This is a genomic window from Streptomyces antarcticus (assembly GCF_026627255.1).
Classification (GTDB): Bacteria; Actinomycetota; Actinomycetes; order Streptomycetales; family Streptomycetaceae; genus Streptomyces; species Streptomyces antarcticus.
This window is the reverse complement of sequence record NZ_JAPNLM010000005.1, coordinates 230687-286021: the sequence shown is the minus strand read 5'-3', so window position 1 is coordinate 286021 and position 55335 is coordinate 230687. Positions and strand designations below refer to the sequence as shown.

The 55335-nt window shown below is 74.2% G+C and carries 50 protein-coding genes and 3 pseudogenes (2 of these 53 only partly in view); 31 read left to right on the top strand and 22 right to left on the bottom strand.

All coding sequences use genetic code 11. The features are described from left to right. Nucleotides 1–539, top strand: the 3' portion of a protein-coding gene (locus OTB16_RS11210; RefSeq protein ID WP_267719900.1) for a serine/threonine-protein kinase. It extends 133 nt beyond the left edge of the window; the window shows 539 of its 672 coding nt (coding positions 134–672); its start codon lies beyond the left edge, outside the window; the stop codon is at nucleotides 537–539. 588 nt (nucleotides 540–1127) lie between these two features. On the opposite strand, the gene OTB16_RS11205 is transcribed toward OTB16_RS11210, so the two are convergent. Then, nucleotides 1128–2477: a lysine N(6)-hydroxylase/L-ornithine N(5)-oxygenase family protein gene (locus OTB16_RS11205; RefSeq protein ID WP_267719898.1), complete on the bottom strand. Its 1350-nt coding sequence runs from the start codon at nucleotides 2475–2477 to the stop codon at nucleotides 1128–1130. Nucleotides 2478–3003: 526 nt separating this feature from the next. Here OTB16_RS11205 and OTB16_RS11200 point away from each other — a divergent pair. After that, on the top strand, nucleotides 3004–3483 hold the full coding sequence (locus OTB16_RS11200) for a hypothetical protein (protein ID WP_267719896.1): 480 nt from the start codon (nucleotides 3004–3006) through the stop codon (nucleotides 3481–3483). A gap of 164 nt (nucleotides 3484–3647) precedes the next feature. Here the strand turns inward: OTB16_RS11200 and OTB16_RS11195 are convergent, their stop codons facing one another. Both OTB16_RS11195 and OTB16_RS11190 read right to left on the bottom strand, forming a co-directional pair. Then, nucleotides 3648–4103, bottom strand: coding sequence for an NUDIX domain-containing protein (locus OTB16_RS11195; RefSeq protein WP_267719894.1), 456 nt, complete (start codon nucleotides 4101–4103; stop codon nucleotides 3648–3650). 31 nt (nucleotides 4104–4134) lie between these two features. Further along, nucleotides 4135–4638 carry an MFS transporter gene (locus OTB16_RS11190; RefSeq protein ID WP_267719893.1) on the bottom strand — a complete coding sequence of 168 codons (504 nt, stop codon included), beginning with the start codon at nucleotides 4636–4638 and terminating at the stop codon, nucleotides 4135–4137. Nucleotides 4639–4759: 121 nt separating this feature from the next. Between OTB16_RS11190 and OTB16_RS11185 the strand changes: the two are divergent. The 4 genes and pseudogenes from OTB16_RS11185 to OTB16_RS11170 all read left to right on the top strand — a co-directional run. Continuing rightward, a pseudogene (locus OTB16_RS11185) lies at nucleotides 4760–5742 on the top strand (helix-turn-helix domain-containing protein); the annotation flags it as partial. 374 nt (nucleotides 5743–6116) lie between these two features. Continuing rightward, nucleotides 6117–6539, top strand: a complete 423-nt coding sequence (locus OTB16_RS11180) for an SAV_915 family protein (protein ID WP_267719892.1) — start codon at nucleotides 6117–6119, stop codon at nucleotides 6537–6539. Further along, nucleotides 6539–7888: a diaminopimelate decarboxylase gene (lysA, locus tag OTB16_RS11175; RefSeq protein ID WP_267719891.1), complete on the top strand. Its 1350-nt coding sequence runs from the start codon at nucleotides 6539–6541 to the stop codon at nucleotides 7886–7888. The genes OTB16_RS11180 and lysA overlap by 1 nt, the downstream gene beginning before the upstream one ends. 60 nt (nucleotides 7889–7948) lie before the next feature. Further along, a complete protein-coding gene (locus OTB16_RS11170) occupies nucleotides 7949–8500 on the top strand; it encodes a GNAT family N-acetyltransferase (RefSeq protein WP_267719890.1) in 552 nt (183 codons plus the stop codon). A gap of 193 nt (nucleotides 8501–8693) precedes the next feature. On the opposite strand, the pseudogene OTB16_RS11165 reads toward OTB16_RS11170, so the two are convergent. Continuing rightward, nucleotides 8694–9155, bottom strand: a pseudogene (locus OTB16_RS11165) (hypothetical protein); the annotation flags it as partial. 255 nt (nucleotides 9156–9410) lie between these two features. On the opposite strand from OTB16_RS11165, the gene OTB16_RS11160 reads away from it, so the two are divergent. Genes OTB16_RS11160 through OTB16_RS11150 form a run of 3 tightly spaced genes read left to right on the top strand, consistent with a single transcriptional unit; the run spans nucleotide 9411 to nucleotide 11712 of the window. Beyond that, nucleotides 9411–10046 (top strand): ATP-binding cassette domain-containing protein, encoded by a 636-nt coding sequence (locus tag OTB16_RS11160; RefSeq protein ID WP_267719889.1) that lies wholly within the window; start codon nucleotides 9411–9413, stop codon nucleotides 10044–10046. Then, nucleotides 10043–10909 carry a metal ABC transporter permease gene (locus tag OTB16_RS11155; protein WP_267719888.1) on the top strand — a complete coding sequence of 289 codons (867 nt, stop codon included), beginning with the start codon at nucleotides 10043–10045 and terminating at the stop codon, nucleotides 10907–10909. The genes OTB16_RS11160 and OTB16_RS11155 overlap by 4 nt, the downstream gene beginning before the upstream one ends. After that, nucleotides 10867–11712, top strand: a complete 846-nt coding sequence (locus tag OTB16_RS11150; protein WP_267719887.1) for a metal ABC transporter solute-binding protein, Zn/Mn family — start codon at nucleotides 10867–10869, stop codon at nucleotides 11710–11712. The genes OTB16_RS11155 and OTB16_RS11150 overlap by 43 nt, the downstream gene beginning before the upstream one ends. 105 nt (nucleotides 11713–11817) lie before the next feature. Here the strand turns inward: OTB16_RS11150 and OTB16_RS11145 are convergent, their stop codons facing one another. Then, nucleotides 11818–13515, bottom strand: a complete 1698-nt coding sequence (locus OTB16_RS11145) for a class I adenylate-forming enzyme family protein (RefSeq protein WP_267719886.1) — start codon at nucleotides 13513–13515, stop codon at nucleotides 11818–11820. Next, on the bottom strand, nucleotides 13512–15302 hold the full coding sequence (locus tag OTB16_RS11140; RefSeq protein ID WP_267719884.1) for a CoA transferase: 1791 nt from the start codon (nucleotides 15300–15302) through the stop codon (nucleotides 13512–13514). Before OTB16_RS11140 ends, OTB16_RS11145 begins: the two co-directional genes overlap by 4 nt. Before the next feature lie 197 nt (nucleotides 15303–15499). Here OTB16_RS11140 and OTB16_RS11135 point away from each other — a divergent pair, with 197 nt between their 5' ends. Continuing rightward, nucleotides 15500–16654, top strand: a complete 1155-nt coding sequence (locus OTB16_RS11135) for an acyl-CoA dehydrogenase family protein (protein WP_420717675.1) — start codon at nucleotides 15500–15502, stop codon at nucleotides 16652–16654. Nucleotides 16655–16772: 118 nt separating this feature from the next. On the opposite strand, the gene OTB16_RS11130 is transcribed toward OTB16_RS11135, so the two are convergent. Next, the gene (locus tag OTB16_RS11130) at nucleotides 16773–18035 is read right to left on the bottom strand and encodes a sugar ABC transporter permease (protein ID WP_267719881.1); all 1263 of its coding nucleotides are present in this window, start codon (nucleotides 18033–18035) and stop codon (nucleotides 16773–16775) included. Continuing rightward, on the bottom strand, nucleotides 18032–19240 hold the full coding sequence (locus OTB16_RS11125; protein WP_420717668.1) for an MFS transporter: 1209 nt from the start codon (nucleotides 19238–19240) through the stop codon (nucleotides 18032–18034). Before OTB16_RS11125 ends, OTB16_RS11130 begins: the two co-directional genes overlap by 4 nt. A 302-nt stretch (nucleotides 19241–19542) precedes the next feature. Here OTB16_RS11125 and OTB16_RS11120 point away from each other — a divergent pair, with 302 nt between their 5' ends. Together OTB16_RS11120 and OTB16_RS11115 are read left to right on the top strand one after the other, a co-directional pair. Beyond that, complete coding sequence (locus OTB16_RS11120; protein WP_267719880.1) at nucleotides 19543–20352, top strand: hypothetical protein; 810 nt, start codon at nucleotides 19543–19545, stop codon at nucleotides 20350–20352. 148 nt (nucleotides 20353–20500) lie between these two features. Then, on the top strand, nucleotides 20501–21214 hold the full coding sequence (locus OTB16_RS11115; RefSeq protein ID WP_267719878.1) for a sigma-70 family RNA polymerase sigma factor: 714 nt from the start codon (nucleotides 20501–20503) through the stop codon (nucleotides 21212–21214). Nucleotides 21215–21500: 286 nt separating this feature from the next. On the opposite strand, the gene OTB16_RS11110 is transcribed toward OTB16_RS11115, so the two are convergent. Together OTB16_RS11110 and OTB16_RS11105 are read right to left on the bottom strand one after the other, a co-directional pair. Then, a complete protein-coding gene (locus OTB16_RS11110) occupies nucleotides 21501–22913 on the bottom strand; it encodes a M1 family metallopeptidase (protein WP_267719877.1) in 1413 nt (470 codons plus the stop codon). Nucleotides 22914–23072: 159 nt separating this feature from the next. Further along, complete coding sequence (locus OTB16_RS11105) at nucleotides 23073–27200, bottom strand: Pls/PosA family non-ribosomal peptide synthetase (protein WP_267719876.1); 4128 nt, start codon at nucleotides 27198–27200, stop codon at nucleotides 23073–23075. Between the two features lie 286 nt (nucleotides 27201–27486). Here OTB16_RS11105 and OTB16_RS11100 point away from each other — a divergent pair, with 286 nt between their 5' ends. Then, nucleotides 27487–28716 carry a PP2C family protein-serine/threonine phosphatase gene (locus OTB16_RS11100; RefSeq protein WP_267719875.1) on the top strand — a complete coding sequence of 410 codons (1230 nt, stop codon included), beginning with the start codon at nucleotides 27487–27489 and terminating at the stop codon, nucleotides 28714–28716. Between the two features lie 10 nt (nucleotides 28717–28726). On the opposite strand, the gene OTB16_RS11095 is transcribed toward OTB16_RS11100, so the two are convergent. Next, nucleotides 28727–29320 carry a TetR/AcrR family transcriptional regulator gene (locus OTB16_RS11095; protein ID WP_267719874.1) on the bottom strand — a complete coding sequence of 198 codons (594 nt, stop codon included), beginning with the start codon at nucleotides 29318–29320 and terminating at the stop codon, nucleotides 28727–28729. Nucleotides 29321–29413: 93 nt separating this feature from the next. Between OTB16_RS11095 and OTB16_RS11090 the strand changes: the two genes are divergently transcribed. From OTB16_RS11090 to OTB16_RS11075, 4 genes are all read left to right on the top strand, one after another. After that, on the top strand, nucleotides 29414–29839 hold the full coding sequence (locus tag OTB16_RS11090) for a nuclear transport factor 2 family protein (protein WP_267719873.1): 426 nt from the start codon (nucleotides 29414–29416) through the stop codon (nucleotides 29837–29839). After that, entirely contained in the window at nucleotides 29836–30753 is a 918-nt protein-coding gene (locus OTB16_RS11085; RefSeq protein WP_267719872.1) for an NmrA family NAD(P)-binding protein, read from the top strand. Before OTB16_RS11090 ends, OTB16_RS11085 begins: the two co-directional genes overlap by 4 nt. Nucleotides 30754–31071: 318 nt before the next feature. Continuing rightward, nucleotides 31072–31323, top strand: coding sequence for a hypothetical protein (locus OTB16_RS11080; RefSeq protein WP_267719871.1), 252 nt, complete (start codon nucleotides 31072–31074; stop codon nucleotides 31321–31323). Between the two features lie 184 nt (nucleotides 31324–31507). Beyond that, nucleotides 31508–31654: a hypothetical protein gene (locus OTB16_RS11075; protein ID WP_267719869.1), complete on the top strand. Its 147-nt coding sequence runs from the start codon at nucleotides 31508–31510 to the stop codon at nucleotides 31652–31654. An 83-nt stretch (nucleotides 31655–31737) separates the two neighbouring features. Here the strand turns inward: OTB16_RS11075 and OTB16_RS11070 are convergent, their stop codons facing one another. Further along, nucleotides 31738–32742 carry a BtrH N-terminal domain-containing protein gene (locus OTB16_RS11070; protein WP_267719868.1) on the bottom strand — a complete coding sequence of 335 codons (1005 nt, stop codon included), beginning with the start codon at nucleotides 32740–32742 and terminating at the stop codon, nucleotides 31738–31740. A gap of 167 nt (nucleotides 32743–32909) precedes the next feature. Then, the gene (locus tag OTB16_RS11065) at nucleotides 32910–33302 is read right to left on the bottom strand and encodes a putative Ig domain-containing protein (protein WP_324290800.1); all 393 of its coding nucleotides are present in this window, start codon (nucleotides 33300–33302) and stop codon (nucleotides 32910–32912) included. On the opposite strand from OTB16_RS11065, the gene OTB16_RS11060 reads away from it, so the two are divergent. After that, complete coding sequence (locus tag OTB16_RS11060; RefSeq protein ID WP_267719865.1) at nucleotides 33281–36052, top strand: helix-turn-helix transcriptional regulator; 2772 nt, start codon at nucleotides 33281–33283, stop codon at nucleotides 36050–36052. The two genes, OTB16_RS11065 and OTB16_RS11060, sit on opposite strands and share 22 nt — an antisense overlap. A 55-nt stretch (nucleotides 36053–36107) precedes the next feature. On the opposite strand, the gene OTB16_RS11055 is transcribed toward OTB16_RS11060, so the two are convergent. Next, on the bottom strand, nucleotides 36108–36752 hold the full coding sequence (locus OTB16_RS11055) for a CatB-related O-acetyltransferase (protein WP_267719863.1): 645 nt from the start codon (nucleotides 36750–36752) through the stop codon (nucleotides 36108–36110). 275 nt (nucleotides 36753–37027) lie between these two features. Here OTB16_RS11055 and OTB16_RS11050 point away from each other — a divergent pair, with 275 nt between their 5' ends. From OTB16_RS11050 to OTB16_RS11040, 3 genes are all read left to right on the top strand, one after another. Then, nucleotides 37028–37756 (top strand): TetR/AcrR family transcriptional regulator, encoded by a 729-nt coding sequence (locus OTB16_RS11050; RefSeq protein WP_267719862.1) that lies wholly within the window; start codon nucleotides 37028–37030, stop codon nucleotides 37754–37756. Nucleotides 37757–38214: 458 nt separating this feature from the next. Further along, nucleotides 38215–38667, top strand: a complete 453-nt coding sequence (locus tag OTB16_RS11045; RefSeq protein ID WP_267719861.1) for a helix-turn-helix domain-containing protein — start codon at nucleotides 38215–38217, stop codon at nucleotides 38665–38667. After that, on the top strand, nucleotides 38664–39245 hold the full coding sequence (locus OTB16_RS11040) for a toxin (RefSeq protein ID WP_267719860.1): 582 nt from the start codon (nucleotides 38664–38666) through the stop codon (nucleotides 39243–39245). Before OTB16_RS11045 ends, OTB16_RS11040 begins: the two co-directional genes overlap by 4 nt. A 206-nt stretch (nucleotides 39246–39451) precedes the next feature. Here OTB16_RS11040 and OTB16_RS11035 read toward each other — a convergent pair. From OTB16_RS11035 to OTB16_RS11025, 3 genes and pseudogenes are all read right to left on the bottom strand, one after another. Further along, nucleotides 39452–39817 (bottom strand): annotated as a pseudogene (locus OTB16_RS11035) (endo alpha-1,4 polygalactosaminidase); the annotation flags it as partial. A gap of 51 nt (nucleotides 39818–39868) precedes the next feature. Next, a complete protein-coding gene (locus tag OTB16_RS11030) occupies nucleotides 39869–40636 on the bottom strand; it encodes an NPP1 family protein (protein ID WP_267719859.1) in 768 nt (255 codons plus the stop codon). A gap of 928 nt (nucleotides 40637–41564) precedes the next feature. After that, nucleotides 41565–42197: a TetR/AcrR family transcriptional regulator gene (locus OTB16_RS11025; RefSeq protein WP_267719857.1), complete on the bottom strand. Its 633-nt coding sequence runs from the start codon at nucleotides 42195–42197 to the stop codon at nucleotides 41565–41567. Nucleotides 42198–42261: 64 nt separating this feature from the next. Between OTB16_RS11025 and OTB16_RS11020 the strand changes: the two genes are divergently transcribed. The 5 genes from OTB16_RS11020 (at nucleotide 42262) to OTB16_RS11000 (ending at nucleotide 45729) form a co-directional block, all read left to right on the top strand. Beyond that, on the top strand, nucleotides 42262–42639 hold the full coding sequence (locus OTB16_RS11020; protein ID WP_267719856.1) for a hypothetical protein: 378 nt from the start codon (nucleotides 42262–42264) through the stop codon (nucleotides 42637–42639). A gap of 24 nt (nucleotides 42640–42663) precedes the next feature. Next, the gene (locus OTB16_RS11015) at nucleotides 42664–42951 is read left to right on the top strand and encodes a WhiB family transcriptional regulator (protein ID WP_267719855.1); all 288 of its coding nucleotides are present in this window, start codon (nucleotides 42664–42666) and stop codon (nucleotides 42949–42951) included. A 167-nt stretch (nucleotides 42952–43118) separates the two neighbouring features. Continuing rightward, on the top strand, nucleotides 43119–43481 hold the full coding sequence (locus OTB16_RS11010; RefSeq protein ID WP_267719854.1) for an STAS domain-containing protein: 363 nt from the start codon (nucleotides 43119–43121) through the stop codon (nucleotides 43479–43481). Nucleotides 43482–43736: 255 nt separating this feature from the next. After that, nucleotides 43737–45056 (top strand): aldehyde dehydrogenase family protein, encoded by a 1320-nt coding sequence (locus tag OTB16_RS11005; RefSeq protein ID WP_267719853.1) that lies wholly within the window; start codon nucleotides 43737–43739, stop codon nucleotides 45054–45056. 133 nt (nucleotides 45057–45189) lie between these two features. Continuing rightward, entirely contained in the window at nucleotides 45190–45729 is a 540-nt protein-coding gene (locus OTB16_RS11000) for a DoxX family protein (RefSeq protein ID WP_267719852.1), read from the top strand. 146 nt (nucleotides 45730–45875) lie between these two features. Here the strand turns inward: OTB16_RS11000 and OTB16_RS10995 are convergent, their stop codons facing one another. Both OTB16_RS10995 and OTB16_RS10990 read right to left on the bottom strand, forming a co-directional pair. Further along, nucleotides 45876–46223, bottom strand: a complete 348-nt coding sequence (locus OTB16_RS10995) for a PRC-barrel domain-containing protein (protein WP_267719851.1) — start codon at nucleotides 46221–46223, stop codon at nucleotides 45876–45878. Between the two features lie 164 nt (nucleotides 46224–46387). Continuing rightward, nucleotides 46388–48115 (bottom strand): thiamine pyrophosphate-dependent enzyme, encoded by a 1728-nt coding sequence (locus tag OTB16_RS10990; protein WP_267719850.1) that lies wholly within the window; start codon nucleotides 48113–48115, stop codon nucleotides 46388–46390. 378 nt (nucleotides 48116–48493) lie between these two features. On the opposite strand from OTB16_RS10990, the gene OTB16_RS10985 reads away from it, so the two are divergent. Beyond that, a complete protein-coding gene (locus OTB16_RS10985) occupies nucleotides 48494–49333 on the top strand; it encodes a PRC and DUF2382 domain-containing protein (RefSeq protein ID WP_267719848.1) in 840 nt (279 codons plus the stop codon). Between the two features lie 210 nt (nucleotides 49334–49543). Here the strand turns inward: OTB16_RS10985 and OTB16_RS10980 are convergent, their stop codons facing one another. From OTB16_RS10980 to OTB16_RS10970, 3 genes are read right to left on the bottom strand one after another with little or no spacing between them, the layout of a single operon-like run. After that, nucleotides 49544–50638: a carboxylate-amine ligase gene (locus OTB16_RS10980; RefSeq protein WP_267719847.1), complete on the bottom strand. Its 1095-nt coding sequence runs from the start codon at nucleotides 50636–50638 to the stop codon at nucleotides 49544–49546. Nucleotides 50639–50647: 9 nt separating this feature from the next. Next, on the bottom strand, nucleotides 50648–51376 hold the full coding sequence (locus OTB16_RS10975) for an HAD family hydrolase (protein WP_267719846.1): 729 nt from the start codon (nucleotides 51374–51376) through the stop codon (nucleotides 50648–50650). 13 nt (nucleotides 51377–51389) lie between these two features. Next, a complete protein-coding gene (locus OTB16_RS10970) occupies nucleotides 51390–52355 on the bottom strand; it encodes an LLM class F420-dependent oxidoreductase (RefSeq protein WP_267719844.1) in 966 nt (321 codons plus the stop codon). Between the two features lie 641 nt (nucleotides 52356–52996). On the opposite strand from OTB16_RS10970, the gene OTB16_RS10965 reads away from it, so the two are divergent. The 4 genes in view from OTB16_RS10965 to OTB16_RS10950 are tightly spaced (each overlapping or abutting the next) and all read left to right on the top strand, a layout consistent with a single transcriptional unit that may run on beyond the window. After that, nucleotides 52997–54163, top strand: a complete 1167-nt coding sequence (locus OTB16_RS10965; RefSeq protein ID WP_267719843.1) for an ATP-binding protein — start codon at nucleotides 52997–52999, stop codon at nucleotides 54161–54163. Then, nucleotides 54160–54561, top strand: a complete 402-nt coding sequence (locus OTB16_RS10960; protein WP_267719842.1) for a roadblock/LC7 domain-containing protein — start codon at nucleotides 54160–54162, stop codon at nucleotides 54559–54561. The genes OTB16_RS10965 and OTB16_RS10960 overlap by 4 nt, the downstream gene beginning before the upstream one ends. Then, nucleotides 54558–54935: a DUF742 domain-containing protein gene (locus tag OTB16_RS10955; RefSeq protein WP_267719841.1), complete on the top strand. Its 378-nt coding sequence runs from the start codon at nucleotides 54558–54560 to the stop codon at nucleotides 54933–54935. The genes OTB16_RS10960 and OTB16_RS10955 overlap by 4 nt, the downstream gene beginning before the upstream one ends. Further along, nucleotides 54910–55335: the 5' portion of a GTP-binding protein gene (locus OTB16_RS10950; RefSeq protein ID WP_267719840.1), read on the top strand. 168 nt of this gene lie beyond the right edge of the window; the window shows 426 of its 594 coding nt (coding positions 1–426); it begins with the start codon at nucleotides 54910–54912; its stop codon lies beyond the right edge, outside the window. Before OTB16_RS10955 ends, OTB16_RS10950 begins: the two co-directional genes overlap by 26 nt.

Genomic DNA, 55335 nt, shown 5'->3' with positions numbered 1-55335 from the left:
GTGAGGAAACGATTGCTCGCATGGCGGACGCCCTGCGCGGAGCCGCCCAGGGACTGACCATCCCCGGGTGCGCGGCCGCCGCGGGCGTACCCGAGCGCACCCTGCGCGAGTGGCTGGACCTCGATGCCAGCTTCGCCGCGGCGCTCGGCGCCGCGCATGCGCTGGCCGAGGCCCACGGACTCAGACCGGGAACGACCCCCACGCCCGCCGCACTCCAGCTGATGCTGAACGCGATCCGCATGGGCGCCGCGTGGCCGGCGGCGGCAACCCTCGTCGGGATCTCCATCCGCGGGTTCAACCGACTGCGCGCCGAGGCGCCCCCGGTGGCGGCCCTGATCGCGGCGGCCCAGCGGGCACGGTCGGCGAAGGCGGCCGCCGGCCAGCGGCGCCGGCCGGCCAAGGCCGCGAGCAGCCGGGCGGGGTACCGGATCGTCCGGCTCGACGATCCGCTCCTGTCGCCGGGCGGTCAACCCGGCCTCCGGACCGACGGGTTGAACGCGTTGGACGGGTTGGACGGAGACACCGGGCAACGGGACTGAGCGCCGGAGCGGCGGGACGGAACACGCGTACCGGCCACCTCACCGGACACAGGAACGGACGCCGCGGCGAACACCGGAACGGACACCGCGCCGAGCGCCGGAACGAACGGCCGGGAGAGCCGGCCGTACCCCCGCCCACCATCCGAGCGGCACTTGGGTTGGCCAAGCCAAGCAGGCGATGAGGGGGCGGGTTCTCCGCCGGTTCTCGTCCCGCTCGCGCGCCACCGGCCCGGCCCGGCGCGGCGGTCCGCGGAGCACCGGTACCGAGGAGATCCAGCCGTGGGCCTTGCCGCCATCGACCCCTGTCCCATGCCCGCCCAGGGCACCCTGCCGCATTACGTGGCCCCTTGGGTGACCGACGCCGACCGGGCCGCCCTCCTGATCCACACCATGCAGAACCACAAGCTGCACGCCTTCCCCCGGGGATGCTCCCCCCTCGTGGACCTGGTCGGCAACATCGCCGCGCTGCGGAGCACCGCCCGGCACCTCGGCATGCCGGTCGTCTTCGGCGCCGAGCCGCCGGCCGAACGGCCCGAACCGCGAGCGTCCCGTCCTTCGGTGAGGGGGCGAGGACCCCCTGCGAGGGGCCTACAGGGCGGAACCGATCCCGTCGACGGCCCTGCGGGAGCCCGGCACCGGGGCGCGGCCCCGGCCGACGATCGACTCGAGGATCTCGCCGACCCTGACAGCGGTGTTCGACAGCAGGGAGGACGTGATGCCGTGCGTGTGCTCGGTGCCGCCCTGGAGGTAGACGCCGCAGCGCAGTTCGGGATCGCTCTCGACGCGGTAGTCCCGCTCGACGCGGACGCGCCCCTGGTCGTCGCGGTGGCAGAGCCCCTCGACCTCGCCGAGGAGGCCGAGGGAGTCGGCGGAGCGGTATCCGGTCGCGTAGACCAGCGCGTCCGCTTCCAGCGGCTCCTTGTCCCCCGTGACGAGCGACTCGACCGTGGCGAGCACCTTGGAGGGGGTCTCCAGCACCTCCGTGAGCCGGGACACCCGGAGGAAGCGCAGCCGCCCGGTGCCGAGCACCTTCTCCCGGTACTCCTGGCGGTAGAGCTCGTCGATCAGGTCGATGTCGACCACGGAGTAGTTGGTATTGGCGTGGTATTCGATCAGCTTGCGCTTGATGCCCTCCGGGGCCGCGAAGTAGGCGTCGACGGCGGAGGGGTCGAAGATCCGGTTGGCGAACCCGCTGTCGTCGGCGGGGCTGTAGCCGTAGCGGGAGAAGACGGCGCAGACCTCGGCCTCGGGGAAGCGGCGGTGCAGGAAGGCCACGTTCTCCGCGGCGCTCTGGCCCGCGCCGACCACGACGAACCGGGACGGGTCGGTGCCCTTGAGCGCCTCCACCCGCGTCAGCAGCTCCGACGTGTGCCAGATCCGCTCGGTACGGTCGACCCCCTCCGGCATCCGCGGCCGCAGGCCGGTGCCGATGACCAGGTTGCGGGCCCGGTGGGTGACGAGCTCCGGGCCGGAACGGGCGGTCACGTCCACGTACTCGATGACGCCCTCGCGCACGACGGGCCGCACGGCGACCACTTCGTGACCGTAGGACACCATGTCGTCGACCTTGGCCGCGGCCCACTCGAAGTAGTCGTGGAACTCCACCCGCAGCGGGAACAGGTTCTTGTGGTTGACGAAGTCGATCAGCCGGCCCTTGCTCTGCAGGTAGCAGAGGAAGCTGTACTCGCTCGACGGATTCCGCAGCGTCACCAGGTCCTTGAGGAACGAGACCTGCATCGTGGCGTCGTCGATCAGCATGCCCCGGTGCCAGCCGAACCGCGGCTGCTGCTCGAAGAAGTGGGCGGTGATCGCCTCCTGTCGTCCGACGCCTGCGTTGTGCTCGCCGAGTGCGATCGCCAACGCCACGTTCGAGGGCCCGAAGCCGATGCCGATGAGGTCGTGGATCACTGGCGCGTCGTCAGGAAGATCCTGTGACATGTCACTCCCAATCGTGCGGGGGCAGCCGATTGCCGTGCGTGGGGGAGCCGAGAGCAGGGCACGCCGAAGGAACGACGCCCGAGCGAACTTAGGGCAGGCTAACCTGATCCCCCATACCTGTCGATGGGCACATCAGATCCATTGCTCTCGAACCGCTGCCGGCAGGTCAAGGCTCTCCTCGACGCGCAGGACGGGGGCGGCCGCGTCATCATACAGGACGCTGACCGGCCCGGCAACCGGGCGGTGTGGTCCCGCAGACCCCCACCGACCTGCCCGCCACGCGCCACCGCCGCCATCAGGATCCGCGGTGCTGACGACCTTCCGCCGGGCGGCCCGCAACGCCCGCTTCCAGACCCCGGTCCGCTTCCGCGCCGCTTCCGCGCCCGGCCCCCCGCCCGGTTTCCCGGTGGACCGGGCCGCCTCCTGACGGAGCCCGCCGCCGGTCTACCGGGTGCGGGCACCGGCCGGATGGGGGAAGCTGGCAGGGTTCCCGTGCCGACTGCGGGACGACGGCGAGGAGGGTCTCGTGGACGCTTCAGAAGACGGCCGGCGCGCAGCCCGGTCCGGGTTGCGGACGGCCACGCTGTTGTGTGCGGCCGCGGCGCTCGTGGCGGCGGCCGTCCCGGCCTCCGCACAGACCCGGGCGGCCGCCCGGGCGCCGGTGCCGGATCCGGTCGTGGTCGTGGACTGCTTCTCCGAGGACCAGGTGCGTCCCGATGAGTTCCTGCTGGCCTGCGGCGACGGCAACAACCGCCTCGTGGGGCTCCACTGGGACTGGTGGGGTCCGCGTACCGCGACGGCCACCGGCACCGACATGGCGAACGACTGCCGCCCGAACTGCGCGGCGGGCCTCTTCCTTTCCTATCCCGTGTCCGTGACCCTGGCCAACCCGGAGCCCTGGCCCGACCGTCCCGGCGTGGAGCGCTTCACCACGATCAGGCTCCTGTTCACCGACACCGTGCCGTCGCCGATCCCGAAGGACGTGACGTACAAGCTGGTGTACTGACCCGCGCGAGCAGCCGCCCCGCACCCCCTGGGAGGGGCGAGGGGCGGCTGTTCGCATGGACGGCTCGGCGTACGGACGCCTGGGCGCACGGACGCCTGCCTCCCTGGCCTCCCTGGCCGCCCTGCCTCCTTGGCCGCCCTAGCTGCCCTGCCCGCCCTGCCCGCCTACAGGGCGAGTTCGAGGTAGGCGGCCCGCTTCTCCTCCCGCGCCGCGAGCGCCCGGTTCCAGATGGCGAGGGCGAACGGCGGGATCATGCTCGGAGCGATGTCCTCGGGCCGGCAGAACCGGATCTCGCCGATCTCCGACTCCTGTGGGCGGATGGCCCGTTGCCACTCCGCGTCGAGCACGGGGCCGTCGAAGACGTAGAACACGTGGGAGCCCTCGGGCCTGGTGACCCACGCGGTGACCAGCAGATCGCCGACCTCGAGGTCCAGACCGAGCTCCTCGCGGAGCTCGCGGCGCAGGGCGGCGCTGGGCAGCTCGCCCTCCTCGACGTGACCGCCCGGCAGGTTCCAGCGCTCCTTGCGGACGGGATCGACGATGAGTACGCGGCCCTGCTCGTCCCGGATGGCGGCCGCGGCGGAGGCCGTGGCCGCCACGTGGCCGGCGGATGTGGTCATGAACTGCTCCTGTGATCAATGGCGACGTCGTTCACATTGTCGGCTTCCCGGTGCGGAGCGGGTTTCGTGACCGCCGGCCGAGGGGCGGATCCGGGCGTCGCCGGCCCGCCGGCCCGCCGCCCTCCGCGGGAGCGGCACGGCGCAGCGTACGGATCGCCGGGGTCGCGAGCAGTGCCACGCAGCCCGCCAGCCCCGCGGCCGCCGACACCATGAGCAGCCGCTCCGGGGAGGCCAGCGCGGTGGCCGGCCCCGCCAGCATCTGGCCGAGCGCGATCCCGGACACGGAGCCGGCCTGCTCGTAGGCGGTGACCCGGTTGATCACCGCGGGCGGGGTGTGGGTCTGCACGCTCGTCGCCCACATCACCGACCAGAACGCCAGGGCGCCGCCGCCGAGGGCATGGCACGCCAGCAGCAGCGGCAGACCGGCGCCCAGCGCCACGCAGAGCGGCAGCACGGTGCACAGCACCATCGCCACCGCGCCGGCGGCCAGCGGCCGGGCCGGGCGCAGCCGCAGCGCCAGCAGGCCGCCGAGCACCGTTCCGACGCCGAGGAAGGAGACCGCCAGGCCGTAGGCGTCCGGTCCGAGCCGGGCGCTGCCGAAGCCGCGAGAACTGCCGGAGCTGCCGGAGCTGCCGGAACTACCGAGGCCGCCGGAGCTGCCGAAGACGCCAAAGCCGCCGGAGCCGCACCGGGTCGTCGCCCTGGTGCAGCCCCCGCAGCCGGCCTTCCCGCCGGCCTGCGCGACCGAGGTGTTCGGCGACCACGGCCCGGCGGTACCCGCCCGCTACGCGTTCGAGGTCTGCACCGAGCAGCCCGGCCCGGTGCGCGGACAGGCGGGCTACGACCTGCTGGTCACGACGGTCCTGGACGCCCTGGAGCGCGCGGACACCGTGCTGGTCCCCGGCTGGCAGCAGCCGGCCGGCACCGAGGTGCCGGCGGCGGTGGTCGCGGCGGTCCGCCGCGCACACGGGCGCGGCGCGCGGATCGTCGGCATCTGCTCGGGCGCGTTCGTGCTCGCCGCCGCCGGAGTGCTGGACGGCCGGCGGGCCGCCACCCACTGGGCCCGGGCCGCGGAGCTGGCCGCCCGGTTCCCACGGGTCCGGGTCGACCCCGCGGTGCTCTACGTGGACCACGGCGACGTCGCCACCAGCGCCGGATCGGCGGCCGGCGTGGACCTCTGCCTGCACCTGGTGAGCGCCGACCAGGGCGCCGCCTACGCGATGCGGATCGCCCGGCAGCTGGTGATGCCGCCGCACCGGGAGGGCTGCCAGCTGCAGTACGCCGAACTGCCCACCTCCGGACCGGTCCACGACTCGCTGGCCCCGCTGCTGGAATGGCTGTCCGGACGGCTGGACCGGCCGGTCAGCGTCGCCGAGATGGCCGTACGCTCACAGGTCTCGGCCCGCACCCTGAACCGGCGCTTCTCCGAGCAGCTGGGCGTCAGTCCCGGGCGGTGGCTGCTGGACCGGCGGATCACCGCCACCCGGGCGCTGCTGGAGGAGACCGACCTGCCGGTGGAAACCATCGCGCACCGGTCGGCCTCTCCTCGGCCGCGAATCTCCGCCGGCGCTTCCACGAGGCCCTGCGCACCACGCCCGCCGCCTACCGGCGTGCCTTCCGCGCGGAGGGTCCCGGCTCCGGAGCTGAACGGCGGCCCACCGGCGGGCAGCACCGGCCGGCGGCCCGGGCGCGGACCCGTTTCGGCGCGGTCGCCGAGAACGGCCTGAAATCGTCGGCGCGCCGGCCCCGGCGCCGCGTCCTCCCGACCGGGTGCGGCGTCCTCCCACCCCGGCGCCGCGTCCCCCCGCCCAGGTGCGCCGGACCGGGCCGGGGGCGGTCCCGTCCGGCGCCGGACGTCAGCGATGCGTATGGACCCGGCCACCCGCCGTCAAGGTCCCGTTACCGAGTGGTCGGGGACGGCCCGGATCGGGGATAGCTTCGGGTGTCACGCCCCGGGCCGCCTCACCGCACCCGGGGCGGCAGCCGCCGCTCGTGGTTCCCCTGGGAGGGCCCATGTGTTTGTTCCTGTACGACGACGACCCCGAGCCTGAAGAACGGGTCCCGGCCAGGCCCCTTTACGTGCCGGCCCGGCCGGGTGCAACGGGGGTGGTGGTCCGGCTGTTCCGCACCCCGCTGGGTGCCCGTACCGCTGTCGGCTTCACCGGTCCGGACCGGCTGGCCGGCACGCTCGGTGCGGATCAGGCCTGGATCCGGCTCTCCGGGTCCGCGCTCCGCGCGCTGGCCGAGCCGCTCGGAGCGTCGCTGCTGACCGTCGATCCGACGTTCACCGCTCCCGCCGCCGCCCCGGTCCCTACCGCGGAACCCGCCGCCGTCCCGGTCCCGGCCCCGGTCCCGGAACCCGCCGGGGAACCGGCCCCGAGCACGGCCGAGCCCGTCACCGGGAGCGTGGCCGCGCCCTTGGCCGGGACCCTCTGATGGAGGATCACGTGGTGACGGCCGCCGTTCCCGCCGGGCTGCCGGCCGGCGCCGACGACCTGTCCGTCTGGCCCGCGTCCACGACCCGGCTCCCCGACGGCGACCTGGCGGTCGGCGGGGTCTCCCTGTCCGAGCTGGCCGACCGCTTCGACACCCCGGCCTACGTGCTGGACGAGGCCGAGGTGCGCGGGCGCTGCCGCACCTACCGGGACGCCTTCCCCGACACGGACGTGCTGTACGCCGCCAAGGCGTTCCTCTCCCGTGCGATGGTGCGCTGGGTGCGGGAGGAGGGGCTCGGCCTCGACGTCTGCTCGGCGGGAGAGCTGGAACTCGCCGTCACCTCCGGGTTCCCGGCCGAACGCGTCGTACTGCACGGGAACGCCAAGTCCCCGCGCGACCTGGAGGCGGCGCTGCGGCTCGGCGTGGGACGGATCGTCATCGACGGTCCGTCCGAGATCGCCCGCATAGCGGCCGCCGTCGGCCCGGGGGGCCGGCAGAAGGTGATGGTGCGGGTGGTGCCGGGGATCTCGGCCGGCGGCCACGACAAGATCCGTACCGGGACGGACGACCAGAAGTTCGGGCTGTCCCTCGCGGACGGCTCCGCGCAGCACGCGATAGCCCGGATCCTCGGTCAGCCCCGGCTCGAACTGACCGGTCTGCACTGCCACATAGGCTCGCAGATCACCGAGGTGAAGCCCTACCTGGTGGCCCTGCGCCGCATGGTGGGGCTGATGGCCCGCGTCCACGACGCGCACGGCGTCGCGCTGCCCGAACTCGACCTGGGCGGCGGGCACGGCATCGCCTACCGGCCGGGCGAGCCCGTCCTCGACCTCACCGCCCTCGCCCGCCGGCTGCGCGCCGGACTCATCGAGAGCTGCGCCGCCGCGGGGCTGCCCGTACCCCGGCTCGCCGTCGAGCCGGGGCGGGCCGTCGCCGGTCCCGCGGGGGTCGCGTTGTACCGGGTGCTCGCCGTCAAGCGCACGGGCGAGAAAGTCTTCGTCGCCGTGGACGGCGGGATGAGCGACAACCCCCGGCCCGCGCTGTACGGGGTGCGGTACGCGCCCCGGCTGATCGGCCGCCGCTCGACGGCGGAGCCCCGCACGGCCACGGTCGTCGGCCGGCACTGCGAGGCGGGCGACATCCTCGCGGCCGACGCGGAGCTGCCCGGAGACATCCGCCCGGGCGACCTGCTCGCCGTACCGGTGGCGGGCGCGTACCAGCTGTCGATGGCCTCCGGCTACAACCTGGTGGGGCGCCCACCCGTCATCGCGGTCCACGAGGGCACGGCCACGACGCTGATGCGGCGCGAGACCCTGGACGACTTCCGCAGCCGCGACATCGGCGGCTAGTGCTGTGGCGGTGGTCCAAACGGTTTGCCGCCACCGAGTCCGGTCGGATAGGAAGCTTGCATGCTAAAGGGCGGCAAGGTCGGGCTCAGGGCCCGGCACGACGAAGACATCCCGATCCTGCGGGCCGAGCTCTACGACGACGTGGTCAACACCTCCCGGGCCGAAGGCCGGCCGTGGCGGCCGATCACGCCCGGCTCGCAGGACGCGCGGCTGGTGGTGGACGACAAGGAGCAGGGGCACGTCCCGTTCTCCGTGGTGGAGTTGGACGGCGGCACGCTGGTCGGCACCGCGGTGCTGTGGGGCATCGACAACCACAACCGGTCCGCGCACATCGGGCTGGGAATGCGGCCGTCCTCGCGCGGCAAGGGTTACGGCACCGACGTGGTCGCGGCGCTGTGTCACTACGGTTTCGTCGTGCGCGGCCTGCGGCGGCTGCAGATCGAGACGCTGTCGGACAACGCCGCGATGCTGCGCTCCGCCGAGCGCAACGGCTTCGTGCGCGAGGGCGTCCTGCGCTCGTCGGCCTGGGTGATGGGCGAGTTCCTGGACGAAGTGCTGCTCGGCCTCCTCGTCGAGGACTGGAAGCCGGACCCGCAGGGCTGGGTGCGCTGATCACGGGCGTGACCCACGACCTGGTCGGTGGCGTGGCCCGAACCGCCGAACCGGACCGGACCGCGGGCTCGCCGGGCGGGGGCGGCGAGCCGGTCGGCCGACTGCCCGGGGCACCTGGGGCGCTCGGGCCCGGCGCCGCGTCGGACGGGCAAGGCGGACCAGACGGACCGGACGGACCGGACGGATCTGCCGCCTACTCCTCCGGCTCCCACGCGCGGAGCAGGTCGATCAGCCCTGCGTCTCCGTCGATGTGCACGGAGCCGGCCGGGATGCGTTCGTAGCAGAAGAGGACCAACTCACCGGCCGTGCCGTGGAGGGAGGCGCCGGCCGCGTCCGATTCCCCGCCGGTCGTGGCACCGGGCTCGGGGATGCGGGTGGAGCGTGCTCCGTCGCCGTCGACCGCGAGGCGCCAGGAACGTCCCTCGGCGGCGTGGAAGTCGAAGGTCGTGGGCTTGTGCGGCCAGGCGCTGGGCGTCGCGACGCAGGTGAACAGGAACTCCTCGACACCGTCGAGGGCCACCTCGGCCGGCAGCGGCTCCGGGGCGCCCACCGCGAGTTGGGCGTCGTAGGTGTGCACCGCGGTCTCCTGGACCCGGTGCCGGGCGACCCCACCGGAGTTCCGCGGTGACTGCGACGCGGGCCACCACGTCCAGCAGTCGCTCCTCTTGTGCACGACGGATGTCTATCACCGTGCTCCGGTCACCGGACAGCGATTTGCGCGGTCGCCGCGTCCGGCCGTCCGATCGGGACTCCGGACGGACTCCGGACGGACTTCGGAGGGATTCAGGACGGATTCAGGACGGATCGTGGATCTGCGGGAACCCGGCGGGTCCGCCGCCCGACTACTGCGACGTGGGAGGGCGGGCATCCGCCCGGCCCGCTGACAACCCGGCGGAACGAGGGGCGTGTGATGGGCGGGCTGGATGTGCGCATGCGGGAGGTGGCCTGCCGGCACGGCCGGGTGGAGGCCGTCGGGGACGTGGACCTGGAGATTGCCGCCGGGGAGCGGGTGGCGCTGACCGGGACCAACGGCTCGGGCAAGACCACCCTGCTCCGGGCGGTCCTCGGGCTGCACCGGCAGGTCACGGGCTCGATCCTGGTCGGCGGCCGGAGCACCCGCACCCCCGCGGAGTGGGCCTGGCGGCGCCGGGCCTGCGCCTGGATCCCGCAGAAGCCGGCCGCCGGCCGGTTCCCCCTGCTCGGCGCCGAGCTGCTGGCCAGCAGCGGCGCCGCGGCGGACGCGGCCGAGGCCGCGGACCGGCTCGGGGTGGGGTCGCTGATCGGGCGGCCCCTGCACACGCTGTCCGGCGGCCAGTTGCAGCGCATGTACCTGGCCCGGGCGATCGGGTGCGTGGCCGCCGGGGCCGAGGTGCTGCTGGCGGACGAGCCGACCGCCGCCCTCGACTTCGACGGGCAGTCGGAGGCCGCGGACGTCCTCACCGCCCTGCCGGTGACGCTGGTCGTGGTGACGCACGACCGTGCAATGGCCGCCCGCTGCGACCGGGTCCTGGAGATGGCCGCGGGCCGGCTGCGGGAGGTCCGGTGACGCTCGCCGGCGCCGACCTCGGCGAACTGCTGCGGCTGCTTCCCGTACAGCGGGCCGGGATCGCCCTGCTGCTGGCCGCGATCGGACTGCCCGTCATCGGCGTGGTCATCGTCGGGCTCGACATCATGCCGGTCCGGTTCGCGATGATGCACGTCGCGCTGCTCGGCATCGCCGTGGGCCTGTTGACCGGGCTCGATCCGATGCTGTGCGCGCTGGTGGCGTGCGCCCTCGCGGGCGCCGGGGTCGCGCCGCTCGCCCGCAGCCCCGACGGGCTGTCGGGCGCGATGGGTCTGCTGATGAGCCTGGCGATCGCCGCGGCCCTCCTCCTGCTGGCCGTGTCGGGCGTCAACGCCTCCGGCGCGTTCGCGCTGCTCTGGGGGTCGATCCTGTCCGTGGGCACCCCCGACCTCGTGGTCCTGGGTCTGCTGGCCGTCCTCGTACCGGGCCTGTTCTGGTGGCGGCGGCGCGAGATCGGCCTGCTCCTGTACGACCGCGAGCTCGCCCAGTGCTCCGGCGTCCCGGTCCGGGCGCTGACCGCGGCGCTCCTGGTCCTGGTGGCCGTCGCGGTCGCCGGGGCGATCAAACTCACCGGGGCGCTGCTCGTCGACGCCCTGACCCTGCTTCCCGCACTCGCCGCGCGCCGCCTCGGCAGCTCGCTCAAGTCGATCACCCTCTGGGCCGTCGGCATCGGTGTGGCGGTCAATCTGACCGGCTTCCTGCTGGCCCTGTGGCTGGACTGGCCGCCCGGGCCGGTCCTCGTCCTGACGGCGGGGGCCGTGGTCCTCGCCGTCCATCTCGTCCCCGAACGGAGAATCAGCTCATGGCGCGCACCAGCGTCCGCATCTCTTCCCTCCTCGCACTGAGTGCGGCCCTCTTCCTGACCGCCGGCTGCGGTGGCGACACCGCTTCCGACGCTGCTTCCGACGCCGCTTCCGGTACGGCTTCCGACACCCCCGCCGCGGGCGGCGGCGCGCCGAAGAAGGACAAGCCCGTGGTGGTCGTCACGACCACCTGGGAGGGCGCCTTCGCCAAGGCCGCGGGCGCCGAGGACGTCAAGGTGATCGTGCCGCAGTCCGTGCAGCACGCCCCCGACTACGATCCGAAGCCCTCGGACCTCGCCGCCGTCGCCAAGGCCGACTTCGTGCTGTACGCGCCCTTCGAGCCGTACGCCGCGAAGATCAAGGAGGCGGCGGGCTCCAAGGCGAAGCTGGTCGAGGTGAACCTCGACAACGATCCCGACAAGGTGAACGCCGAAGTCGCCAAGCTGGGTGCGCTCTTCGGCACCGAGGAGGCCGCCGCCCGGTGGAAGACCGGCTTCGACACCGAGTACGCGAAGCTGAACACGGAGCTCCGGGCCGCCTGGCCCGGCGGGAAGGCCCCGTCCGTCGTGACGCAGGTCTTCACGGCGTGGGCGGCGAAACTCGCGGGGGCCACCACGGTGGGCACGTTCGGGCCCGAGGCCGTGACCCCGGCGCGGCTGGCCGAGCTCTCGGCGAAGAAGCCGGCGCTCGTCCTGGACAACGCGCACATGTCGACGGGGACGGTCCTGCCCGACTCGGGCGCCCGGCAGCTGAAGATCGTCAACTATCCGGGGGACGACCTCGACCTGCTGCCCGTCTACCGCAACGCGGCGGCGGAGCTGAAGAAGGGCGCGGGCGCTCCCTGAGCGTTCCGCGCCCGGCGTGAGGCGCCCGGCGTGAGGCGCCCGGCGTGAGGCGCCCGGCGTGAGGCGGTGTGGGGCCCGGCGACATCGTGCCGCCGGGCCCCCGCGTCATCCGGCCTGGGCGAGCGGGGCGATGGCCGCCGCGCCGGTCTCCGGCCGTCCGGCGGCGGCGGCGAGGCGTTCGCGCAGGGCCGCCCGGTCCGGCTTGCCCGCCGCCGTCAGCGGCAGTTCGCCGAGTACGAGGAGCCGCTCGGGGTGCTTGCGCCGTTCCAGGCCGCGCCCGTCCAGGTGGGCGCCGAGGGAGGCGAGGGTCGGGGGCCGGGGGCCCCGGGCCACGACGCAGGCCGCCAGCCGCTCCCCCATCAGCGCGTCGGGGACGCCGACGCAGACCACGTCGCGGACCTGGGGGTGCGCGGTGAGTTCGCGTTCCACCTCGGCGGGGCTGATGTTGGCGCCACCGCGGATGACGATGTCCTTGAGGCGGCCCACGACGTGCAGGACGCTGCCGGCGTCGAGGTAGCCGAGGTCTCCGGTGCGGACCCAGCCGTCGGGCGTGCGGTAGCGGGCGTCCAGGTCGGGGGCGCCGACGTAGCACAGCGGGGTCATGGGGCCGCGCGAGATGATCTCGCCGATGTCGCCGTCGGGCAGCGGTTCGTGGGTGTCGGGGTCGGCGATGCGGATCTCCGCGACCCGGGGGTCGGGGTGGCCGGCGACGACGCCGGTGCCGTCGGTGGGCGGGACGGTGGTGCCGAGGCCGGTGTGGCAGTTGACGCCGTCGGCGGATCCGTAGAGGTTCACCACCGGGCATCCGAAGGCTTTGGCGGCGGCGGCGGCCGTGGTCACGTCGAGCGGCGCCCCGCCGAGGACCAGGGCGGTGGGCGCGGGCAGTTCCTCGCGGGTCTCCTCCAGGCGTTCGAGGATCATGCGGACCATGGTGGGCACGCCGAGGACGTGCGTCGGCTCGTGCGCGCGCACCGCCGCGACCGCCGCCTCGGGCGTGAAGTGGTCGAGCAGGACGAGGGTGCCGCCGTGCCGGGCGAGGGTGACGGCGGTTCCGTTGGAGCCGAAGGCCGAGGCCAGCGGTACGAGGAACAGGCAGCGCGGCGGGGTCCGGTCGGGCATGAGGGAGGCCAGGAAGTTGCCGCGTCCCCCGGCCAGCGCGTTGTGCGAGTACGCGATCATCTTCGGCTCGGCCTCGGAGCCGGACGAGACGAGGATGCGGGCCGCGGTGTCGGGGTCGGGCCGGGCGGGGACGAACCCGCTGGGGTCGCGGCGCATGAGCTCCGCCATCGGGACCGCTCCCCCGGGGGCGGCGCCGGGACCGGCGGCGATGACGTGGCGCAGGACCGGGAGGGCCGGCGCGAGGGTCACCAGGTCGGCGGCGTGCCGGAAGCCGCGGTGCTCGGTCGCGGCGATGACGGCGACGGCCTCGGCCCGGCGCAGCAGGCACTCGGCCTCCAGCGTGCCCCGGCCGACGGGGAAGGGGAGGGCTACGGCGCCGAGGGCGGCGAGCGCGAGGTCGGCGATGACGGCGCCGCGGTGGTTGGGGAGTTGTACGCCGACCACGTCGCCCGGGCCTATCCCGAGGTCTCTGAGACCCGCGGCCAGACATCGCACCTTGCGGTCCAGCGCGGTGTAGCAGAGGGCGCCCTTGGCGTCGATGACGGCGGTGCGGTGCAGGTCGGCGATCTGGCGGGCCCGGAACAGGCTGTAGAGGTCGAGGTCGGGGCAGGTGCCGTCGACGACCCAGGACCGGCGGAGTTCGGCGGGCAGCAGGTCGTGCAGTTCGAGCCGGTCGGCGGTCATGCGAAGCTCCAGGGGTCGGGGACTGCGGGGGCGCCGTGCGCGTCGCGGCTGATCGAGCCGGTGAACCGGGGATCGTGGTGCAGGGCGGCGAGGTCGGTGGTGACGGCGGTGGCCGTCAGACCGTGGTCGCGCAGTTGGGTGAGGGCGTCGGCGGTGGTCAGTTCGCGCAGGTCGTAGGCGGCCGCGGCGGCGGCGCTCGTGTCGGCGGGGGCGATCCAGCCGTCGGCCGTCCTGAGCGGGTGCCGGAACCCGGCCGGCCGCCGGGGGTTCTCGCCGAGGGAGGCCCGGCGCAGGGCGGGCGCGGTCAGCGTGTCGGCGGCCCCGAGCAGGGAGGAGTCCACCCGTACGCCGCGGCCGGTGCGTTCGCGCAGCAGGAGCCCGGCGAGGACGGCCTCGGCGCCGTGCAGGCCGCCGAGCACGTCGAGGAGGGTCATCAGCGAGGGGGCCGGGGGCTCGCCCTCGGGGCGGACGGCCTCGCCGACACCGGTGCGGGCCTGGACCATGAAGTCGGTGCCCATGGGGGCACCGGGGAGGCGGCCGGCCCAGCCGCTGGTGTACGCGTAGACCAACGCGGGGTTGACCCGGGCGAGGTCGTCGGCGTCGAGCCCGAGTTCGGCGGCCTTGCCCGGCGCCCAGTTGTGCAGGAAGACGTCGGCCCGCGCGGCCATCTCCCGCAGCCGGTTGCGGTCGCGCCCGGACTTGATGTCGATCTCCACGGCCCGCTTGCCCCGGTTGAGGGCGAGCCAGCGCGCGGAGGTTCCGGAACAGGCGGGCGGCATGCCCCGGAGCGGGTCGCCACCCGGCGGTTCGACGCGGATGACGTCGGCCCCGAGGAGTCCCAGGAGGTGGGCCGCGAGCGGGGCCTGGATGCGCCGGCCGGCCTCCAGCACGGTCAGGCCGGCCAGCGGCCGGTCGGGGCCGGTCGGGGCTCCCGTACCCGTCGCGCGAGGAGAGCCGGCGCCGGGACCGAGGGGCTCCAGCGACCACGGGGCGAGGCCGTCGTCCTCCCCGGCCCGCTCCGCGAGGGTGCGCAGCGGGCACACCTGGGCTCCGGCGAGGGCCGCGGCGCTGCTGATCCGCGCCATCGGGTGGGACCGCGTCACCGTGTGGAGGGCTGCCGGGAAGGGGGCGCAGGCGGTTGCGTACCGGAACTGGAACGGGCGCCAGCCGGCGCGCAGCGCCCCCGGAGGTGCCTCCAGCGCGCGCCAGAAGGCGGCCCAGGCGGCCGGGTCGAGGGTTTCCAGCTCGAAGAGGACGCCCTCGGCGGAGGTGAAGGGCGGTCCCCCTGGCGCGAGTTCGGCGGCCTCCCCCTCGTCGGCTCCGGTGGCGGCGAGGTACTGGGACACGGCGAGCAGTCCGGCCCGGTCCGCGCCGGTGGCCACGCGGGAGGCGGCGCCGCCCCGGGCCTGGCCCACCAGACCCGCGAGCAGTCCCTGCACGGTCAGGACGGCGGTGGCCGTCGCCGCGTAGTCGGCGGCCAGGCCGCGCGGGCCGCCGTCCCGGCGGCCGTGCACGGCCATGACGCCGGTGGCGGCCTGCACGGTGGCCTCGTCAACGAGGCCGCTCCCGGGGCGTCCCCAGGCAGTGGTCGCGTGGGCCGGTGCGAAGTCACCGCCGGTGAGCGTGGTGCCGCCCGCGGGCCCGTCCCCCGGGTCGGGGTGGCCCGTTCGGGCGCCGAGCATGCGCAGGTGGCTGGCGACGACGCCCGCGATCTGCGGTGGTCCCGAGGTGTCGAAGCGCAGTGTGTCGAGCGGCCGGACCGTCTGCGTGGTGGCTGGTGACGCCATGCCTCTCCTCTCCTGGCGCGGCGGTGGCCGTCGCCCGGGTCTCGCGGAACTCGGGAACCCGGGCGCGTCCGCGCCCGACCAGTTCCACGGACAGACAGTCGGGCAGCCGTTCGCACGGGTTCCCGGGAACGAGGAGAAAAACAGTGACGGACGCAAGCGCACTCCGCACGACGGGCCCGGATCGAACCGGGGTTCCGCTGCCGGAGTTGAGGAAGCGGATCACCCGCTTCGTCGCGGGCCGGGTGGTCCCGCGCGAGGAGGTGCTGGACGCCGGCGGGCCCGCGGCCGCCGCCGTACGGACCGCCCTGCGCGACGAGGCCCGGGAGGAGGGGCTGTGGGCACTGCCGCTCCCCGCCGGACTGGGCGGTGGCGGGCTGGACTTCCGGGCGTACGCGCAACTGGCCGAGGCGGAGGGTGCCAGCGACCACGGCCCGGCGGCGCTGGGCTCCGCCCCGCTGCTCGACGTCACGATGCTGGCCCGCCACGGGAGTCCGGGGGTCCGCGCGTACCTGGAGCCGCTGGTCTCGGGAGAGCTGCGGACCTGTTTCGCCATGACCGAGCCGGACGTCCCCGGCACCGACCCGTTCCTGACCGCCACCCGGGCCGAGTCGCGGCCGGACGGCGGTTGGCTCGTCACCGGCCGCAAGTGGTTCACCTCCGGCGCCGCCGACGCCGGCCTGGTGACGGTCATGGCCCGCACGGGCGGGGCCCCCGGCGACCGCCACGGGCTCTCCCTGCTGGCCGTGCCCACCCGCTCCCCCGGTTTCCGCGTGGTCCGGGAACTCCCCGTGTTCGGAGCCGCGGGCCAGTACGAGATCGAGTTCGACCGGGTCCGCGTGCCCGCCGACCACCTCCTCGGCGCGCCCGGCGGCGCCCTGGACATCGCGGGCGAACGGCTGCAGCTCGGCCGCACCCTGCGCTGCCTGCGCTGGCTCGGCCAGGCCCAGCGCGCCTTCGACCTCCTGTGCGAGCGCGCCGCCACCCGCCGCGGCTCCCGGGGGCCGCTCGCCGACCACCAGCTGGTCCAGCAGCACGTATTCGACGCCCTGCTCGCGCTGCGCACCACCCGCCCCCTCGTCCACGAGGCGGTCGCCCTGATCGCGTCCGGGCAGGACGCCCGTACCGAGGTGGGGCTCGCGAAGGTCGCGGCGGCGCGCATGCTCCAGCGGGTCACCGACTCCGCGATCCAGGTGCACGGCGCCGCCGGGCTCGGCCCGGACACCCCGCTGCCCGCGCTCTTCCGAGGCGGACGGGCGGCCCGTGTCCTCGACGGCCCCGACGAGCTCCACGTCACCTCGGTGGCCCGCCGCGTCCTGCGCGGCTACGGCGACGGGTCCGCTCCGCGGGCGTGAGCGGGGCCCGCGGCCGTGAGCGGGTCCGCCCCGCGAGCGTGAGCAGGTCCGCCCCGCGAGCGTGAGCAGGCCCCGTCCGGCGGGCCCCGCTACACCGGCGTGAGGTCGACGGTGCCCGCTACACGAGGGTGAGGTCGACGGCGCCGACGAGTGCGGCCAGCCCCAGCGCCAGGAAGAAGTCTCCCCAGATCAGCTCGTGTTGGACCGCCAGGCCCTTCCCCGCGTCGTAACAGCCGTCCAGCAGCATCCCGGCCGGGCGGCCCGGCCCCCGGCCGGTGAGGTGGGCCTCCGTGAGGTGGCGCAGGACCGCCTCCCCCCGCTCCGCGCACGCCGCGGCCCGGGGGCCGGGCACCCGCGCCAGTTTCAGCAGGGCGACCGCGGTGATCGCGGCGGCCGAGGTGTCGGACGGCCCGTCCGGCCGGGAGGAGTCCGCCGGCTGGACGGGCCGCCCGGCCAGGACCCCCGCCTCCGCGAGCAACTGCCCGGCGGCCGCGTCGAGCCGCGCGGCCGCGCCGCCGGTGGGACCGGGGCGGAGCCGGACGTCGGCGACACCGGGGCGGAGCAGGGCGTCGGCGACCGCCAGGAGCAGCCAGGCCCGTCCCCGGCTCCAGCCCGGCGCCGGGTCCTCGCAGGGCCGCCAGCCCGCGGTGGCATCGAAGCTCCAGGCGGGGTGCGGGCGCGCGGGCGGGACGCCGCCGGGGACGCCGGTCCCGGAGCCGGCCGCGCCGCCGGCCCCGGTCGCACCGCCGGCCGACCCGCCGGTCCCGACCGACCCGCCGGTCCCCGCCGCGCCTCCGATCCCCCTCGCGCCGACCTCACCCTCGTCCTCGCCCAGGCAGAGGTCGAGGTGCCGGTGCAGGTGTGCGGCGGCGGCCGCCGCCCCCCGCGGTCCGGCTCCGGCCAGGAGCGGCACCGTACCGGGTACGCCGTCCGCCCGGGCCAGCAGGCGCGGTCCGCCGAGCGCGCCGCCCCAGGGCAGCAGGCCGAGTTCGGGGTCGTAGGCCGCCAGGCAGGCGCGGGCGGCCCGCTCCCGGAGCGCGGCGGCCCGCCCGTCGGGACCGGCGGGCGCGGTTCCGTACCAGAAGATCAGCCCGCGGGTGGCGGTGTCGGCCTCCGCCCACGGTACGAGCCGGGCCGTCCACGCGGCCGCGGTCCGCCGGTCGGCCCAGTCCTCGGTGTACCGCGCCCGCAGCCACAGCAGCCCGGTCCAGAAGCCGCCGGTCCACGAGCCGCGGCCGGTCGTCGTCCACCGCCCGTCCTCGGGGTCCGCGTACAGGGGGAAGCGGGTGCCGACGGCCGCCTCGGTGGCCGCCACGCGCTCCATGACGGCCGCGAGCGCGCCGTCGGCCCAGTGCGCGGCGGGCGCCGGCGCCGCGCTCACGCCGGTACCTTGCGGTGGTCCCGTACGGCCCAGAGGAACGCGACGACGCCCGCCGCCGCGAACTCGGCGGCCACCAGGATCCAGCCGGGCCCGTACCTCCCGCTCTGCGCGAGCAGGCCGAACAGCGGTGGTCCCAGGGCGAATCCGGCGAAGAACCCGGCCGCGACGAGCGCCGAGTCCTGTCCGGCCCGGCCGGCCGCCGCCCGCTGCACGACCAGCACCATGGAGACGGCGTTCCCGGACACGGCGAACACCCCGACGGCGACCGCTCCCACCCACACCAGCCGGCTCGTGGACACGGCGGCGGCCAGCAGCAGCGCCGCCCCGATCGCGCCGCACGCCAGCGCGCCCGGCAGCCATTCGGCCCGTCCGGGCCGGGCCGCCCTTGACCAGGCCACCCGGCCGACGATCCCCGCCACGCCCAGGACCGCCACCAGTACCCCGGCCGTCGTCGGCCCCATCCCCAGCCGGCGGACGCCGAAGAGGGCCAGATACGTGTTCACCGAGGCGATCCCGGCGCCCAGGAACAGCGAGAAGACGGCCAGCCAGGCCACCATCCCCCTCGGTACGAGCGACGCGGGCGGCCCGGCCGCGGGCGGCGGCGGGTCCGCCGGCAGCGTACGCAGCGCCCACAGCCCGGCCAGGAGCGCCGCACCGGACGCCGTCCACACGGCGCCGCGCCAGCCGATACCGCCCGCGAGCAGCACGAGCGGCAGCCCGGCCACGAACGCGCCCAGTTGCACCCCGGACTGCTTCAGGCCCGTCACGGCACCCCGCCGGGCGGGCGGGACTCCGGCCAGGACCGCCTTGTTGGTGGCCGGGTTGGCCAGTGCCTGCGGTACGCCGCCCAGCGCGACCGCGGCGAGCAGCAGACCGGTTCCGGGGGCGGCCCCGATCAGGGCGAGCGCCACGGCGGACACCAGCAGCAGGACCACCAGCGAGCGGCGCGGACCGATCCGGTCCACGATGCGGCCGCCGGCCGGGGACAGCACGGCGGCCGTCCCGAAGCCGAGGGTGGTCGTCAGCCCGAGCAGGGCGGGCGTCATGCCCAACGCGTCCACGACGCGCGGTCCCAGCGCCCCGAGGACGAACAGCTGCAGCATCGAGAACGCCATGGCGCAGGTGAGCAGCGCGGTCAGCTGCCGGGTGGGCCGGTCGTCGCCCTTCGGCGGCGCGGCCGTCGCCGCCTCCCCTTCTGTCGCCACAGATCTCTCCCGTCACCAGATGTCGAACACGGCCGGGAAGGCAGTCGGTTGCGGGCCCGGACGAGTTCCCTCCGCGTGTTGTGCCCTGCGCCACACCACACGGGGACGGGCCGCCACATCGCGGGAACCGGCCGTGACCTCGCGGGAATCGGCCGCGACCTCGCGGGAACCGGCTGTGACCAGCGCGAACGGGCCGTCCCATCGGGTGAACGGGCCGTCCCGTCAACGGCGTACGGGAGAACTTGTCGGGAAGTGCGCACCCCGTCGCTCCGCCCGGAACACCGGTGCGAGGATGGACCGCCATGACGCCAGGCCACTGTTCCCGAGCCGTACGGGCTGCGATGTTCGCAGCCCTCTGCGTGCTGCTCGCGGCCACCGGCCACCTCCTCATGTCGGGGGCGGCCGTGCCCTGGTGGGCGGTGTCCGCCGCGTTCGCGGGCACGGTGGCGACGGCCTGGGCGCTCGCCGGACGGGAACGCGGTCCCGCGGCCGTGACCGCCGCGGCGGTGGCCGTGCAGGCTCTGCTGCACGCGCTGTTCTCGCTGGCGCAGTCGGTGGTCCACCCCTCCCTGTCCTCCGGGACCTCGTTCGCCCGGCAGTGGGCGGAGTACCTCACCTGCGGCGGGGGCGCCGCGGTCGACCTGACCCCCGACGAGGCCCTGAGGGTCGTCACCGAGGCCGGGCTCGGCCGGCACGTGTCCCTGCCGCCGCCGGGGACCGTACTCACCGCCGTACCGGAGTCCGGCACCCCGGTGGGGCACGCGCTGCACGAGGCGGCGGGCCACGCGTCCACGGCGGCGGCCGACGCGCTGCCGGCCGGCGCTCACGCCATGGGCGGCATGTCGCCGGCCGGCATGCTGGCCGCGCACCTGCTGGCCGCGGTGCTGTGCGGCCTGTGGCTGGCGTACGGGGAGCAGGCCGCGTTCCGCGTGCTGCGCGCGCTCGCGGGCTGGCTCCGGGCCCCGCTGCTCCTGCTGTTCGGCCGGGCCGCCACACCGCACCGGCCCCGCGTCCTCGTCCGGCGGCCGCGCCAAGGCCGCGCGCCGCGGCGGCTGTTCCTCGTCCACGCCATCACCTCACGGGGTCCCCCGACGGGAACCGCTGTCACCTGACAGCCGGCTCCCCGAGCGCACACCGACGGCTCCCGTCCACCGCGCCTCGGGCATCGGCCCCGCCCCACGGCGGGCCGTACCCCCTTCACCGGCCCCGCACCCCGCGCGCGACGCCGGACACCCCCCTTGCACCAAAGGACCTGTGGCGATGACCCCTGCCCTGACGACGGCCCCGCACCACCCCACCGGCGACAAACCGCTCCGGCACACCCCCGACTCCGACGCGGAAACCACCCGCCTCGCCCTCGACGCCCGCGACGGCGACCCCGAAAAAGCCGACCGCTTCGCCCGCGCCCTCCACCGCGACGTCTGGCGCTACGTCGCCTACCTCAGCGCCGACACCCAAGCCGCCGACGACCTCACCCAAGACGTCTTCCTCCGCGCACTCGGCAGCCTCCACCGCTTCGAAGGCCGCTCCTCCGCCCGCACCTGGATCCTCTCCATCGCCCGCCGCACCGTCATCGACAGCCTCCGCCACGCAGCCGCCCGCCCCAGACTCTCCCACCACCACGACTGGCAGACCGCCGCCGAACAAACCCAGCACCGCGACATCCCCGGCTTCGAAGACGGCATCGCCCTCGCCGAACTCCTCACCACCATCACCCCCGAACGCCGCGAAGCCTTCATCCTCACCCAACTCCTCGGCCTCCCCTACGCCGAAGCCGCCACCACCATCAACTGCCCCATCGGCACCGTCCGCTCCCGCGTAGCCCGCGCCCGCACCACCCTCATCACCCTCCTCACCGACACCACACCCCCCGCAACCACCACAACCGCGCCTCCCACTCCCCCCACCGCCCCGCACCACAACCGCCGCGGCCGGACAGCACCGGACACGGAGCTGGTGACCGCACTCACCTGATCACCGGGACGTGACGCGGGAGCAACGGCGGCCGCTCGGGCCCCCTTTCCTCCCGCCCCCTGACGGAACACCCGCGTCCGCGGAGGTGCGCCGGACATACTTCAGGGCCGTCCGGCCGGGTTCGTCCTGTTCTGTTCCGGCGACGACACCCCGAAGACGCAGTACGCGTTCTCCTACCGCCACACCTTCAACGGATCCGTCATCAACCAGTACGTGTTCTGCCCGATCGGCCCGGGCTCGTACGCCCGCTGACCACCACCCCCGCGGCCCGGGGCGGAGCCGCCCGTCACACCCGGCCCAGCCCCGCCGGGCCGCCCGGGGTCGGCGGGTAGCCGGGCCTCGCCGGTATCCGGGGCGGTACGGGAGCCGCCGAGGGCGGCGGCGGGAGCGGTGGCAGGGACGGCTCGTACAGCCAGGCGGCGAACAGGTCGTCCAGCGGCTCGGCCGCGTAGCGGGACACGTGGGCGGTGAAGCCGGCGGTGGTCACCACGCCGTGGCGGTGCACGGAGGCCCACTCGCGCAGCATGCGGAAGAACGCCTCGTCGCCGAGGGCGCAGCGGACCGCGTGCACCGTGAGGCCGCCGCGCTGGTAGAGCCGGTCGTCGAACATCAGCTTGCGGCCCGGGTCGGCCAGCCGCAGATCCTGCGGCTGGAGGGACAGCAGCCGGTGGGCGGTGGCCGCCAGCTCGTGGGCCGTGCGGCTGCCCGAGCGCTCCGACCAGAGCCATTCGGCGTACTTCGCGAACCCCTCGTTCAGCCAGATGTGGCGCCAGTCGGCGATGGTCACGCTGTTGCCGAACCACTGGTGCGCGAGTTCGTGGGCGATCAGCCGCTCCGAGCCGCGGACGCCGTCCACGTGGTTGGCGCCGAACAGGGAGAGCCCCTGGGCCTCGACCGGGACGTCGAGCTCCTCGTCGGCGACGACGACGGCGTACTCCCCGAAGGGGTAGGGGCCGAAGATCTCCTCGAACAGCCGCATCATGGCGGGCTGGCGGGCGAAGTCGCGCGAGAAGCGGGGCAGCAGGTGCGCCGGGACGTGGCCGCTCTGTGGCACCCCGCCGAGCCCGGGCTCGCCGAGCAGCACCGTCTGGTACATGCCGATGGACAGGCCGACCAGGTAGCTGGAGGTCGGCGCGGACTGCTCGTACACCCAGGTGGTCGTGCTGGCCCGCGTCGTGCGGGTGAGCAGCCGGCCGCCCGCCACCACGGTGTAGGGGGACGGCGTGTTGACCGAGATGTGGTACGAGGCCTTGTCCGCGGGCCGGTCGTTGCACGGGTACCAGGAGGGCGCGCCGACCGGCTGGCTGGCCACCAGCGCGCCGTCGGTGAGTTCCTCCCAGCCGATGCCGCCCCACGGGCTGCGCACGGGTTTGGGGTTGCCCGCCCACTGCACCTCGACGGTGAAGGCGGCGCCGGCGGGCAGCGGCTTGGTCGGCCGGACGCGGAGCTTGCCGCCCCGGTGGGCGTAGTGCGGGGCCCGGCCGTTCACCAGGACCCGGCCGACCCTGAACTCGGCCAGGTTCAGGTGGAACTCGATGAGCGGCGCCCGGCCGGCGATGGCACTGAGCCGGGCCGTGCCGGCCAGCCGGTTGGGGCCGGGGCGGTACTCCAGAGCGAGTTCGTACCGGTGCACGCGGTAACGGGGGTCGCCGTTGGCCGGAAAGTACGGGTCCGATACCGCTGTCTTCTGGCCGCTCACTGCCGCTTCCGCTCCCTGCGCTGTGCTCGTACGACGTGCCGGTGTGCCGGTGTGCCGGTGTTTCCTGGTCGCCGCTGCCGTACCCGGACTCCGCGGACCGCCCGGGAGCGGGGCCCGGGCCGTACCGGACCGGGTCCGGGACCGCCCCGGGGCCGCCGCTCAGGACCGCCACGCCTCGATCGGATTGCCCAGCCAGCGGGTGTCGGCGGGGACGGATTCCCCGGCCATCACGAGAGAGGCGGGACCCAGGGTGCTGCGGGCCCCGATGGTACTCCCGGGCAGGACGATTCCGCCCGGGCCCAGGGTGGCGCCCTCGCGGAGGACCACAGTATCCGTCCTCAAGATCCGGTCGTGGAAGAGGTGCGTCTGGAGCACGCAGCCCCGGTTCACGCTGACCGCGTCACCCAGCACCACCAGGTCCGTTTCGGGCAGCCAGTAGCTCTCGCACCAGACGCCCCGGCCGATCCGCGCCCCGAGACCGCGCAGCCACAGCGACAGCAGGGGCGTGCCGGGCACCGCTCCGACCAGCCAGGGCACGGCCAGTACCTCGACGAAGGTGTCGGCCAGTTCGTTGCGCCAGACGAAGCCGCTCCACAGCGGGTGCTCCCCGGCCCGGTGCCGTCCCACCAGCAGCCACTTCGCGGCCACCGAGACCCCGCACGCGGCGAAGCCAGCGGCCAGCAGGACCGCCCCGGACAGCAGCGCGGTCGCCCAGATGCCCGGGCCCGCCGTGATGAGCGCGCAGAGCGCCGCCGCCGTCAGGACGGCCAGCGCGGCCGAGCAGAACACCGGGACGAGCCGGCACAGCTCCACCAGGCCGCGCGCCCACAGCAGCCGCGCGGGCGGGTCGTAGGTACGGCTCTGGTCGGAGTCCGCGGCGGAGCGCGGCAGCCGGACCGGCGGGAGGCCCAGGTACGAGCTGCCCTTCTTGGCCTTCTTCGGGGTCGCGGACAGGACGCCGACCAGCCCGCCGTCGGGCACGCTGCGGCCCGGCGCGGTCATCCCGGAGTTGCCGAGGAAGGCGCGGCGGCCGATCTCGGAGTGTCCGATCCGCATCCAGCCGCCGCCCAGTTCGTAGGGGGCGGTCAGGGTGTCGTCGGCGAGGAACGCCCCCTCGCCGACGGTGGTCAGGCTCGGCAGGGCGAGCACGGTGGACACCTCGGCGCCCCGGCCGATCTTCATGCCGAGCAGGCGGAGCCACACCGGGGTGATCAGGCCGGCGTACAGCGGGAAGAGCGTCTCCCGGGACAGGTCCATCAGCTGGGTGACCGTCCAGGCCTGCCAGCCGATCCGGCTGTGCGTGGGGTGGCTCCCCGTCCGCAGCCCGAGGCTGAGCAGCCGTACGGAGACCAGCAGCAGCAGCGCGTACGCGAGCCCGAAGGCGAGCGCCCCGGGCACCACGGCGAGCAGCGCTCCCCGCAGCGCCGCGCCGAGCCCGGCGCCGGCGGGCACGAACCGGCTCACCACGAGCAGGGCGGGCAGGGCGGCGAGCACGGGCAGGGAGGTGAGGCAGAAGCCGGTCGCCCCGTACACGGCGCGCCAGTGGAGCGGACGCGGCGGCCGCCGGTCGGGCCAGTTGTGCTTGGCCTTGCCGAGCTTGCCGGCGGGCGCGCCCGCCCAGCGCTGGCCGGTCGGTACCTGTCCGACGACGGCGGAGCCGGGGGCCACCTCGGCCCGCTTGCCGACGCGCGCGCCGGGGAAGAGGATGCCGCGGGTGCCGACGACCGCGCCGGCGCCGACCCTGACCGGGCCGATCACGAGCCGGTCCCCGTCGAGCCAGTGCCCGGAGAGGTCCACCTCGGACTCGACCGCGCAGCCTCGGCCGAGCTTGAGCATGCCCGTGACCGGCGGCAGCGAGTGCAGGTCCACCTCGGGGCCGACCTTGGCGCCCAGCGCGCGGGCGTAGCGCTCCAGCCAGGAGCCGGTGAGGGAGGTCGCGCGGACGCACTCGGCCAGCCGCTCGGCCGTCCACAGCCTCAGGTGCACGCTCCCGCCGCGCGGGTGGCGGCCCGCCTTCACCCCGCGCAGCAGCAGGCGGGCGCCGCCGGCCGCGATGGCGAGGCGGCCGGGAGGGCTGTACAGCAGCGCCGCGCCGGCGGCGACCAGCCACCAGGAGGCGGTCGGCGCCCAGGAGTAGGCCCCGAACGTGTGCAGGACGTTGCCGAGGGCCAGCAGCGCCACGGTCCAGCGCAGGCCGACCAGGGTGTACAGCGGGAGCAGCAGGAGCGACTGCACCACCTGGGACCGCAGCGGTACGGGCGCCACGGTCCGGGCGGCGCCGTCGTCCTGTACGGACTTCTCCAGCCGCCGGGCCAGCTTGCGCAGGGTGGGCTGCTGGTAGACGTCGACGACGGCCGCGCTCGGATAGCGGGTGCGCAGCCGGGTGGTGAGCTGGGCGGCGGCGAGGCTGCTGCCGCCGATGGCGAAGAAGTCGTCGGCGGGGCCGGAGACGGCCACGCCGAGGGTCTCGCTCCACTGCTCGGCGAGCCAGGCCTCGGTGCCGTACAGCTGCTCGGTGGGGCCGGTGGTCTCCAGGTGGGGCAGCGGCCAGGGCAGCGCGTCCCGGTCCACCTTGCCGGACGTACGGGTCGGCAGCTCGTCGACGGGGGCGAGCAGCGGTACGAGGGCCGCGGGCAGCTCGGCGCGCAGCCGCGTCACGGCAGCCGCGTGGTCCCAGCCCTCCTGGGTGACGAGGTAGCCCACGAGCAGCTGGTTGCCGCCGCGCGCCGTACGGACGGCGGCCGCCGCGCCGGCGACGCCGGGCAGGGACTGCAGGGCGGCGTCCACCTCGCCCAGCTCGATCCGGCGGCCGCCGAGCTTGATCTGCTCGTCGCCGCGGCCGAGGAAGACCAGCCCCTCCGGTTCCGCGCGGACCAGGTCGCCGCTGCGGTAGGCGCGCTCCCAGCCGAGGGATTCCAGCGGGGCGTACTTCTCGGCGTCCTTGGCCGGATCGAGGTAGCGGGCGAGGCCGACGCCGCCGATCACGAGCTGGCCGCTGCCGCCCATCGGCACCGGCTCCCCGGACTCGTCGACCACGGCGAGCTCCCAGCCGTTCAGCGGGAGGCCGATCCGGATCGGCTCCTCGCCGGTCAGCAGCGAGGCGCAGGCGACGACGGTGGCCTCGGTGGGGCCGTACGTGTTCCAGACCTCGCGGCCCTCGGTGACCAGGCGCTGGGTCAGCTCGGGCGGGCAGGCCTCGCCGCCGAAGATCAGCAGCCGGACCTCGCCCAGGTCCTCCGGCTCCCACAGGGCGGCCAGGGTCGGCACGGTGGAGACCACGGTGATCTCCTGGTCCACGAGCCAGGGGCCGAGGTCGGCGCCGCTGCGCACCTGCGAGCGGGGTACGGGCACCAGGCAGGCGCCGTGGCGCCAGGCCAGCCACATCTCCTCGCAGGAGGCGTCGAAGGCGACGGAGAGGCCCGCCATGACCCGGTCGCCGGGGCCGATCGGCTCCTCGGCGAGGAACAGGGCGGCCTCGGCGTCCACGAAGGCCGCGGCGCTGCGGTGGCTGACGGCGACGCCCTTGGGCTTGCCCGTGGAGCCGGAGGTGAAGATGATCCAGGCGTCGTGGCCGGGCCCGGGCCGCGCGTCCACCGCGGGCGCGGCGGCCGGGGCGGGGGCGTCCGCGGGGGCGGTGACGTCGATGCGGCCTCCGGCGCCCAGTACCGCCCGTACCCCGGCCTCACCGAAGACCAGGTCGGCCCGCTCGTCCGGGTCCTCGGCGTCGACGGGCACGTAGGCGGCGCCCGCGGCGAGGACGGCGAGGACGGCCGCGTACAGCTCGTTCGTCCCGGACGGCACGCGGACGCCGACCCGGTCGCCGAGCCCGACCCCGGCGGCCACCAGGGCGCGCCGGCGGCGGTCGACCTCGACGGCGAGCGCCCGGTAGGTCAGCAGTTCGGTGCCGTCGTCCAGGGCCGGCTCGTCGGGGTGGGCCCGAACGGAGTCCTCGAAGACGTCGACGAGGGTGCGCGGCGGGGCCGCGGGCCCGGCGGAGAAGCGGGCGGACTTGCCGGACTCCTCGTGCGGCTCCGCCGCCTCCGCCCGCGCACGGCGGGCGTCGGGTGCCTGCGTACGGCCGGCGTCGGGTGCTTGCGTACGGCCGGCGGCAGGTGCCTGCGTACGGCGTGCGTCGGGTGCCTGCGTACGGTGTGCGTCGGGCGCCTCTCCGCGGTCGGGTCCGGGCGTCTCGGCGCCGTCGGCCCCGGGGGCTTCCGTACGGTCGACCCCGTGCGTTTCCACGCTGTCGAGCAGGGCGGGTTCACCGCGCTCTGGTGTGGCTGCCATCGGCCCTCGCGTCTCGTTCCCGGAGTCGGTCCGGGTCACCGTCGGAGCCCGGGTCTGCCCAGGTTGTTCCGGTTCACGCGCCAAACAACCTGTCAGTCTAGTGCGCCATCAGGAATCTTCCGGCTGAGGTCTTGCCGGTGGCCGGGAGGGAACGGTATGCCGTCCCCTGCGGTCCGACGGTGTACGCGGGCGGGGACACGCGGCGCATCGCTCCGCGAAACGGGCGGCGGCTGGTGGAATGCCTTCCTCAGCGGGCCGGGCGGAGGGACGGGGTGACGAGGGCGTCGTGTCGGAGCCGAACGGGCTGGAGGGGCGCCTGCGCGCCGCGGAAGAGGCACTCGAGCGGATCGGCACGTCCGGCGACGAACGGGAGACCTGCCGGGAGCTGGCCGGTTTCCTGCTCCGCACGCTGTGCGACGCTGCCGCCGTGGACCTGGTCGTCCGCGGCTCGGGCGTCAGCCGCGTGGCCGAGGCCGGCGCGACCGGCCTGCTGCCGGGGGGCCCGCCGCCCGGGGTGCCGGCCGGGGACCCGGACCGTTCCGTGCGGGCGTGGACCGGGCGCACCGCCGGCGGCGGGAGCACGTACGTCCTCGCGGTGCCCCTGACCGGCCGGGGTGAGGTCTACGGAACGGTCCTCGCCGTACGGGCCCTCGAGGGGTTCGGCCGCCACGAGACGGCCGCGCTGCTCTTCGCGGCGCGGATCGCGGGCCTCCACGTCGGGCTCGCGAGGCGGCTGGCGGCGACCGAGCGGACCGCCCTCGAACTCCAGCGGGCCCTGGTCGCCGAACCGGGGCGTCCGCACCCGAACGTGGAGATCGCCAGCCGGTACCTGCCCGCCGGCGCGCGGGCCCTCGTCGGCGGGGACTGGTTCGAGACCGTGCGCCTGCACTTCGGCCGCACCCTGCTCGTGATCGGCGACGTCATGGGACACGGCCTGGACGCCGCCGTGGACATGAACGCCTACCGGTCCACCCTGCGCGAGGTCGCCGCCACCGATCTCGCCCCGCACCGGGTGCTGGGCCGGCTGGACGCCCTGGCCGCGGCCGACGGGACCCGGCGCCCGGCCACCTGCCTCCTCGTACGGATCGACCCGGCCCGGGGCAAGGCCGATTTCGCCAACGCGGGCCATCTGCCGCCCGCCGTGTTCACCGGCGACGGCCGGGGCGAACTGCTGGACGTGCCGGTGGGCCCGCCCCTGGGCACGGGGTTCGGCGGGTACGAGGCGTACACCCGGCCGATCGCGGCCGATCACACGCTGGTGCTGTACACGGACGGCCTGGTCGAACGCCGGGGCGAGGACATCGACGTCTCGCTCGCCAGGCTCGCGGCGCTGCGCATGCCCGCGGGAGCGGAGCCGGCCGGGGTGGTGGACGCCGTGTGCCGGGACCTCGACGCGCCGCACGCCGAGGACGACGTCGCGGTACTCGCCGCCCGGCTCCGTCCCCGGCCGGCCCCCGCCGCGCCCGCCGCGCCCGACGTGCCGCCCGCGCCGCCCGCGCCGTCCGCCGGGGAGTGAGGCGGGGCGTTCAGTGCGGCGGAGCCGGGACGTGCAGGACCCGGGCGGTGAACGCCGCCAGGCTCGCCCGGATCTCCTCGCGCGTCCTCCCCTCGTGCCCGACGAGGTGTTCGACCAGGTCGGCGCGGGTGGCGGCGAGCAGGGCGTGCGCCGTGAAGTCGCTGTCGGCGAGGCCCGGTACGCGGTCGAGCGCGTCCCGGAGGGTGCCGTGCCAGAGCGTGTAGTGCCCTGCGGCGTAGGGGCTGTCGCCGCCGGTGCCCTCCAGAGCCAGCGCCAGGTGGCGGTGGTCGAGCTTGAAGCACAGGACCGCGTCGAGGAGGGCCGGTACCCGTTCGGACGGCGGGGTGGAGGGCCCCAGGGGCGGCGGTCCCTCCTCGGCCGCGCGCCTGACGGGGGCGAGCCGCGCCTCGTACAGGGCGTGGATCAGGCCCGTACGGTCGCCGAAGCCGCGGAAGAGCGTCGCCTTGCCGACGCCCGCGGCGGCGGCGATGTCGGCCATGGTGACGGCCGCGGGGCTCTCGCACCGGGCGAAGAGCGCGTCGGCGGCCGCGAGGACGGCCTCCCGGTTGCGGGCGGCGTCCGCACGCGGCTTGCGTTCGGTCATGCGGTACCTCCGATTGCGAAACGGACCACGGGTCCGTATGGTCGGTCACATGAAACGGACCGGCGGTCCGCATCGTACGGGACGGAGCATTCCATGACCACGAACACCGCACCGGCGGCCGTGTACCGCCGCGGCCTGCGGCTCCTGCTGGACAAGAACGTCCCCGGCTGGATCGACCTGTGGGACGAGAACGGGATCCTCGAGTTCCCCTTCGCTCCGGACGGCTGGCCGCAGCGGCTGGAGGGCCGAGCGGCCGTCGCCGCGTACATGCGCGGTTACCCCGAGCACATAGACCTCCACGACTTCCCGCACGTCGAGATCCACCAGACCCTCGCCCCGCAGACCATCGTGGTCGAGATGCGCGGCGTGGGCCGCCTGGTGGAAACCGGCGGCCCCTTCGACGTGTCCTACATCGCCGTCGTCACCGTCAAGGACGGCCTCATCACCCACTACCGCGACTACTGGGACCCGCTCGCCCTCCAGGACCCCGCCACCCACTTCGCCGGGAGCCCCCGATGACCGCCTCCACCTCGGGGCCCGCGCCTTCGCCCTCGTCCTCGTCCTCCGCCTCCGCCTCTGCCTCGCCCGAGGAGTTCACCCTGGTCATCGGGGCCACCGGCACCACCGGGAGCCGGGTCGCCGCCCGGCTGGCCGCCGCGGGCCGGCGCGTCAGGGCCGCCGGCCGGCGCGCCACCCCCGTGGCCGGCGCCCTGCCCGTGCGGTTCGACTGGGACGATCCCGCGTCCTTCGGGGCCGCCCTCGACGCGGTGGACCGCGTCTACCTCGTCCCGCCGATCGGCTCCCCGGACCCGGCGGCCGTCATGCTGCCGTTCCTCGAGCGGGCCCGTGCCGCGGGAGTCACCCGCGCGGTGCTGCTCAGCTCGTCGGCGATCCCCTCCGGCGGGCCCGCCGTGGGGCAGGTGCACCAGGCCCTGCCCGGCCTGTTCCCCCACTGGGCGGTCCTGCGCCCCTCGTGGTTCATGCAGAACTTCACCGGCGGCCACGCCCACGCCCGGACCGTCCGTGCGGACGGCACCATCCGCACGGCGGCCGGCTCGGGCCGCGTCGGCTTCGTCGACGCCGACGACATCGCCGCCGTCGCCGTACACGCGCTGACCGCGGCGCAGGCCCCGAACACCGACCTGGTCGTCACCGGGCCGCAAGCGCTGAGTTACGACGAGGTCGCCGCCGTCCTCTCCCAGGTCACCGGCCGGACCGTCACCCACCAGCGGCTCTCGTACGAGCAGATGCGCCGGCGCCTGGCGGCCGAGATGCCCGACGGGTTCGCCGCGATGCTCGCCGGCATGGACCGGTCGATCGCCGAGGGCGCCGAGGACCGCACCACCGACACCGTCCAGCGCCTCACGGGACGCCCGCCGGGGAGCTTCCGCGCCTTCGCTGAAAGGGAGTTGGCGGCCAGTCAGATGTTGTGACGGCCGGCCCCGGACGCGAGGCCCGGGGACTGCGGGTCCCAAGGTGCCGAGTCCCGTGGGCGCGACTAGCCTTTGTGAGTGAGAGCCGCGATTGCGGAGCACGCCCGCGGTTGCCGAGGTTCCCGCAATCCGGGAACCGAGGTTCCGCGACCCGCCTCCGAACGCGCGTGGCCTACGGCCGCGCCGTCGGCGGAGACGTGCCCACTCGCACGCAACGCGGCACCGTCAACGACCCGCGCCGCACATTCCGTCTGCGGCCGCGGCCGCCCCCTCATGCCCCGGAGAGGTGCTCGGGAGGGTGGAAGGAAGGGCTATTCCATGCATGCACAGAGAGCGAAGCGTCTTTTCGTGGTCTCCGCCGCCGGTCTCCTCATGGCTGGTGGCGTGGCGCTCGGCACGGCAGGCACGGCCTCGGCGGCAGCTCCCACCGCTGCCGTCAGCTACCTCAACGGCGGCGGCTGCGACGACGATGACGACTACGGCGGCCACGGCGGCTGGTATGACAACAGCGGCTGGGACGACGACGATGACTACGGACACGGAGGAGGCCACGGCTGGGGTGGCCACTGACCCGGCCCTCTGAAGGCGTGGTGCGCGGACCCTCCGGGGCCCGCGCACCGCGGCGTCCGCCCCGGATCCGCCCGGTTCCGGAAGGCGGACCGCTCAAATGGGGCGGATGCCCGGCGGGTTGTTTCACCCGGTGGCGTCGGGGCACACGTCGTGCACCAGGAGTGACACGCGCCAGGAGGGCCTCATGTCCGGACTACTCGCACGGATCAAGCAGTTCAGCCGCACCCCGCAGGGACGGCAGACCATCGACTCGGTACGCCGGGCCGCCGCCGATCCCCGCAAGCGGACACAGGCCCGCGGGCTGCTCGGGCGGCTCCGCGGCAAGCGCTGAGCGAGCGACAGGAACTGAGCGGCGGGCGGCGGCCACTGGGCGGCCCGCCGGGAAGCGGGGGATGCCCACAGGGCATCCCCCTCCTACTTCTGGAGCGCCCGGACCGCCTGCCCCTCCAGGTCGACACAGCGGTCCACCCGCTCCGCACACGCCTCGAAGAGCTCCCGGCGCCCCCCGGCATCGGCGTCCGCGTCGGCGTCCCGGGCGAGCGCGGCCAGCTCCGACCAGGACCGGGCGGACTCCCTGAAGAGGCCGGCCGCCTCGGGGCGCCCGACGAGGTCCAGGAAGTCCGCGTACAGCGGCCGGGTCGCGCCCGGGGCCGTCCACTCCTCCTCCAGGCACGCGTACAGCCGCCCGGTGCCCGCGCGGAAGGCCGCGGGCGAGCCGCCGAACCGGCGCTCCCAGCCGGCCTTCGTCGTCCGGTCGCGCAGCTGCGCGGCGAGCTTCTCCATGCCGGTGAAGCCGAAGTTCACGTCGAACTGGTTCCCCAGGACCGGTCCGGTGAGGTGGGTGATGGTGGAGGCGATGGCCCCGTCCACGTCCGGCTCTCCCTCGGGCGGTCCGGTGGGCACGATCAGCTGGTGTCGGCCCTTGCGGTGCGCGGTCCACGCGACCCCGAACTCCTCGCGGTCGATCCGGTGCGGGGTCCCGGCACCGTCTTCGATCAGGAGGTCGTCCCCGTCGTAGCCGGCGATGACGACGGTGTGGGGATCGGCGCCGGTCATCTCGGCTGCCGGGTCCGGCTCGTGCCAGGGCAGGGAGGACCGGTCGACGACGCAGAATGCGGGCTGCCCCTCGTCGAGCGCCGCCCGGACGCGGCCCCAGCGGGGCTTCATCGCCCGCGTGGCGTCGTACGGGACGCCCAGGCGGCCGAGCGCGACCTGTACCCAGGGCTCGGGGTGGGACTGGGCCACGATCGTGGCGATGGGGGTGAGGCCCTCGTACTCGAAGACGAAGTACATGAAGCCGATGCCCCCGGCGAGGCCGGCGACGAGCTCCTCGTCGTGGGCACTGCCCAGGGCGTGCCGGATGAGGGAGGCCTCCCGGTGGCGTCCGGTACCGAAGTCTTCGTACACGAGCACAGTCATGCGGCCAGCCTAGCCGCGCTGCAGGTGTGGCCCTGACGCGCCTGCGGCAGGCGGGGCTCCGGTGGGAGCGCCGCCTGCCGCCGGGGCCGGGGTCCGCCATCGGGTGCGTGCGGACCCCGGCGTGTCGGGCGCCGCCGGGTGAGCGGGGCGGGCGGCCGCTTCCGTCTCTAGAAGTAGACGTTCCAGGTGAAGCTGACCGAGGCCGTCCGGCCCGCGCTGTCGGTGACCGTGAGGGTGCTGGTGCGGAAGCCCCACGTGGTCGGGGTCCCGGTGACGGTGCCGGTGGCCGCGTTCACGGTCAGGCCCGCCGGGAGGTCCGACGCCTTGAAGGAGTACGGGGCGCTGCCGCCTGCGGCCCTGAGCGGCAGCGTGACGGGCCGGCCGATGGAGGAGGTCTGGTTGCCGGGGTTGGCCAGGGTCGGGCTTCCCCCCTGGCCGGTGGTGACGGTCCAGGTGAAGGTGGCGCTCGCGGTCCGGCCGGCCTTGTCGGTGGCGGTGACGCTCACGTTGGAGGTCCCGGCGGTGGTCGTGCCGTGTTGTGACGGACGTCGAAGAGGCAGCGGGCCCGGGTGCGGGGTTCTCCTCGTGGCGGGGCGCGGTCCACGAGGTGGTACGCGCCCTGCGCGGCGGGGGCCGGGTCGCGGTCACCGGCGCCTGGGGGGCGGGGAAGACCACGCTGCTGGGCGAGGCTCTGGACGAACTCCGCTGCGGGGAAAGGACCGTGCTGCGGGTCACGTGCGCCGACGCCGACCGGGCCCACGCCTTCAGCGCGGTGGCACAGCTGTTGTCGGCCGTTCCTCCCGAGGTCCTCACCGCGCTGCCGGCCGGCTGGCGGACGGTGGCGGACCGGCTGCTGCGGCGCTGCGCCGACGGCCCGGCGGGACGGGACGGGACCGCTGCGGTCCGGCTCGCGGTGGCGGGTCTGCTCGGGTCCGCGCCCGGCTTCCTCCTCGCCGTCGACGGGGTGCAGTGGCTGGACGAGGCCAGTGCGGACGTCCTGGGCTACGCGGTGCGCACGGTCGCGGCGCCCCGGTTGGCCGTCGTGGTGTGCGAACGGGCGCGGGACGGGCGCGGAGCGGCGGCGCGCCTCCTGGGCGGCCATCCCGTGCACGTCCCGGTGCCCGCGCTGGACGTGGCGCTCACGTCGGCGGCCGTGGTCCGCCACGGGCTGCCCCACCGGTGGGCGACCCCGGTGCACCAGAGCTGCGGGGGCCATCGGCTGCTCACCGAGACCGCGTGCGCCACGCTGGCCCGGCAGGCTCCGGACGGCCGGCACGCACTCGTCGTACCGCCCGCGGCGGTTCGGGCCGCCGAGGCGTGGCTGGCGGAGCTTCCCGCGCCGGTCCGGGCGACGCTGCTGGTCGCGGCGCTGGCCCGGCAGCCCACGGTGGCGCTGCTGGAGCGCGCCGGGCGCGACGATGCCGAGGACCAGCTGCGGCGGGCACGGGCGGCGGGGGTCCTCCACGAGGATCCGCCGGGGTCGGTCCGCTTCACCGCGCGGGTCCTGGCCGATGCGGCGGTGAGCCTGGCCGGGAAGGCGGAGCGGATCGCCGCGCACGGCGCGCTGGCCGGGGCGGTGGCGGATCCGGTGCAGGTGGTCCGGCACCGGGCGCTGGGCCGGCGGGACGCCGTCGACCAGTGTCTCGCCGAGGACACCGCGGTGGCCGCCGGGCAGGCCCGGGAGGGCGGTGAGCGGAAGCTGTCGGCCGAACTCTTCCTGCTGGCTGCCGAGTTGACTCCGTTGTCCCGGGCCCGGCTGCGACTGGAGCGCTACCTCGCCGCGGCCGGGGAGGCCGCGGCGGCCGGGGACAGCGACCTGGCCCGGCAGGCGGCGGACGCCGTCGCCGCGTCCCGGCCCGCACCGGCGGAGCACGTCGCGGTGCTCCTGGCGGTCGTCGACTCCCACAGCCAGGCCCTGGCCGGGGTCGAGGGAACGCTCGAACTGTGCCGGCAGATCGCGTCCGGCGACCCGTGCCTGCTGGCCGCCGTGGAGCTGCGCGCCGCCATCGCCGCCAACGTCTCGCGCAGCGACCCCGACGCGGCCCTGCGCGCCGCCACGGCGGCGGCGGGGCTGGCCCGGGCCGCCGGGCAGCCCCGTCTGGAGGCGGCGGCCCTGACCATGCGGGCCCGGATGGAACGGGTCCTGCGCAGCGAGGACTGCGCCCGTACCCTCGGCCGCGCGCTGGCCCTGAACGTGCCCGCCCACGCGGACGGGATCGGCAACAGCCCCCAGTACCTCGCGGCCCGGCACGCCGTCTTCGACGACCGCCTGGCGGAGGCCAGGACCCGCCTGACCGCCCTCCTGTCGCTCGCGGAACTGCGCGGACAGAGCGAGGACCTCGTCGACATCTGGCGCAGTCTGGCCGAGGTGGAGGCCCGCAGCGGCGCGTGTGCCCGCGCCCTCGCCTGGGCGGACAAGGCCCTCGATGCGTCGCTCGGCGCCGGTCTGTCCCTCGGCCCGGCCTGTTACACCGCCGCCCTCGCGCAGAGCGCGGGCGGTTCGTTCGCCGCCGCGTTGCGGTACGCGGGCTGCGGGGAACGCGCCGCGCGGGAGGAGGGCGACGTACTGCACCTGGAACGCAACCTGTGGGTCGCGGGCGCGGTCCGGCTCCACACCGGGGACGTGGACGGGGCCGTCTCCGCCTTCACCCAGCTCGCCCGGGCCGAGGACGGCCGCCGGCCCGCCGATCCCTCGATGTTCCGCTGGCAGCCCGACGCCGTCGAGGCGTTCGTCGCGGCGGGCGACCTCGGCCCGGCCCACGCCCTGCTCCAGAGGCACGAGGGCGCGGTACGGGAGGACACCGCCACCGGGGCGGCGTGGACGCGCGCCCGGGCGTTCCTGCTGGTGCGCGCCGGGGACACCGACCGGGCCGTCGGGCTGCTGCGGCAGGCCGACGGGGTGTTCCGGCGCGGCGGGCTGCCCGTCGAGGAGGCACGTACGCATCTGGCACGGGGGCGGGCCGAGCGCGCGCGGCGGCGCCAGGCCGCCGCCCGCGGCGCGTTCCAGGAGGCGGCCGATCTCCTGGCCGAGGCCGGGGCGGTGCCGCTGCTCGCCACCGCGCGGGAGCACCTGGACCGTCTGGGCGGGAACGGCCGGCCGGGGTCCCGCCCGCCCGGGCGGGCGGAGCTGACGGAATCCGAGCTGCGGCTGGCGGACCTCGTCCGCGGGGGAGCCAGCAACCAGCACGCGGCGCAGCAGATGTACCTCTCCGTCAAGACGGTCGAGGGGATGCTCAGCCGGATCTACCGCAAGCTCCGGATCCGCTCCCGGACCCAGCTCGCCGGCGTCCTGGCCGACCTTCCCGGATGAGCCGCGGGCCTGCGGTTCAGGCCTGCGCTCCAGGCCCGCGCTCCAGGCCTGCGCTTCAGGCCTGTGGTGCGGCCGCCTCCAGGTCGTCGACGGTGCCGGACATGACGGCCCGCACGTGTGCGGTGAGGTGCTCCGGGGGCCAGTCCCACCAGGCGAGGGACAGCAGGCGCGCGATGTCCGCGTCGCTGTGGCGGCTGCGGATGAGCCGGGCCGGGTTGCCGCCGACGACGCCGTAGTCGGGGACGTCGTCGACCACCACGGAACCGGAGGCGACGACCGCGCCGTGCCCGATGCGCACGCCGGGCATGACCGTGACTCCGTGGCCGCACCAGACGTCGTTGCCGACCACGGTGTCCCCCCGCCCCGGCAGTCCGGTGATCAGGTCGATGTGCTCGGCCCAGGAGCCGCCCATGATCGGGAACGGGAAGGTGGAGGGTCCGTCCATGCGGTGGTTGGCGCCGTTCATGAGGAACCGCACTCCGGTGCCCAGGGCACAGAACTTCCCGATGATGAGCCGCTCCGGTCCGTAGTGGTAGAGCACGTTACGGGTCTCGAACGCGGTCGCGTCGTCCGGGTCGTCGTAGTAGGAGTAGTCCCCGACCTCGATCAGCGGCGAGGTCACCAGCGGCTTCAGGAGCACCACGCGCGGCTGGCCGGGGATCGGGTGCAGCACGGTCGGGTCCGCGGGCAGAGGGTTCACGGCGGTCGCTTTCGACGTCGGGCGGGACCCGACGACCGTACCCGTGCGGCCGCCGGCCAGGGCGCGGTACGCGGGCGCGGGCCGGTCCGGGTGCTGTCGCACCGGGGCCGGCCCTCACGTCGGGGGTGTGCGTCAGGAGGTGAAGCAGAGGGACTGGCCGGCGCCGAAGCCGTGGCAGTCGGTCCGGCGCGTGGCGGTGGAGGCGTCCCGGGGTTCCACCCCGCGCAAGAAGGGCTCCGCGTAGGGCCGTTGTCGTCGCCGGGTACGGTTCCGGTATGGACGTTCCCGCAACGAGTTCGACCGCCGGCAGCGTGACGCTCGCGGCAGTGATCAAGGACGCCGCGCGTCAACAGCTGGTGAAGGTGGGGGCCGGAGGCCTGTCGCCGGAGGTTGTGACGCGCGAGAGCGGACTTGCCACTTCCGACGTCGCGGCCCTCTTCCCGCACCGGGACGACCTGTTGACGGCATTGGTCATCGACGCCTACAACGGGTCCGGCGCCGCCATGGAGCGGACCGACGCGGCCGCCGCGAACGCCCGGGCATCGGCGGGCGCGCGCCTCCTCGCGGTCACCCGCGCGCTCCGCGAGTGGTCCTTCGACCACCCCGCCGAGTTCACACTGATCTACGGCTCGCCCGTCCCGGGCTACCACGCCCCGCACGACACCATCGCGCCCGCCTCGCGCACGCCCGCGGTCCTCGGGGGGATCGTGCGCGCGGCTCTGGAGGGCGGCGAGCTCACCCCGCCACGCCGGGCCGTGCCCGGTCCGCCACTGCTCCTGCCGGCGGCCGTGGAACTCTTCGGGGGCACGCCTGGGGCGCCGTTCTCGGACATCATCGAGCGCGGCATCGTCCTGTGGAGCAACCTGATCGGTCTGCTGGTGTTCCAGGTCTTCAGCCGTACCCACGACAGCGTCAGGGACGAGGCCGCGTTCTTCGACTACGCCATCGCGGTGGCCGCGGAGAGCATCGGGCTCGAGGTACCCCTGGGCGAAAGCGCCGGCTGACCCCGGCTGACCCGGACGGCCCGCCGCATCGCGGCCCGTGCGGGGCGCGGGCATCGACGCCGGCGGGTTCAACGACCGCGATACGGACAATCTCACCGCGGAACTCGTCGGGCCCACCAAAGTAGCGGCCGCCTACAGTAGGCTTCACAGCGCGAGTTGAGAGCTCCCGCCCGGTTTGCATCCCCCGTCAAACCGGGCGGGTTCCCCCGTTCCGCCCGCTTTCGCCGGGCCGGACGAGGGCTCCCGCCCGGACTGGTCCGGCCCATCCCCCGAGGGCCGGACCAGTCCGTTTCGCCACCCGCCACTTCGGCGAACCCCCCGCACGTCGAGTTAGCTGGCAGCTATCGGCGAGACCCCACGTTGGCGGAGTTCCGGCCAATTGTCAACCAACCGCTAATCTGTGAAACTGGCGCATAGCCAAGGGCTATGCGCCAGGGGGCGACGGAGGATGATTCACCATGACCGATGCCGAGAGTGGAGACCGGCCCCTGCTCGCAGTGCGCCTCGACGACCTGTTCAAAACGGTTCGTCCCAAGGGCAAGCACTGGACCAATGCCGAGGTGGCGGAGGAACTGAAGCGGGCCAACCCCGAACTCAAGGTCGGGGGCGTGTATCTGTCGCAGCTGCGGACGGGCAAGCGGGCCAACCCCTCACCCGACCTCCTGGCCGCCCTGGCGCGCTTCTTCGGCGTTTCGGTCGCGTACTTCTTCGACGAGAAGGTCGCCGAGTCGGTGCTCGGCGAGCTCGCCGCCGTCGAGGCGCTGCGACAGTCGGGGGTCCGCGCCGTGGCGATGCGGGCCGCCGGGATGAAGAAGGAGAACCTCCAGGCCATCACGGCCATCATGGACCAGTACCGGCAGATGCAGGGCCTCCCCCCCGTCACCGACTCCCCGTCCCCGTCCCCGTCATGAGGGGCATCTGGAAGGGGCGGTCGGCCGGCCAGGACCGCCGCAGCCAGCTCAAGAAGCTCCGGAAGGCCGGCGCCCGGCGGCTCGCCGGCCTCGGCCTCCCCGAGGTGGCCGACCTGGCCGAACTGTGCCGCCACCTCGGTGAGGTGCGCCAGCGTCCGATCACGCTGGTCCCGATGCGGATGCCCTCGTCGCATCCGTGCGGCATGTGGGTCGCCGCACGCGACGAGGACCTCATCTTCCACGACGCCAACACGACCGGCGCACATCAGGAGCACATCGTCCTGCACGAGCTCGGCCACATCATCTGCTGCCATCGGGGGGCGGGCGGTCTGGACGAGACCGCCTCCCGGCTCCTCTTCCCGAACCTCGACCCCGCGCTCGTACGCGACATGCTCCTGCGCGCGGCCTACGACGACGTCCAGGAGCAGGAGGCGGAGATCATCGCCTACCTCCTCGCCCAGCGGATGGGCAACGCCGAGCAGCGGCAGCACGCCGCACCCCCGGCCTCGGAGGCGGACGAGGACGGCGATCTCGGCAGGACGGCGATGCTCAGCCGGATCGAACGCACCCTCATCTGAGGCGAGTCGGCCCTGACGCGGCGGACGCCACCCCGTCGGCCGGAACCGGCACGGCCCGAGGACGACGGCGCCCCGGCGCACCTCCTTCAGTCCGCCGCGGGGCCGCCGCGGGGCCGCTCCCGGCGGCGGACGGGAGCCCGCGCCCGGCGACCGTCCCCGTCCCCGCCCGGGCGGGCGGGCGCCCGGGCGGCAGGACGGTCGGCCATTCAGCAGGACCGGTAGCGGTATCCGCCCGAGCCCGCGGCGGAGACGTCCAGGTCGCGCTGGACGATGGCGAGCTTCGCGCCCCAGGCGGAGCAGGCGCGGCTGTAGCCCGAGGCCTCGTACTCGATGACGAACACGCGGTTCGCGTAGGCCTTGGCGAAGTCCCCGCACTCCTCGTACTGGCCGCACTCCTCGGCCACCGCGAAGTCGAAGCCGGCCTTCGCGAGGCGGGAGCGCTTGTCGGCGGTGGACGTGTCGAGGAGCGCCTCGCCCCAGTCCTCGTCGATGACGGGCTTCTTGGCGCCGTCGCGCAGTACCAGGTCGGGGTGGTTCTTCTGCCACCAGCCGAGGGAGTCGGGCTGGGCCTGTCGGCGGGACGGGGAGGCCGGCGGGGCGGGGAGCGGCCGATCGCCGCCCGGCTACGCGTACGGGTCGAAGGGAATGCCCGCCGGCTTGGCCTTGGCCAGGTGGGAGGCGAAGGAGCCGTCCTTCAGACCGAAGTGCGCACTGCCGAAATCGGCCTGGGTGAGCTTGTCCCGCAGGTTCGCGGGGTAGCCGGCCCAGCCGACGAGCGCAGGGAACTGCCAGGCGCGGCGGTGGTTCTCGGGCGGTTCGTCGTTGGTGTTCGCCGCACGGAAGCAGTGCGTGCCGGCGCCGTCCTTGTGGTAGACGATCTTGGGGTGGGTTCCGTCCCAGCGGATCTGGTCGCGCGCGTGGAGGTCGAAGTCGCCGTGGGCGGAGGTCGCCACGTACTTGGCCTCGTTTCCCTGGATCCACACCACGACGTGTTCCCAGTCGTGGCGGTGGCCGCCGAGGCTGATCCCGGGGATCGCCTGGTCCTTCTCGAAGTACAGCCCGTAGATCACGGCGCACCAGCCGTTGTTGCAGGTCCAGCGGGAGTATCCGTTGGTGTTCTCGAGGTCCGAGGCGTCCCTGCAATTCCCGTTGAGGGCGCCGGTGGGTTTGAGCCCGGGGTTCAGAACTCCGCCGGGGCCTATGGCGGGTGTCGGGTAGCACCCGTCCGTGTCGTAGTCGTAGGCCGGCTGGAAGGTCAGCTCGATCGCTTCGGCCTGGGAGGGAAGCGCCGGGGGCGGGGCCGCGAAGGCTACCTGCGGAACAGCGACGACCAGCGCGAGGGCGGCGCCGACGACCACCAACGATCTCTGGATGGGGCGGTTCGTCCACACAACAGGCCTCCTGAGCGGTCCAGTTCGAACGTGGCGGGCGAGCGCGTCGCGGCCACCGGCGACCGACGCGCCCGGAGCATCATTCGCGAACCGGAGCGACACGGCAAGGGCCCGAGCAGCCTTTCCTGCCGAGGTGATGGACCACTGAACAGCCTTATGTGCAACGTGACTTGATTGAGCGTCAACCATGACGGGAGACAGGATGGAAATCCGGGCACGGACGCGAGCCGCCGCGGCGGCTCCGGCTCCGGTCCTGCGGGCTTTCGCGCTGCCGCCGCAGGGTGCCCCCACGCGGCTCGTGGACCGCTCGGGCGGCGCGTCGGAACTCGTCGGCCCGGCCCTCACTCTCGGCACGGGGACGGGCAGCACGGAAACTTCGGTCTCGGCTGAACCGAGCTTCGGTGGCACCGAACTGCGTGGGCATCGAACTGCGGTGGCACCGAACTGCGGTCGGTCGAGGTGACGGTCCGCAGTGGCACGGGTGTCCGTATCGGAGTTGGCCCGCGCACGCACCCCCCGGGCCCCCCAGGCAGGGAACGGTGCCGGCCGCGTTGGAGCCGGGCCCGCCCCCGCGACCCGTGGTCCAGGGCCCTCGATCGGCCGTTACGCGGCCGGCGTCAGACCGTGTTCATCAGAACGATGGCGAGGAGGTTCAGGAGGATGACGGCGACGACGACGCCGATCGTCATCCAGGCCTTGCGTGATTCGTCCATGCGTACGAGCCACCTCCACTCGGCCGTGCCGCCAGGCAGGCCCGGCGACCGCCCGCAGGGCCCGCCGGTCTCCTGGCCATGATGACCCGGTTCCGCGCGGAGCACAGATCGGGCGGAGGGGCCCCCGGCCCCGCCCCCGCCGGCACCCCGCACCCCACACCCGGCACCCCACACCCCGCCCGCGCGGAGCCCGGGATGCTGCCCGAGCCCCGGATTCAGCCGGAGCGGCCGTCGGAAGTGAGGCCCGCGGCAGCCGCGAACAGGCGCGCGCAGCGCTGCGTCATGGCCTCCGGGGTCTGCTCCGGGTGCTTGACCCACCAGCGGACGAGGGTGGCGACCAGGTCCCGCCAGACGTACTTGAGCGCGTCGGCGTCCAGCGGGTCGGTGGATCCGGTCGCGCGCAGCAGTTCGGCGGTGCCGCCGGCGGCGAGCCGGTCGATGGCCGCCCAGTACCCTGCCGCCCGGCGTGCGGCCTCGCCGCCGGGCGGCAGGGTGGTGTCGTACAGGACGAACCACGCCTCCCGGCGCCCCTCCAGGGCGGTGAAGATGCTGTGGAGCACGCGCAGCGGCGTGTGCGGCGCGGTCCCGTCCGGCCCCATCGCGGCCCGGATCGTGTCCAGGAGCCGGTCGCCGACGGGGACCAGGCAGGCGAGGTACAAGTCTTCCTTGGTGCCGACGTACTGGTGCAGCAACGTCTTGGTGACACCGACGCGCGCGGCGATGGAGGGGAGCGACGCGGCCGCGTAGCCGCGGGTGCCGAACTCCTCCGTGGCGGCGTCCAGCATCTGCAGCCGCCGGTGCTCCCGCGGGACGCCCTTGGTGCCGGCTTTTGAAGGAGGGGTTGCCATGAGCGGATATTATCAGTAGGTAATTTACCGCTAGGTAAATTCACGCGACCCCTGGAGCGCACCCATGGCCGGCAACCCGACGCAGCCGACGTCCCGCACCCGCTCGTGGTGGGGCTGGGGCTGGGCGGACGCGCATCCCGGCGACGCCGAGTGCGCCGCGCTGGGCGCGCTGCTCCCCGGCACCCTGGCCCGCCCGCTCCCCGTGCCCCGCGTCGGCGACCTGGGCATCGGTGACCCCTCCGTCGAACCCCCGCGGAGCCTCGCCCACCTGGTCACGGCCGACCCCGGCGACCGGGCCGCCCACGCCATGGGGAAGGCGTACCGCGACGTGCAGAGCGCCCCGGCCGGCATCCGTGGCCCTCGAATCGCGTCCGCCGGACCCGGACCACGTTTCGAACACGTCTTTGGGGCCAGACGTCCCCCTGAAGCATGCGTTCGATGACCTGGCTGTAGGAGAGCAATGGGGATGGCGAGGGTGTCGCACCTGCCCGGGCGGGCGGAGCACCACTGGATCTGGCAGGCGGAGGCCGCGTGCCGCGGCGTGGGTGCCGACGCGTTCTTCCACACGGAGGGCGAGCCGCGGCCCGACCGGGCGGCGCGCGAGGAGGCGGCCAAGGCCGTGTGCTCCGCGTGTCCCGTGCGGGCCCGGTGCCTGGAGCACGCGTTGCGCGTGGTGGAACCGTACGGCGTATGGGGCGGGCTGACGGAGCGGGAACGTCAACTGGCCGCCCGCCCCGATGCCGCCGCGGCGTAGCCGCGGGGCGCCCTGTGCGGGCGGCGGACACGGATCCGCCCGCCCCCCGGCCACCCCCCGCCCCTGCCCGCCACCGGAGGCCACCAGCCCCGCCCGGGACGGTAAGGACCTCCGGGGTCTGGCCCCGCCCATGGCCATCGGGCATGCTCGGCGGCATGGGAGATGACATGAAAAACACGACGGGAGTCGGTATCGGAGCCGGCGCCGAGGCCGGCCCGCTGGGCTACCAGCACGCGTCGGGAGCGGCCTGGGTGGTCGAGGCGCGCGGTGAGCTGGACCTCGATACGCTCCCGCCCCTGGAAGCGGCTCTCAGCCAGGCGGCGGCGTCCCACCACATCGTGATCCTGGACGCGGCCGGCGTGACCTTCGCGGACTCCACCTGTCTGAGTGTGCTGCTGCGGGTGCGTCAACTCGCGGACCTCCGGGTGGCCCGGCCCTCGCCCCAGCTCGCCCGCCTGCTGGCACTCACCGGCGCGGACCGGGTCGTCACCGTCCACCCCGACCTCGCCACCGCGACGTCCCAGACCTGACCCGGCCCGACCTGCCCCGACCCGGCCCGGCCCGGCCCGGCCCGGCCCGGCCCGAAGGCACGTCATGCGACCGGTGGGCGCGGGCACGCCCGGCGCACCGCCGCGACCACGGCTGCCCGCCGGGAATACCCACGCCCCATTAAGTGCTACATACATTAATTGCCATACACATCGATCGGCGCGGACGTATCTTCCGCTCCGCAGAACGAGCGCCGGCACCCCTCCCGGCGCTGCGTGACCCTCCTGGAGACACACATGTCGGACCACCCGTCGGAGAAGCCCGCAGATGTCGTCGCACGACTGCGCGCCACTTTCACCACCGACCGTACGAAGCCCCTGACCTGGCGTACGACACAGCTCGAGGCCCTGCGGACGCTGCTGACCGAACGGGGCGACGAGCTGGCCGCCGCCCTCCGCGCCGACCTCGGGAAGAGCCGCGAGGAGGCGTACCGCACCGAGATCGACTTCACCGTGCGGGAGATCGACCACACCCTGCAGCACCTGGCCGAGTGGCTTCGCCCGCAGCCGGCCCCCGTACCGGATCGGCTGAGCCCCGCGGTCGCCCACACCGTGCTGGACCCGCTCGGCGTGGTCCTCGTCATCGCCCCCTGGAACTACCCCGTCCAGCTGCTGCTCGCCCCGGTCGTCGGGGCGCTCGCCGCCGGCAACTGCGTCGTGGCCAAGCCGAGCGAGCTGGCACCCGCCACCTCGCGGACCGTCGCCGACCTCCTGCCGCGCTACCTGGACCGCGACGCGGTGGCGGTGGTGGAGGGCGCCGTGGCGGAGACCACCGACCTGCTCGCGCAGCGGTTCGACCACATCTTCTACACGGGCAACGGCCAGGTCGGCCGGATCGTCATGCGGGCCGCCGCCGAGAACCTCACGCCGGTCACGCTCGAACTCGGTGGAAAGTCGCCCGCGTTCGTCGACCGGGGCACCGACCTGGGCGTCGTGGCCGCCCGGTTGGCGTCCACCAAGTTCATGAACGCCGGCCAGACCTGCGTCGCCCCCGACTACGTGCTGACCGACCCCGAGACCGCCCGGGAACTGGAGAAGGAGCTCACCGGCGTCCTGCACGGGCTGTACGGTGACGACCCCTCGACCTCCCCGGCCTACGGCCGGATCGTCAACGAGCGGCACTTCGACCGGCTGACGGGCCTGCTCGGCTCCGGCCGCACCGTCACCGGCGGCGCCCACGACCGGAGCGAGCGCTACATCGCCCCGACCGTCCTGGCCGGGGTGGCACCCGACTCCCCCGTCATGCGCGAGGAGATCTTCGGCCCCATCCTGCCCGTGGTCGAGGTCGCCGGACTCGACGAGGCCATCGCCTTCATCCGCGACCGCGACAAGCCCCTGGCCCTCTACGCCTTCACCGAATCCGCCACCACGCGCGACCGCCTGACCCGGGAGACCTCCTCGGGCGGTCTGGCCTTCGGCCTGCCCGTGGCGCACCTCACCGTCTCCGACCTCCCCTTCGGCGGGGTGGGCGAGAGCGGCATGGGCAGCTACCACGGCCGCTACTCGCTCGACGCCTTCAGCCACCGCAAGGCCGTACTGGACAAGCCCCTGCGCTGATGCCGGGCGGCCCGGGCCCGGACCGACAAGGGCGGACGGACAAAGGCCGCCGGACCGCCGGGCCGACGGACGGACCGATCGACGGATGGACGGATGCACGGATGGACGGACCGCAGCCGGGCAACAGCGGGACATGGCTGTCCTTCGAATGCTCGCCCGCCCTCTGCTGGCCGCCCCCTTCGTCACCGGCGGACTGCGCACCCTGCGCCGCCCCGAAGCGGTGGCGGAGCTCGCGCAACCCGTCGTCCGGGCGGTCGGTGACCGCATCCCCGCACTGGCCGGGGACCCGCTGAAGCTGGCGCGCCTGAGCGGCGCCGTCCAGGTCGGTGCGGGCCTGCTGCTCGCGACGGGGCGCGCCCCGCGCCTCGCCTCGCTCGCGCTGGCCGCCACCCTGGTGCCCACCTCCCTCTCCAGCCACGCCTTCTGGGAGGCGGAGGACCGGGAGGAGCGCGCCCGCCTGCGCGTCCACTTCCTGGCGGACCTCTCCGTGCTGGGGGGACTGCTCATCGCCGCCGCGGACACCCACGGAAAGCCCTCGCTCGCCTACCGCTCCCGCCACGCCCTCGACCACAGGCATCCGGTGCGCGCCGTCCGCCGCCCCGTGGAAGCGGCCGCCGCGGGTACGGTCGCCCGTGCCAGGGCCGTGGCGCGCCCTCTCACCGGCGCCCACTGAGAGCGCCCGCCGAGAGCGCCGACCGACAGCGCCCGCCACGGCGGCCCTCGATCCCGGCGGCGCCTCCCCCGCGAGCCGACCGCCGTACGCCGCAAGGCCCCGGCTCCCGTACCTCGTACGGGAGCCGGGGCCTTCTCGCGCGGAGGTCAGCCCTGGTCGCGGCCGTAGTAGTCGCCGACCCGGTCCCGGTAGTCGGCGTCGCCGCGGTGCTTGTCCTTGTCGTACTCGGGGGCGTTCTTGATCTGCTCCTTGGTACGGCTCACGTGGACGGTCCGTTCCTCCATGTCCACGCGGCCGACCGTGCCCGCGGGCAGCAGGACCTCCTTGCCGAAGATCCACGGACCCGTGTCGACGACGATGTACGAGGAACCGACGTCCTGGGTGTGCTCGCCGACCCTGCCGATGTGCCCGTCGGCCGCCTCGACCTTGAATCCGATCAGGCTGGCTCCGGCCGTGTAGCGGGAGTCGGGGCCGTAGCTCCAGAGTTCAGACATGGATCCTCGTTTCAGGAATGTCCCCCACACCGGGGGACGGACACGGTGTTTCCTTCCCGCCCCGCGCGCGGCCGCGGCCTGCGGTACGGCACCTGCGGGCACTGCCACCCGGACGGCCCCGTGCCGCCGGCGGCCGCGGGACGGGTCAGCCTTCGCGGGCCGGGTCAGCCTTCGCGGCCCGGGAGGACCTCCTTCACCTTGGCGATGGCGTAGCCCCACCCCTGTGCCACCGTCGGCTTGCCCGGTACGGCCACTTCCTCGGGGTTGGTCAGGACGTCCAGCAGGACCGGTCCCGGGGTCTGGAACGCCCGGCGGACGCTGTCGTGCAGTTCGGCCGGATCGGTGACGCGGATCCCGGTGATCCCGAGCGCGGTGGCCACCGCGGCGAAGTCGGGGTTGTCGAGTTCCGTACCGAACTCGGGCAGACCGGCCTGCTCCTGTTCGAGCTTGACCATGCCGAGCCGGCGGTTGTCGAAGACGACGAGCTTGACCGGCAGCCGGTACGTCTTGATCGTCATGAGGTCGCCGAGCAGCATGCTGAGCCCGCCGTCGCCGCAGAAGGCGACGACCTGCCGACCGGGCGCCCAGAGCTGGGCGCCGAGGGCCTGCGGCATGGCGTTGGCCATCGAGCCGAGGTTGTACGAGCCGATCAGGCGCCGGGTGCCGCGCATGGTGACGAAACGGGAGAGCCACACGGTGGCCATGCCGGTGTCGGAGGTGAAGACGGCGTCGTCGTCCGCGTACGCGTCGACGGCCGAGGCGAGCGCCTCGGGGCGGATGTCGTGGTCGCGGTTGTCCAGCGCGGCCCGCAGCCTTCCGGTCCAGCGGTGGTCGTGACCGGTGTCGGCCAGGCGGCTCTGGCCTTCCTGCCAGTGCGCGAACCGCTCCCGGGCGTCGTCCAGGTGCGCGCGGTCCGGGACCGTCTTGAGCAGCGGGAGCAGCGCCCTCAGCGTGGCACCGACGTCACCGGCCAGGCCCACGTCCACGGGGACCCGGCGCCCCAGGTGCTCCTCGCGGGTGTCGATCTGGACCACCTTGCAGTCCTTCGGGTACCAGTCCCGGTAGGGGAAGTCGGTGCCCAGCATGAGGAGGGCGTCGCCGTGGTCGAGGGCGTGGCCTGCGGCGGGGTTGCCGATCAGGCCGGTCTGACCGACCTGGAAGGCGTTGTCGTCCTCGAAGCCCTCCTTCGCCTTCAGCGTGAGCACCATGGGGGCGGAGAGGAGTTCCGCGGCCCGCAGGACCTCGGTCCGGGCGTCGCGTGCTCCGCGGCCGACGAGCAGGGTGACGCGGGAGGCGGCGTTGAGGAGTTCGGCGGCCTCCGCGAGGGCGGGGTCGTCGGGGCGGGTGACGGCGCGGTCGAGGGCGAAGCGCGCGGGGCGGTCCTCGCCCGGTTCCAGGTCGCCGAGGTCGCCGGGGACCGTCAGGACGGCCACTCCGCCCTGGCTGACGGCGGCGCGTACGGCGGACTCCAGCATCCGCGGCATCTGGTCCGGGGAGGTGACGGTGGCACGGTAGACGGCGACGTCGCGGAAGAGCAGGTCGTTGTCGACTTCCTGGAAGTAGTCGCTGCCGATCTCGGACAGGGGCACCTGGCCGCAGATCGCCAGCACCGGGGTGCGGCTCTTGGCCGCGTCGTACAGCCCGTTCAGGAGGTGCACGGAGCCCGGCCCCACCGTTCCCATGCACACCCCGAGTGTTCCGGAGAGCTGCGACTGCGCCCCGGCCGCGAACGCCGCGGCCTCTTCGTGGCGGCAGCCGATCCAGCTCAGGCCCTCCGTGGTGCGGATCGCGTCGGTGAGGGGGTTCAAGGCGTCTCCGACGACTCCGAAGACGTGCTGGACGCCCAGGTCCTTCAGTGCGTCGACGATCACATGAGCGACGGTGCGTGCCACGGAGTGCCCTTTCGGTGTGGTGCGGCCCCTCGGTGCGGTGCCGGACGCGGCGGGTGCGCGGGGGGCCGGATCGGCCGCCCGGCAGTCGGATGCCCCGTCGGCGCGCGGTGATGCGGGCAGCGGTCGAGGCGGTGGGCCCGGGAGGCGGAGCGCGGACCCGGCCCGCGCGGGTCACCCGTTCGGCGCACTCGGTCGCTTTGTGTCATCCCTCCGATACGCGGTGGTACCACGGTCCCGGCGGCCGTCCGGCGTCGTCCCGGCCGCTGCGGCCGGTTGCGGCGGCCGGGCGCCGGGTGCGGGCTAGAGAGGGGCACGGGGTGAGCGCGGGACACCGAAGTCGCCGCGGATCGCGTGCCGTACGCACTGGAGGATTGACCGATGAGCGCTGGAAACGGGTTCCTGAGCACGGAGCAGCTGATCAACCTGACGGCCTACGACACGGACGGGGAGAAGATCGGGAGCGTCGGTCAGGTCTACCGCGACGACGCGACCGGCCGGCCGGAGTGGGTCACCGTCAAGACCGGCTGGTTCGGCGTGAAGGAGTCGTTCGTCCCCCTCGCGGGTGCCCGCAGCGACGGCGAGGCCCTGCACGTCCCGCATGCCAAGGACGTCGTCAAGGACGCCCCGCGCGTCGACGCCGACCAGCACCTGGACGCGGACGAGGAGCACCGGCTCTACCAGCACTACGGCCTGGCCGGCTCGAACGGCAAGGGCAAGGCCAAGGGCAAGAGCGGAGGCAGCGGGCACCGCACGGCCGTCGACGCCCCCGGCATCGCCACAGGGACGTACGTGGACGACCGCGGAGGCGACCGCGGCGAGGGCCGTGGCCGGGACGAGCTGATCCGCTCCGAGGAGCGGCTGCGCGTGGGAACGTCGAACGAGGAGGTCGGCCGCGCCCGCCTCAAGAAGGTCGTCGTCACCGAGAACGTGACCACCACCGTCCCCGTCAGCCACGAGGAGGTCCGCGTCGTACGCGAACGCGTCCGCGCGGGCGGGCGCGTACGGGGTGACATCGGCGAAGCCGAGCAGGAGGTCACCCTGCACGCCGAGCGTGCCGTGACCCGCAAGGAGACCGTGCCCGTCGAGCGCGTGCGCCTGGAGACGGAGAGGGTCACGGAGCAGCAGGAGGTCTCGGGCACCGTCCGCAAGGAGAAGATCCGCTTCGAGGACGACCAGAACTCCCGCAAGGGCGAGGGCCGCAACGGCCCCCGCCGCTGACCCGGCGCGGTCGCCGCGGATGCGGAGCGGGCCCGGACTCGTGGAGTTCGGGCCCGCTCCGCATGCTCACGTGCGGGGATGCGGGGATCGGCGTGCGGGGCGTCCGCCGGAGGGGACGTCCGGGCCGTGGCAGGTACCCGGCTCACCGCGGTGGTGGGGGTCCGCGGGGTGCTTGTCGCGGTGGACTCGGGAGCGGTCATTCGCCACCGGTCAATCGGTCGCGGTCGCACCCGTGATCAGGCCGACCAGCCCGGCCAGTCCCCCCTCGGTCAGGGCACGGCGCTGGCGGTCGGCGGGCGTGCCCTCCCGCAGGAGCCGGTGGACGAGGGCGCTCACCTGCCGGAGGTCGCCGGCGTCCTCCAGGGCCGGAGTGATGTGGCGCAGGAGCGTACACAGCACGTCGCCGCTGCTGTGCGGGCGGCCCTGCGGATCGAGCAGGGTGCCGTTCAGTCCGTGCCGGGCCGCGTGCCAGTTCCCGGCCTGCAACAGCTCCGGCGGGCAGGTGGCCGGCGCGGTGCCCGCCTTCTCCTCCGTGATCGCCGTGGCGACCAGCGCGCGGACGATGCCCGCGAGCATGACCGCGTCGTCGGCCCGGAGCTGGACGTCCGGACACCGCACCTCGACGGTGGGGTAGCGGTCGGACAGCCGGGCCTGCCAGTACACCTGTCCCCTGTCGGCGATCACACCGGATGCCACCAGGGCCTCCAGCCGCCGCTCGTAGTCGGCGTGTCCGTCGAAGCACGGCGGCGGACCGCTGACGGGCCAGCGGCCGAACACGATGGTCCGCCAGCTCGCGAAGCCGGTGTCGCGCCCCTCCCACACCGGCGAGTTCGCGGACATGGCCAGCAGGGTCGGGAGCCACCCCCGGATCCGGTTCAGGACCGCCACGCCCGTCTCCGGGTCGGGGATCGCCACGTGGACGTGCATGCCGCTGATCAGGTGCTCGTCGACGAGCTGCCGGGCCTCCCCCTCCATGCGCAGGTAGCGCGGCGTCGGCGTCACGGGTACGGCGTCGGTCCCCCTCAGCGGCGCGGCGCCCGTGGCCGCGATCCGGCACCCGTTCTCTTCGGCGGCCGAGGCCACGGCGTGGCGCAGGCGCAGCAGGTGGCCCCCCACCTCCTCCAGGCTCGAGCAGACGGGAGTGGCCACCTCCACCTGCGCCTGGAGCAGCTCGTCCTGCACCTCGGCGCGGTCCGCGAGGGGGCCGAGGCCGGCCGTGCGGCGCACGCCCTCCACAAGGGGCGCGGGCAGCCCGGTACCCGGTTCCACCAGCACGTACTCTTCTTCGACGCCAACCGTGATCACGTTCTGCGGCTACCCGGATGCGTCATGATCACCCCCGGCCGGACGGCCTGCCCGCCCCGGGCCGGTTCCGGTGGCCGGCACCCGGGAGAAGGGGCTGTCGCCGAGGCGGGCCAGGAGGTCGGCCGGGTCGCGGTAGACGGCGGCCGCCCCCGCCCGTGTCAGGTCGTCCCGGGGGATGCCGCCGCACAGCAGGCCGACGCCGGTCACTCCGGCCCGGGTGGCCGCCTCCATGTCCCAGACGGAGTCCCCGACGAAGACCGCGCGCCCGGTCGGCACCCCCGCCAGTTCGAGGGCGTGCAGGACCGGGTCGGGTGCGGGCTTGCCCCGCTCGACGTCGTCGGAGGTCGCGGTGTCGGTGATGGCGTCGTCCGCGCCGAGGGCCTTGCGCAGGGCCTCGAGTTCCCGGTCCTTGGCCGAGGTGACGAGCAGGACCTTCCATCCGGTCTCGGCCAGTTCGCGCAGGACGTCGGCGGCAGAGCCGAAGGCGGTGAGCCGGTCGAAGTACGTGGCGTACAGGGTGTCGTGGGCGGCGCTGACGCGGTCGTCGCCGGAGTGGTCGCGGTCCTCGCCCAGGAGGTGGTCGAGGAGGTCCGCGCCGGGCAGGCCGATGGCCCGGTGGACGGCGTGCATGGGCACCCGGTGTCCCGCCTGGCGCAGGGCTTCCCACCAGGAGGTGACGTGGAGGTGGTTGGTGTCCGTGAGGGTTCCGTCGACGTCGAAGAGCGCGGCGCGGTTCATGGCGGCGGCCACCTCACAGGTTCCGCAGGGCGGGCAGCAGCTTGGCCTCGGCCCATTCCAGGAAGGGCTCCTGGTGGTCGCCGCCGATCTGGACGAGCGCGACCTCGGTGAAACCCGCCTGCGCGTAGGGGCGTACGGCGTCGACGAAGGTGTCCACGTCGTCGCCGCACGGGATGGCCTCGGCGACGTCCTGCGGCCGGGTGTACCGCGCGGCCTGGTCGAAGGACGCCGGGCCGGGGAGTTCGGCGTTGACCTTCCAGCCGCCGAGCGACCAGCGGAACTGGTCGTGGGCGCGGGCCACCGCGGCATCGCGGTCGGTGTCGTAGCAGACGGGGAGCTGGCCGACGCGCGGTTTGCCCGCGCCGCCGTGCGCGTCGAACCGCTCCAGCAGCTCCGGCTTCGGCTCGGTGGCGATCACGAGGTCGCCGTACCGGCCCGCGATCTCGCAGGAGCGGGGACCGGACACCGCGATCCCGATCGGGGGCAGCTCGTCGGGGAGGTCCCACAGTCTGGCGTTCTCGACGTCGAAGTGCGCTCCGTGATGGCTCACGTACTCACCGGTGAACATCCGCCGGATGATGCCGGCGGCTTCCTTCAGCATGTCCAGGCGCACGTGGGCGGCGGGCCATCCGGCGCCGGTGACGTGCTCGTTCAGCCGCTCCCCCGAGCCGAGACCCAGCCGGAACCGGCCCTCGGACAGGATCTGCACCGTGGCCGCCTTCTGCGCGACGACCGCCGGGTGGTAGCGGAAGGTCGGGCAGGTCACGTACGTCATGAGGGGGATCCGTGAGGTCGCCTGCGCGGCCGCGCCGAGAACGCTCCACGCGTACGGCGCGTGTCCCTGCGACTCCAGCCAGGGGAAGGAGTGGTCGGAGATCACGGAGAAGTCGAACCCCGCCCGCTCCGCCCCCACCACGTGGGAGACCAGCTCGCGCGGGCCGGCCTGCTCGGTCATCATCGTGTACCCGATTCTCACCATGTGCAGCGCCTAGCCGCCATCGGACCGGGTGAAACCTTCCCGGGGCAGGAGAGCCCCCGTACGGCGCAGCGCCGGCGCGGCGGGCCCGCGGGCGCCGCGGACCGCGGGTAGCCCAGGACCGCGGGTAGCCCAGGACCGCGGGTATCCGTCCCGATAATCGAGAGCAATTCCAAGCCATCCGATGAATGCCGGGGAACCCATTGCGCCGGGCCGCCCGCCCGGAGCTTCCGCGGCCCGGTGCCCCGGTCGTCCCACGGGCCGGACAAGGGCGCCCGAATGGGAAGCGGCGCGGAGGCGTCCGGCCCGTGGCGAACGCCCCGCGAAAGCCGCGGACCGGCATTTACGGACACGTCGGCGGCGGGCGGACCCACCGGGTCGCGCGGGGCTCCCCGTACGTCACCGCATACCGGCGAAGCCGCCGGGATCGGGCCAATACCCACCGCGGAGGCCCTCATTGACGGTCGGTCACCTCCGCAGGCCCGATGATACGATCATCGCACTTGCGGAGCGGCGGATGGACTTACGACGACATCTCCGACCACGGCGACCATCCGGGCGGTGCCCCCGGTACGGATGGTCCGCCGGTCCACCCGCATTGACGGAATGCAGCAACTGGCCGTCAGTCGCCTGAAGAGAGTCTTATGACGTCTTACATACAGAACCCAGTAATCTGGGCCCTTCTCGTCGCCGTCCTCGGAGCGGTCTCCGTCATTGTTCGCCAGCGCAGGGCAGCGCGGGCCTTTCGGCGTGAGATCGAAGAGATAAAAGCCCACTACACCCAGCTGGAGAACAGTTTCTCGAAATCCGTCGAGTCCGAGAAGGAGCAGGCGCAGGACGCGACGAAATCGGTCCTCAAGTCCGCGATGCGGACGCTCCAGGGTCTTGCCGCGGAGCAGCAGTCGGTCATCTCCGGCCTGCAGACCAAATACGGCGAGTCGGTCATCCTCCAGGACCTCCTGGAGATCGACCACACGAACTCGCAGTTCGGGCGGCGCGCCCAGTCGATCGCCGTCCTGTGTGACGGCTGGCTGGGGCGACAACGCGAGGTCGCGTCGGTCTATGACGTCGTCCGCAGCGCGCAGGGCCGGATCCGCCACTTCCGGCGCGTGGAGATCCTGTCGCAGGTCGACTTCGGCATCACCAATCGGGCCGTCGAACCCGTGGCGCTGGCTCTCGCCGAGCTGCTCGACAACGCCACCAGCTATTCCAGCCCGGACACCGTGGTCGAGATCAACATCCGTACCGTGCCCAAGGGCATCTGCATCGTCGTCGACGACGCCGGTGTCAGCATGAACGACGAGGAGCGGGCCAAGGCCGAAAAGCTCCTGTCGAGTGAACGGGTGTCCGGCGTTTCAGGCCTGGGCAGCCCCCCGCAGTTCGGCTTCGCGGTGATCGGCGTGCTCTGCGAGCGCTTCGGCTTCGAGGTGTCCGTGGACTCCAATTCACCCTACGGAGGGGTCCGTGCCGTCCTCCTGCTGCCGCACGAACTGCTCACCGCCATGCCGGTGAAGAAGGCCCCCGCGCCGGCGGTCCCCGCCTCGGCGGGGGACCAGGGCGGCCCCCAGTCCGCGATGACGGCGTCCTCGACCGTCGACGGCCTGCCCCGGCGCAGCCGCAAGCGGCCGATGGCGATCGTGCCCGGCAGCGCGTCGGCCACACCCGCGGCGACCCGCTCGGACGCGGAAGCCGCAGCGATCATGGGCGCCTTCCAACGGGGTACGGAGATCGGACGGGCCACCCGCCCGGACTCGGCGAACCCGTCGAGCAGCACACGTGATGCGAGCAGCGAAGGACATGAGGTCTCGTGAACAACGATCTGTCATGGATGCTGGACAGCGCCCTGGAGATACCCGGGGCGCTGCACGCGGTCCTGGTCTCCGCCGACGGTCTGCTGATGGCCCGGACCAAGGACTTCGACAAGGACGGTGCGGACACGGTCGCCGCCGCGATGAGCGGTGTGCAGTCGCTCAGCCGCTCGCTCGGATTCTTCATCGAGAGCGGCCACTTGCAGTGGCGCCAGACGCTCGTCGAGTTCGACGGCGGCTGGGTCTTCCTGATATCCGCCGGGGAGGGCGCGTATCTCGGAGTCTCGGCCTCACCTGACGTCGACATGCAGGACATCACCTTCCGCATGCAGCAGCTCGTCGGCCAGCTGGGCAAGGCCCTGACGACACCGCCGCGCGAGAACCTCGGCGTCCGCTCATGAACGGCTTCGACGAGCTGGAGCCCGAGACCGCGGAATTAGTGCGTCCGTACGTCATCACCAAGGGCCGCGGCCTGCCCAACGAGGAACAGCTGTCCCTGATCACCCTGGTCACCGCGGCCGGCGACCAGTTGCAGCGTCCGACCCAGCTGTCCCCGGAGGAGCAGGGCCTGCTGGACCTGTGCACCGCCGGTTTCCTCTCGGTCGCCGAGATCGCGGGGCACACCCGGCTGCCCATGGGCGTGGTGAAGATCCTGCTGTCCGCTCTCACGGAGGGCGGCTACCTCATCACCCGTCCTCCCGTGCAGCGGGCCCCGCTCACGGACCGGCACATTCTCGAGGAGGTACTGAATGGGCTCCGCACCAAGTTTGGCTGAGCAGGCGTACGTTCGCGGCGGAGCGACGCAGACCGCCGTGAAGATCCTCGTCGTCGGTCACTTCGCCGTCGGCAAGACCACCCTCATCGGGGCGATATCGGAGATCCCTCCGCTGTCCACCGAGGAGACGATGACGCGCGCCGGCGAGTCGTTCGACGACCTCAAGGGCGTCCGGAGCAAGACCACCACCACGGTGGCCATGGACTTCGGCCGGCTGACCATCAGCGACCGCGTGGTCCTCTACCTGTTCGGAACGCCCGGCCAGCTGCGTTTCGTCCAGATGTGGGAGGACATGGCGCGCGGCGCGCTCGGCGCGCTGGTGCTGGTGGATCCGGAGCGGCTGGCGGACTCGTTCGCCGTGATCGACCTGATCGAGCAGTACGGCCTGGACTACGCGATC

Bases quoted from the DNA above. Each gene is read 5' to 3' on its own strand.
- OTB16_RS11170 (WP_267719890.1), top strand. From the start codon at position 7,949: ATGCTAAAGGGCGGCAAGGTCGGGCTCAGGGCCCGGCACGACGAAGAC.
- OTB16_RS11080 (WP_267719871.1), top strand. From the start codon at position 31,072: ATGCATGCACAGAGAGCGAAGCGTCTTTTCGTGGTCTCCGCCGCCGGT.
- OTB16_RS10965 (WP_267719843.1), top strand. From the start codon at position 52,997: ATGACGTCTTACATACAGAACCCAGTAATCTGGGCCCTTCTCGTCGCC.
- OTB16_RS10985 (WP_267719848.1), top strand. From the start codon at position 48,494: ATGAGCGCTGGAAACGGGTTCCTGAGCACGGAGCAGCTGATCAACCTG.
- OTB16_RS11160 (WP_267719889.1), top strand. From the start codon at position 9,411: ATGGGCGGGCTGGATGTGCGCATGCGGGAGGTGGCCTGCCGGCACGGC.
- OTB16_RS10955 (WP_267719841.1), top strand. From the start codon at position 54,558: ATGAACGGCTTCGACGAGCTGGAGCCCGAGACCGCGGAATTAGTGCGT.
- OTB16_RS11085 (WP_267719872.1), top strand. From the start codon at position 29,836: ATGACCGCCTCCACCTCGGGGCCCGCGCCTTCGCCCTCGTCCTCGTCC.
- OTB16_RS11050 (WP_267719862.1), top strand. From the start codon at position 37,028: ATGGACGTTCCCGCAACGAGTTCGACCGCCGGCAGCGTGACGCTCGCG.
- OTB16_RS11005 (WP_267719853.1), top strand. From the start codon at position 43,737: ATGTCGGACCACCCGTCGGAGAAGCCCGCAGATGTCGTCGCACGACTG.
- OTB16_RS11205 (WP_267719898.1), bottom strand. From the start codon at position 2,477: ATGTCACAGGATCTTCCTGACGACGCGCCAGTGATCCACGACCTCATC.
- OTB16_RS11010 (WP_267719854.1), top strand. From the start codon at position 43,119: ATGAAAAACACGACGGGAGTCGGTATCGGAGCCGGCGCCGAGGCCGGC.
- OTB16_RS10970 (WP_267719844.1), bottom strand. From the start codon at position 52,355: ATGGTGAGAATCGGGTACACGATGATGACCGAGCAGGCCGGCCCGCGC.
- OTB16_RS11070 (WP_267719868.1), bottom strand. From the start codon at position 32,742: ATGACTGTGCTCGTGTACGAAGACTTCGGTACCGGACGCCACCGGGAG.
- OTB16_RS11195 (WP_267719894.1), bottom strand. From the start codon at position 4,103: ATGACCACATCCGCCGGCCACGTGGCGGCCACGGCCTCCGCCGCGGCC.
- OTB16_RS11040 (WP_267719860.1), top strand. From the start codon at position 38,664: ATGAGGGGCATCTGGAAGGGGCGGTCGGCCGGCCAGGACCGCCGCAGC.
- OTB16_RS11025 (WP_267719857.1), bottom strand. From the start codon at position 42,197: ATGGCAACCCCTCCTTCAAAAGCCGGCACCAAGGGCGTCCCGCGGGAG.
- OTB16_RS11115 (WP_267719878.1), top strand. From the start codon at position 20,501: ATGACCCCTGCCCTGACGACGGCCCCGCACCACCCCACCGGCGACAAA.
- OTB16_RS11180 (WP_267719892.1), top strand. From the start codon at position 6,117: ATGTGTTTGTTCCTGTACGACGACGACCCCGAGCCTGAAGAACGGGTC.
- OTB16_RS10995 (WP_267719851.1), bottom strand. From the start codon at position 46,223: ATGTCTGAACTCTGGAGCTACGGCCCCGACTCCCGCTACACGGCCGGA.
- OTB16_RS11120 (WP_267719880.1), top strand. From the start codon at position 19,543: ATGACGCCAGGCCACTGTTCCCGAGCCGTACGGGCTGCGATGTTCGCA.
- OTB16_RS11150 (WP_267719887.1), top strand. From the start codon at position 10,867: ATGGCGCGCACCAGCGTCCGCATCTCTTCCCTCCTCGCACTGAGTGCG.
- OTB16_RS11090 (WP_267719873.1), top strand. From the start codon at position 29,414: ATGACCACGAACACCGCACCGGCGGCCGTGTACCGCCGCGGCCTGCGG.
- OTB16_RS11020 (WP_267719856.1), top strand. From the start codon at position 42,262: ATGGCCGGCAACCCGACGCAGCCGACGTCCCGCACCCGCTCGTGGTGG.
- OTB16_RS11015 (WP_267719855.1), top strand. From the start codon at position 42,664: ATGGCGAGGGTGTCGCACCTGCCCGGGCGGGCGGAGCACCACTGGATC.
- OTB16_RS11075 (WP_267719869.1), top strand. From the start codon at position 31,508: ATGTCCGGACTACTCGCACGGATCAAGCAGTTCAGCCGCACCCCGCAG.
- OTB16_RS11145 (WP_267719886.1), bottom strand. From the start codon at position 13,515: ATGACCGCCGACCGGCTCGAACTGCACGACCTGCTGCCCGCCGAACTC.
- OTB16_RS11095 (WP_267719874.1), bottom strand. From the start codon at position 29,320: ATGACCGAACGCAAGCCGCGTGCGGACGCCGCCCGCAACCGGGAGGCC.
- OTB16_RS11000 (WP_267719852.1), top strand. From the start codon at position 45,190: ATGGCTGTCCTTCGAATGCTCGCCCGCCCTCTGCTGGCCGCCCCCTTC.
- OTB16_RS10975 (WP_267719846.1), bottom strand. From the start codon at position 51,376: ATGAACCGCGCCGCGCTCTTCGACGTCGACGGAACCCTCACGGACACC.
- OTB16_RS11105 (WP_267719876.1), bottom strand. From the start codon at position 27,200: ATGGCAGCCACACCAGAGCGCGGTGAACCCGCCCTGCTCGACAGCGTG.
- OTB16_RS11140 (WP_267719884.1), bottom strand. From the start codon at position 15,302: ATGGCGTCACCAGCCACCACGCAGACGGTCCGGCCGCTCGACACACTG.
- OTB16_RS11045 (WP_267719861.1), top strand. From the start codon at position 38,215: ATGACCGATGCCGAGAGTGGAGACCGGCCCCTGCTCGCAGTGCGCCTC.
- lysA (WP_267719891.1), top strand. From the start codon at position 6,539: ATGGAGGATCACGTGGTGACGGCCGCCGTTCCCGCCGGGCTGCCGGCC.